This window comes from Pacificoceanicola onchidii (assembly GCF_004804335.1).
GTDB classification, from domain to species: Bacteria; Pseudomonadota; Alphaproteobacteria; order Rhodobacterales; family Rhodobacteraceae; genus Pacificoceanicola; species Pacificoceanicola onchidii.
The window spans coordinates 1-57671 of record NZ_SRXY01000011.1 but is presented as its reverse complement, the minus strand read 5'-3'; the positions used below and the strand labels follow the sequence as shown (position 1 = coordinate 57671).

Here is a 57671-nt window from a genome sequence, read left to right as displayed (position 1 = left end):
ATATCGGCGCTTTCAAAATTGGTGACGTGCGGAATGATAACCGAGTTCCGGGCCAGGCTTGGCCCGGAAATCCGCGCGATCCGCGACAGCTTCTTGCGCGACACCGGGCCGAACTTCTCGTAGTCGACCTTGGGCCACGCGGGCAGGGCCAGACCCAACTCGGTTCCGGCGGATGGGGCCGATGCCGCAGGGGCCTGAAGGGCCGATTTGACAAAATCTGCCACGTCCTCGCGGGTGACTCGGCCTTTTATGCCTGTGCCGCTGACAAGGCTCACGTCCACGCCCAACTCCCGCGCAAACTTGCGTATGGAAGGCGAGGCATAGACGCGATGACCCGCTTTTGGTCCCGGCAGAGGCAGGGTGGGCGCCGGCGCAGGTGCAGGTGCAGGTGCGGGATCGGGCTTTGGCGCAGATGCGGAAACAGGCGCGGGTTCCGGTGCTGGATCGCTTTGCGCCGCAGCGGCGGGTTGCGGCTCCGCTGTGGCTTCGCCCGTTCCGGTCAGACGCAGGACCAGATCGCCTTCCGAGACAGTATCACCTTCTGCAACCAGGATCTCGGCCACCGTCCCGCCGTTTGTCGCCGGAACGTCCAAGGTCGCCTTGTCGCTTTCCAAGACCAGAATTGTGTCGTCTTCCGCGATTGCATCGCCCACGGACACCGAAAGCTCAATCACCGGAACGTCTTTGAAATCACCGATGTCGGGGATGTGCAGATCAATTGTGTTTGTCATGGGTCCGCCTTCCTACACGGTCCAGGGCGCAGGCTGACCGGCCTGCATACCGAAGGTTTTCAAGGCCTCTTGCTGCACAGAGGCATCGATCTTGCCATCGCGCACCAAGGCCTCGATCGCGGCCAGCGCAATGTTCTGCCGGTCCACTTCAAAGAAGGCGCGGAGGTTGGCCCGCTGGTCGCTGCGGCCAAATCCGTCGGTGCCCAAGGCCACGAACCTCTGGGGCACATGCTGTGCGATCATCTGAGGAACGGCGCGCACATAATCCGTCGCGGCCACCACAGGCGCTTCCGAGCCAAGCAGTTTTTGCACATGGGACTGGCGCGGAGAGGCTTGCGGATCAAACCGGTTCTGACGTTCCGTTTCCTCCGCGTCGCGAGACAACTCGGAGAAACTGGTGGCACTGAAGATATCAGACGCGATGCCGAAATCGGAGGCGAGGATTTTCGCGGCTTCGATCACTTCAAGAAGGATTGTACCGGATCCAACCAGGTTCACCCGCGTATCAGAGGCCGCGTCTCCCTCACTGTTCAGCTTGTAGAGACCTTTGAGAATGCCCTCTTCGCAGCCATCGGGCAGCGACGGCTGGGCATAGTTCTCGTTCATCACGGTGATGTAATAGAACTCGTCAATCTGCTCTTCCATCATCCGCTTGGTGCCGTGGTCCATGATCACGGCTAGCTCATAGGCAAACGCGGGATCATAGCTGCGGCAGTTGGGGATGGTTGCCGAGATCAGGTGGCTGGTCCCGTCCTGGTGCTGCAACCCTTCGCCCGAAAGCGTGGTCCGCCCGGCTGTCGCACCAAGCAGGAACCCGCGCGCGCGCTGGTCGGCCGCCGCCCAGATGAGATCACCTACCCGTTGGAACCCGAACATCGAATAGTAGATGTAGATCGGCAGCATCGGCATGCCGTGGATCGAATAGGAGGTCGCTGCGGCCACCCACGACGACAAGGCGCCTGCTTCGGTGATGCCTTCTTCAAGAAGCTGACCGGTTGCGGATTCCTTGTAGAACATCATCGACCCGGCATCCTCGGGCTCGTAGAGCTGTCCTTCTGGAGCGTAGATCCCGATTTGGCGGAACAGGTTATCCATGCCAAAGGTGCGCGCCTCATCCGCGACGATCGGCACGATGCGCGGACCAAAGGTCTTGTCCTTGAGCATCCCGCCCATCATCCGCACGGCGGCCATTGTGGTGGACATCTCCTTGCCGTTCGCTTCGAGCGCGAACTTGCCATATTTTGCAAGGTCCGGCGTCTTGGCCACGACCGATTGGGGTGCCTTGGGCACGCGGACGGGCATGTAGCCGCCGAGCGCTTCGCGGCGCTCTTTCATGTAGACCATTTCCTCGCTGTCGGGATCCGGCCTGAAGATACGCATCTTCTCGACATCCTCATCCGACATCGGCAGATCAAAGCGGGAGCGGAACTGATACAGCGCCTCCGTGTCCAGTTTCTTGGCTTGGTGCGCGATCATCCGGGATTCGCCCGCGCCGCCCATGCCAAATCCCTTTTTGGTCTTGGCGAGGATGACCGTCGGGCGTCCTTTGTGCGCTTTTGCAGCCGCGAAGGCCGCGTGCAGTTTGCGGAAGTCGTGACCGCCACGCTTGAGATTGTTGATCTCGGTCTCGGTCATATGTGCCACGAGCGCAGCAGACCCCGGATCTGCATTGAAGAACTTGTCGCGGTTATAATCGCCATCCTTGGCACCAAGGTTCTGATATTGCCCGTCCACGGTTTCAGCGAAACGCCGCAACAGAATGTTGTCCTTGTCCCGGGCAAAGATCTCGTCCCATTCGGAGCCCCAAAGCACCTTGATGACATTCCAGCCTGCGCCGATGAACAGGGACTCCAGTTCCTGGATCACCTGCCCGTTGCCCCGCACCGGACCATCGAGCCGTTGCAGGTTGCAGTTGATGATGAAGGTCAGGTTGTCGAGCCCTTCGCGGGCCGCGAGCGTCAGACCAGCGATGGACTCCGGCTCATCCATTTCACCGTCACCATAGACGCCCCAAACGTGGCGCTCTTGCGTGTCGGCAAGGCCGCGGGCCTGCAAATACCGCATGTAGCGCGCCTGATAGACGGCGTTGAGCGGCCCGATCCCCATCGACCCGGTTGGGAACTGCCAAAACTCCGGCATCAGCCAGGGATGCGGATAGGAACACAACCCGTTCCCGGCAACTTCCTGTCGGTAATTGTCCAACTGTTCGGAGCTCAGACGCCCTTCGAGGTTTGCGCGGGCATAGATCCCAGGCGCGGAGTGCGGCTGGTAGTAGACCAGATCCCCGCCGAAATCCTCGGTCCGGGCGCGGAAGAAGTGGTTGAACCCCATCTCGAAAATCTCTGCCGCTGAGGCATAGCTGGCGATATGACCCCCCAGCCCGCCGTAAGCCTCGTTCGCACGCACAACTGTGGCCAGCGCGTTCCAGCGAATGATGGAGGTCAATCGGTTTTCGATCTCCAGATCGCCGGGATAGGTGCCTTGCTGCTCCACAGGAATGGTGTTGCGATAAGACGAGTACGGCTGCTCCCCGGTCAGGAGGCCTTCAACCCGGGCCCTGTCGTCCAGAGCTTTCAAGATGAACTGGGCGCGTTCGCTGCCGGCGATCGTCTTCGTGCTTGTCAGCGCGTCGACCCATTCCTGCGTCTCGATTGGATCGGTATCAACTTCCGAGATCTGAGATCGATTTTGCATCCGTAACGCGTCCCTTTGGCTTCTTGGTGGTGGCGCATCGGGGCAGAAACCCCGGCGCTTGCCGAACCAGTCGCAGACGAATTCCACGATCAGGCGACGGGAAGATTACCGCCACAGGCAGCGCAAAAGTCGGCAAATCACGGCTGGAAAAGCAGCGGGTGCGCTGACTTTCTGCAAAATTAGCGCAGATGTTGGTGGAGTCCGCCAAGAACGGGCGCAAAGCATTCGTTTTCAGGCTCGGAGGCGCGACCGGTTGTATGAACGATGCAATCCCGCCAAGGGAATCGCTGCTTTTTGGTCAGGAGACACCCGCTAGTAAATGCGCGCGCGCTGATCTTTGACACGCCGAACGGGAATGGAGGACTCGATAGACGAAACCCCTCCAACCTTGGTCAGACGCGACGTGAGAAACCGTTCAAAGTCTGCAAGATCCGCAACGGCAACACGCAGTAGGTAGTCAAACCCGCCGGTCATCAGCCAGCAATCGACAACTTCGGGAAAGGCGGCGATGGCCTTCTCAAAGTTGATCAATTGGTCATCAACCTGCTTGTCGAGCTTGACGGAGACAAAGACGCTCATCCCGTAGCCCATCCGCTGCTCGTCAATTTGCGCGATGTAGCCTTTGATGATACCCTCGGCCTCGAGCCGCTTGATCCGCCGCGCGCAGGGTGACGGGGACAGACCGACCTTTTCGGACAAGTCCTGATGCGACAGACGGCCGTCCCGCTGAAGCTCTCGAATGATTCTTTGATCAATCTCGTCCAACTTTGGCTCCATCTTGCAAGATTCCTCCAATTAGAATGCACAGGGCGCGAGATGTCGGCAACCAAACATGTTCGGCATGGGGGAAAGGATCCACCGCGTTACCTTTGCATGACGGGAAACCGGGGCAGAACATACTCAGCCAACTCGTCCATGACCACACTGACATCACGGGTGGAAAAACGCAGGTTCAGCGTGACATGGTTCACGCCGATGTCCCGGGACGCTTCCAGATGGGCCAGAAGCGCGTTGCGGCCCAGGCGGAATCCGAGATGGATCGGTGCCGGCGGTGCGCCCGGGTCCGCGACAAGATCGATGTAGAGCGATTGGGCAAAAGGCTTCCACGGCTGCCCCGTTTTCGCAAGAGCAGCGTGCCAAGCCGCCAGAACCTGCGTTTGAGCAGGAATAGGCTGCGGATACATCAGCCATCCATCAGCTTTTTCAGCGACCCACTCCAGTGTCTGACGACTGCGCCCAGTGACCAGCATCGGGATGCGCCCAGTCTTGGCCTTTGGGATCAGTTGCAATTGGCCCGACAGGCCTGCCTCCTGCATGGTCCAACCAGGCGGTGCCTGCGTCGCGCTTCTGACAAACTCGAAAGTCGAGGCAAAAACATCCCCGCGCGTTTGATAGTCCACTTCGTAGACCTGGTACTCGACCGGCCGATCCCCTGACGCCGTCCCGAGGATCAGACGCCCGTCGGACAATTGATCAATCGACGCGGCAGCCTTTGCCAGATCGACAGGTCGCCTGAGCGGCAGAATGATTGCGCCGGTCGCCAATGCGATATGCCGAGTTTGCGCCGCAACAAACGCCAACCACGTCCAAGGGTCATAGGTCTGCCCCGCATCCCCAAAGGAAGGGTCCAGAAGCGGGACGTCACGCGTCCAAAGCGCGGCATACCCCGCCGCCTCGGCCTTTTGCGCCAGCGCGACCTGATCGCGCATCTGGGGGACCGGATTCCTTGGGTAAGCTTCGATTGGAAAGTTGAGCCCCAGCGTCAAATGCCCCTCGCGGAACACACGATGGTAGCCTTGCCCGAACAGTTCACTCATCGCGTTCAATATCCCTTGAATAGGGTTGCTGCCGGGTTCCCGCCGAACCCCCTTTCGATACTTCGCCGACCGGGACGTGCGCGGAGTCGCCTGGCCAGGTCATGACTTTCTCCAAATCGCGGGAGTTTTCAATCCGCCCGCGGATTGCTCCGTGGGCGGACAAGGGCTTCGGCTTACTGCTTGTCGGCGGTATTGGTTCCGCGCCGCATCATCGCAAACATCGAAGCAATTGCCGCCAACACGGTGTTTCGGTTGGCCCGGGCTATCATCCCTGCGCCTCTGTTTCTGGCAGTTGTAAAGTCCATCTTCCGCGTCCTTTTAAGCCTCAGATTTCTGCGGCTTGATGTGTTTGAAGTCTGGTGACGGGGGAGATCCCCCGCCGGCCCAACCAGCTCAGGCAATCACGCTCATTTCGTTCAGTGTAAACTCTGCAACGGCGCCTTCCGTGGCTGCCATATAGGCGGCCAGGTGCGGTGCGCTCATGTGGGTCTGCCACAGCTCGCGGCTTTCCCAGTTCTCATAGAACATGAAATGCGCGGGGTTTTCGTTGTCCTGATGCAGATCGTAGTTAATGCAGCCCTCTTCGGCGCGAGTGATCTCGATCAGCTTTTCCAGCTCGGCTTTCACGAGATCAATCTTGTCGGCGTTGGCTTTGATGTTTGCGACAATGGTCAGTTTCGACATTGCTTGGGTCCTTTACGTTGATTGTTGAATTGACCCGAACATACGGCTGCGTCATTTCCGGATAAATGGGCTAGTAACGAAAATATCATCCGCAATTATCGGATAGATGCGTAGGAGCGATCCGCCAGTCATCCGGAAGAGCGGAGCCGGAAGGCTGAATTCAAACTTTCATTAAATGAAAGCGCCAAGGTTCTCCGGCTGACAATTGCCGTGCATCGCCCACCCGATCAGAGGCCTCACTCGACCCTCAGAGACACCCATCAAGACTGATTCGTGGCCTGAAAGTCACCGCCCCGCACGCCAGAAGCAGCATAACCGCATGATTAAATGTATATTTTTCTCATCCCGGCGAAGGCTGGATGATTTCACAAGTGACGCCAACCCCAGACGAGCCCCCGGACATTACCACAATCAGTTTCTTTCAAATAATCAATGATTTACAAATCCCGGTACAAAAACAGTTGTTCGCAAAATATTTTTTTACTAATAGTGAAAGAAATTAGGGAGGACGACATGCTTGACGAAACACTGACCCCAGAACAACGCCTGGAAGCTCTTGGCCTTGAGCTGCCGCCGGTTCCATCTGCAGTGGGCGACTATGAGCCGTGGGTTGAGGCGAACGGGATCATTTACACATCCGGCCAGCTGCCGTGGATCGACGGCGACATGAAATACTCGGGCAAACTTGGCGATGTGTTGACGGCCGAGGACGGCTATCAATCGTTTCGGATCTCCGCCCTGAATGCGATTGCGCAGCTGAAATCCGCCGTTGGCGAGCTAAGCCGGATCAAACGGATCATCCGTCTGGAAGGATCCGTACAGGCGACACCCGAATTCATCGAACAGCCGCAAGCGTTGAACGGTGCATCACATCTGATCAACGAAGTCTTTGGTGCGAAGGGTCGGCATTCGCGCATGATCTTCACCGATCCGGGCATGTGCCTCGATTGCACGACGCTGGTCGTACTGTGGGCTCAGATCGAGCAATAAAGCACCGACCATCTCCCCGGAGGTTTCCGATCTTCCAAAACGTCGATGGGTTTTGGGACTTCGGAAACCGACGGCGAAACTGACAGCACCCCTACGAAACCGCCATTGGCGACGAACGTGCACCTTGCGCGGCGAGAGGGGTGTGGGAGCACATCATGAAACCTCTGCTTTTTGATCCTCTGGAAATGCGCGGACTGACGCTGACCAATCGGATCGTTGTCCCACCCATAACCCAGTACAGCGCCGCGGATGGTGTGGCAGGCGATTGGCACCTGATGCATCTGGGTCAATTTGCGGTGTCTGGCGTGGGGATGGTGTTTTCCGAAAGCACCTATGTCGAACCGAACGCCCGAAACAACCCCGCCTGCCTGGCGCTTTACTCGGATGAGCAGGCCGCCGGGATCAAGCGGGTTATCGACTTCGTACATGCCAATTCCGATGCCAAATTCTGTGTCCAACTGTGCCACGCCGGTCGCAAAGCTGGCCACAAGCCGCTTTGGGAAGGCGCCGCGCCGCTCGACGAGGAAGACCGCTTTCAGACCTATGCGCCATCGGCGGTTCCTCTGAAAGAGGGCTTTCCCGTTCCTGAAGAGATGTCCGTCAGTCGGATCCAGGACGCAATTGCCTTCTTTGTGGCTGCCGCGCGAAGGGCCGATCAAGCCAATGCGGACGCGCTCGAGCTGCACGGCGCACATGGCTATTTGATCCATCAGTTCCTATCCCCGCTGTCCAACCGGCGCACGGATCGCTATGGCGGCTCGCTCCCCAATCGCATGCGCTTTGGGTTGGAGTTGTTCGAAGCTGTTCGCGCCGAATGGCCGGATGACAAACCGATGGGCGTCCGCATCTCCGCCACCGATTGGGTTGACGGCGGATGGGACATCGACGGCTCGATTGCCTTCGCAAAAGAACTGGATCGGCTTGGATGTGATCACATCCATGTATCAAGCGGCGGCAACAGCCCTTTGCAGAAAATTCCGGCGGGTCCCGGTTACCAAACCGGGTTCGCGGCCGCGATCCGCGAGAACGTTACTGCCAAAGTCATAACAGTCGGCCACATCGCCAACGGGCACCAGGCCGAAACCATTCTGCGCCTCGGAGCGGCGGATGTCATCGCCGTTGCACGCCGCCATCTGCACGATCCGCGATGGACATGGCGCGCTGCCGAAGAGTTGGGCGCCGAATTGACGTACCCGAAACAATACGAGCGGGCGCATCCGAGCATTCTGCGCCGCCCGCCACCATGACGGTGCCATCACCAGAATTCCAGCGCGACACGGCATTCCACAGAGGAGGAAGGAGAGAGGGAATTCCCGCGCCAAACCACTGAACCCAAACAATAAACCATACGAGAGCCCAGGTGTTTGACCGACGAGGAGGAGGAAGAACACTGGCCCCAATCATCGCAGAAAAGGAGATCCAAAATGATCTCGATGAAGAAAGCCTTTGCCGCACTGGCCGTGGCAGCAACCACCACAGCGGGCGCTGCAACTGCAGCCGACTACAACCTGACGTTCCATGCCGCCTTTGGTGAAGCTGGCCTGAATGAATCCGCCCGCGTCTGGATGGACGAAGTGGAAGAGCGCACTGACGGACGCGTCAAGTTCACGCGCCTGTTCGGCGGTGCGCTTGGCAAATTTTCCGGTCAGCCGACCGGCCTGAAGGCGCGCTCGTTTGACGTGGGGCAGGTCTCATCGGTCTACAATCCGGGACTGTATCCGCGGGCGACACTCGGAATCCTGCCATTCCTGTCGGACGATGTTCTTGAGCACAACAAGATCATGCACGACTTCTACAGCTCGGATGATTTCAAGCAGGAGTTCGACGCTCTGAACCAGAAGTTCATGTTCAATGGAACATGGATCTGGATGCAGATGATGTCCTACGACGAGGTCAAGACGATTGAAGACCTTGGCGAGATCAAAATCCGGGCGCACGGCGGGTCGGCTGACGCGCTGACCGCCGCGGGCATCACGTCCTATGCGATCCCCTTCGGCGAGCTTCCTGCCGCAGCTGAAAAGAAAGTGGTCGAGGCGGTCACCATGGGCGGCCCGTCGGACATGGTTGATTTCGGCTTCGGCGACATCTTCCCCTACTGGTACGAGGGGCTGGACTGGTACTACATGCCGATGACCCTGGTCATCAACAAAGATGCATGGGCCGAACTTCCCGAAGATATCCAGAAAATCATCGAAGACCTGAACGCCGAAATGGTCGAGCGCTCGATGGAACTGATGCTGGCCCAACAGGAAGCCGCAGCGCAAACGCTGACCGGTGAACTGGGTGTCAAAAGCGTCAGCTTCAACGACGTCGACAAGCTGGTTGCCGCCGGTGAAGCCTCCTGGGCGACCTGGGTCGAAGGCATGAAGGAATCCGGTGTCGACGGTCAGGCTTTGCTCGATGCCTACAAGGCCATGGCGGACGAGCAGGGCTAACACCCGCCCATTGCCAAGACGGCCTGCTCCTCGGGGCAGGCCGTTACCCATTCTCCGGAGTGGTGTTTCGACAAAGGAGGACACTGCGATGTTCAAACTTCAAAAACAGCTGGAAAACACGCTCAGCTATGTTTCCGCCGCCGCCGTGGCCTTCATGATGGTCATCACCGTTGCCGACGTCCTGGTTCGTTACCTGACGCCATGGAATGTTCCCGGCTCCTATTCATTCGTAAGCCTTGCCTTTGTGTTCGTGATCTATCTCGGCCTAGCTCTGGCACAGAGGGAAAACGCGCATATCGCGATCGAGGCGCTCTACGACAAATTGCCCCGCCCCATGCGCAAGGCGATGCAAGGGACGCAACTGGCCGTTCTCTTTGCATTTACCGCCGCGCTCACATGGTTCACCGGCGTCTCTGCGTGGGAGAACTACACCATGGGCGACACAATCCTTGGGGCCATCGCTGTCCTGACCTGGCCTGCGCGGATCATGATCCCGATTGGCCTGTTTTTTCTCGCGGCGCGTTTTCTGAAGCAGCTTGGCCAACTGGTTTTCCAGGACTCGCTGATCGAAGACCGCCACGAAGCTCTACACGAGGAAGTTTGAGATGGATCCGACTATTCCAATTCTGGTTGTCGCTGGCGCCGGTGTGCTGCTGGCCCTGCGTGTGCCTGTCGGGTTCACCCTGCTGCTCGCCGGGGCCGTAGGATTTGCCGCGACGCGCGGGATGGAGTCTGCGTTCAAGACGCTTGGCGCGCGCCTGTTTGACATCGGTTCGGGCTACTCGCTGAGTGCGGTGCCGCTGTTTTTGCTGATGGGCCACATGGCAATCGCCTCCGGGGTGACGGACGATATGTTCCGTGCTGCAAGGGCTCTGGTCGGCCACATTCGCGGCAGCCTTGTGCTTGCCACCACAATGGCGGCTGTCGGCTTTGCGGCCTGTTCCGGTTCAACCACGTCGACCACCGCGATCTTCGGCAAGGTCGCTCTGCCCGAAATGATGAAGGCTAACATCGATCGTCGCCTTGCAGCAGGGTGTATCGCCACTGTCGGGACGCTGGCCGGGATGATCCCGCCCAGCGTGGTGCTGATCGTGTTTGGCATCATTGCACAGGAATCCATTCCAAGGCTGTTTATCGCCGGGATCATTCCGGGCCTTCTGACCGCGCTGGCGTTCGGCATCATGATTTACATTCGTGTGCTGCGGAAACCGGAGCTGGCCCCGCCGCTCCCCCCGGCCACCAAGCCCGAAAAGATCTCTGCGATCAAGAACATCTGGGCGGCTGTTTTGCTGGCCTTTGTTGTGATCGGCGGGATTTATGCGGGCGTCTTCACCCCGACCGAAGCCGGCGCAATGGGCGCGGCCGGAGCGTTCCTGATCGCGCTGTTCCGCCGTCGATTGACCCTCAAGATCCTCGGAAACGTGTTCTTGGAAACCGCAAAAACCACTTCTGTGATCTTCATCATCATGGTTGGCGCTCTCGTGTTCACCTCGTTCCTCGCCGTCAGCGGTACGTCTTCGGCCATCACCGAAACCATCGTGGGCATGGATGTGCACCCGCATATGCTGATGATCATGTATCTTATCCTGATGCTGATCCTCGGGCTGTTCATCGATCCGATCTCGGTGATGTTCCTGACCGTACCGATCTTTCTGCCCGCCCTTACAAAGCTCGGGTTCGATGCGATCTGGATCGGTGTATTGGTGACCAAGGCGCTGGAGATCGGGCTGATCACACCACCGGTCGGTCTGAACGCCTTCGTGCTGAAAAGCGTGGCGCCAAATTTCACATTCGGAGAGATCTACAAAGGCATCTGGTGGTTCCTGCAGGTCGAGATCATTGTGCTGGCCTTGATATTTGCCTTCCCGATCCTGTCGTTGTTCCTGCCAAACTTGATGTACGGCGGCTGAATGAGCAAACGGGCGGGCCGAAAGCGGCCCGCCGTGTTGGCAGCCTATGCAATTCTTAGTATGCAATGGTCATGAAAAAACAGGCTTCCAAATCGCTTCCTGCACAGTCTCTTGCCCGTGGGCTCGAGGTATTCGAGTTCGTTGCATTCAGTCGCAGAGCGATCCGGCTAAAAGACGTGGCCGAAGCCTTTGACCTGGATATGGCGAGCACACATCGCATTCTGAAAACGCTTGAAGAGTTGGGCTACATTTCACGGCTCGCAGTCGGCAAGGCGTACGGTCCGGGCGACAAGATCCGCGAAATAGCGCAAAGCTTTTCAACCACTGACCGGATGATTGAACAATTGCGACCAGTTGTCGTGGATCTTGCCGAAGCCACGGGCCAAATCGCCCATATTGCGCTTTTGCGGGAAAGGCATGCGATGCTTGCGGAGGTGGCCCTGAGCAAAGAGGCGAAGGTGTCGATCCGGCAAGCTCCGGGCGATCAGGATGAGCTGTATTGCAGCGCCGTCGGGAAATCCTTGCTGGCTTTCCTGCCGAAGTTCGAAAAGAACGCCCTGTTGCGCTCGATTCAATTCGAGCAGCTGACCGAGAATACGATAACAAGTATGGCCGCGCTCAAACGCGAGTTGGATACGGTGCTGGAGTCTGGCATCGCCTTTGACGACAGGGAAAACGAGAGCGAGATTGCCTGTATAGGTGCGCCCATCCTCGATGCCGACGGATACGCGGTTGCCTCGCTTGGTGTCTCGGCTCTGGCTGGCTTTCTTTCCGGATCCATCCGCGACGAAACAGAAATCATCGAAAAGGTAAGGCTCGCCGGACAAACCGCATCGGAGATGATCCAGAAGGCCGATGCGAAAGGGCCGGACCTCTCCGAAGGGTAGCCCGTTCGGGCGCGCGCTCCTGCTTTCGCAAAATGCGAAACGCTTTAATGGAGGAGCGCGATATGGCTTTCACTGAAGCCACAAAGGCCATCGCCGCTGGGGGAAGGGCCGGGAATCGTCGTTGCCGCAAGCCAACAGGCTTCGGGCTCCATTTCATCAGTATTGTTGAGGTAAGCGGGCCTGTCGTAGCAAGTGTCAGAACATGCACACGACAGAACCGCCTGGAACGCCGGCGACCTGGACCGCCAGAGTTATGCCTTGAACTCGACCGTGACGAACGACAGCGTTGTGTCGCCGATGTTCTCCAGGTCGTGCACGAAGAAATCGCCATCGTTCAGCTCAAAATGCTTGGTGTCACCAGCCTTGTAGTCGGCGTCCCGGACCGCACCGTCATGATAGTGCGAGCGCGATTTCCCTTCGCCAAGGATCGTCCAGAAATAGGTTTCCTGATGCCGGTGAAACGGCGCGCGCTGACCAGGCTCAAGCGACAGATGCCAGATGCGCAGGGTGTCCGTTTCCGACACGATCCGAGATCCGACATTACGGTTGTTCCAGTTGGCGACGATTTCCTGACGGCGATCTTCAGGCCAATCCGCATAAAGCTCAGCGTTGGGTTGATCAAGCATTTCTCTCTCCTATTGTTCATTTGATCATTACGTGAACCACATAACTAAGCCAAAATCAAGTTATCCAAGCTGGATTCAGAGCGTGTGATCCTTTTTATTGTTCGATAGAGTACTTTCGGTTGATCCTGAAAACCCAGACGCGCCAACTCAGACCGCTTTAAGGTTTGGCGCGTAAAGAAAGCGAGAGAAGGCAGGGCGAAGACACCCGCAGCTTCGAGACGACGCTTTGCAAGGAAGTATGGAACAAAAAGGGGCGGCGCGATTGTGCGCCGCCCAGTGAAGTAGCCATGTTGGCCACGGGGAGTTTCTTAAGGCTGAATTTTCACGATGCGAAACGGGCGGATGCTTTCATCTTCCCCTTCGTTCAGAACCGGGTTCGCGTGCAGGTGGTTTTGCGTCCCATAGACCGCCCCATCCGGCCCAATGGCGAGGCCATCAACCCAGCTCAGAAGGACATCGTCCTGAGCAACAACTTCGTAGTTTCCGGCCGTCGTGACGCCAATGGCGCTGTTCACCACATCGGTGATGTAAACCTTGCCGCCACCGTCAACCTTGATCCCATCTGAAGAGGCTTTAGGACCATAAAGCTCAACCTTCGCTGACATCTCTTCGTCAGACATGTCCGACGCAAGGTGCTCGGCTTTGATCCGCCAAACGGTCTTGCCGTTCACGCCGCCATAGTAGACCCACTCGTTCTCCGGATCGATGGTGATGGGGTTGAGGCTCAGCTTGTAAGGAACGGAGTTCCCGGCCTCATCCTTGGTGCCCACCAGCGAGCCGTCGATCACGATCTCATGATCCTCGGGGATGAAAGACTTGTCACCTTCCATAGCCCGCCGCGCCTCTCCGGTTTCGAGGTTCACGACAACAATCGCAGGACGCGCATCCGCCGGGTCCAGCGTGAACGTCATGTCGGCGATGTAGGCCATGTTGCGTTTGTCATCGAGCGCGAAATCCTGAAGAAACGAAATCGGCAAATAGGAGTCCTGCGGCAAAGGCACCCGCGCATGAAGCTCGTTTCGGACAGTATCCCATGCCATGAACTGCGCGCCCTGCAGCGGGCCGCCCATGTCGAGCACCCAGACAACCCCATCGGGATCAGTATCAATTCCAACGGTCTGCGTGATCCCGACCAACCCCTTCTCCGGACCATCGGCCCAATCCATTGTCGGCCACGGCACCTGTGTCCCGGATGCGGTGACCTCCATCATTCTGATCGGCGCGTTGTCCAGCGGGTGCATTGTGGCAATGACCCTCCCCTGAGGCGTCACGGTCAGGTTCGCGGGGCGAATGTCGTGGAACTCTGAAACCACCTGAACCTGAAGGCCCGAAGGCGCGTGGCCATCAGCGGCGGCGACGGTTGCGCCAAGCGCCAGCAGGCTGGCGCAACAGAGTGCGTTTGTTGTGTGTTTGAACATGGTTCCCTCCCATTTTTGGTTGAAAGAGAATGGCAGGAAGTCGGTCTTCGGTCTTTCGCACCGCGCTGCAGCGATTTGGCAGATTGAATACCAGAGGTGCTGCCAGGCGGACCCGGCAGCACCCTTTTCTCAGCGTCCGATAATGCCTGCAGCCAGCGGCGGGAAACGGAAGATATAGAACGGCGCTCCGGACTTATCCTCTCCGTCGTTGAACAAAGCCGCTTCGGAGATCTGCGCCGCCGACACGTACATGTGCCCATCGGGGGAGTAGCTGACGCCGTCGGGCCAAATCAAATTCGGCGCGGAGGCGTAGCGTCGGTACTCTCTGGTATCAGCCGGGATAACCCCGACAGATGTCACTTCGACCTCGGTGAGATACAGGTTCCCATCCATGTCGATGGACAGGCCGCCGTTGTTGGGCTTTTCGGCGTATTTTTCGACCCGATTGCCAAGCTCTTCATCCGACAAATCGAGGTTCATCAGATCGGCCATCTTCAGACGATAGATCCAACCCCCGTTCAGCGGACCATAGTAGAGCCACTCGGAGTTCTTATCGAGCGCAATACCATCCGCGCCCACCTTGATGACAGCCTGTCCGCCATTGCCGTCCGGAACGGTCAGATCTCTGCCGTTCACGGTGATCGGCACGTCCTCCGGCAAAGTGCTTTCATGTCCTTGCAAGACCCGGCGGGTGGTTCCGGTGTTCATGTCGACAGTTACGAGAGCTGCGATCGTGCCATCGCCACCCGGCCCGATGCCTTCGTCGGCAATCACGAAAACACGGTTGATCGGATCGACGACAAAATCGTTGTGCTGGGAGCCCTGGATCGAAACCGGTTCCGGAATGTAGTAGATCCGCTCCAAACTATCGGTGCGCGTGTCCCAACCGACAATCTTCGGAGTCAGACCGTGACGGTGGCCCATATCCAGGATCCAGATAACGCCGTTCTCATCGCCCCTCAGCCCAAGAACGGAATCGAAAAAGTCATCCGTACCCTCGCGCGGCGTATTCCAGCTTTCATTTGGAAATGGCGTGAAACCTTTGCCATCGGCGTTCAACTCGGCGACACGGACGTCGGGTGAAAAGAACGGATGGTGGCTAAAGAAAACCCGGTTGTCAGGTGAGAAGGTCACATTGCCGACTGAGTAGGGAAGCTCGGCAATGACCTCGGCTTCCACATCCTGCGCCCCCGCCGCCGACGACAATGAAATGCAACTCAGCACTGCCAATGTGGCAAATGTCTTCTTCATGATGTTCCTCCCTTGGCGCGTTTGCGCCTTTGCATTGAGCTTTGGGAGACTAGGGAACGAACGCGTTTTCTGCTTTGGCAATATGCGCAAATGATTTGCCGTTTCGCACCCCGATCTCGCGCCTCTCTGCGGCAGCTCAACGATTATTGGGAGATTCCGAAATATGAATTTTGAACTCACCAAAATATTTGACGATTTGCGTCGGCGACGACTAGCCTTGGAGCGGAAAAACCGCATGGGCGGACAGTGTTCGTCAGGGAGGCATGCATGGAAACTGTTGAAAACGTTGCACCAATGCACGCGCTGCGCCAGTACCTGCAAAGCCGGTCCGCAACCCGACCCATGGCGCAGGAACTTCGGTCCGCCTTCGGCTCCGTCACCTACAGAACCGATCAGCTTCACCGCCACGACTACTTCGAGATCTACGTCCTCGAGAAGGGGCAGGGGCTCTGCGTTGCGGACGCGGTATATTATCAGGTGAAGCCGCAGTCCGTCTTTATCGTCCCGCCGGGGACCATGCATTTTTGGGAGAACAGCGATGGGATGGACGGCTTCATCGCGCGCATTCCGCTGATCGAAGGGCACGCATTACTCACCAGGACAGAGATCTGCCCCGAGGTGTTTCAGGTTGATCCCGGTGTCCATCCGCACCTGTTGTCACTGCTGCGCTGGATCGTTGCAGATGATCCGACAGATGATACGCGCCGGACGCCGATGTCCCGCATGAGATGGAAGCTGTTGTTCGAGTGCCTTTCCGGCGAAGCGCAGAAGTCGCTGCAGAACCCGGACAGCTCATCGCAAAAAGACGTCTCAGCAGCATTCATGTCGACGCTTGAACGAAAATATCACCTTCGGTGGGGCGTCCAGGATTATGCAAAGGCGTTGAAGGTCAGCCGCAGCAGTTTGTTGCGCGCGACTCAGGCCGCTTACGGATGCTCTCCGGCCGAGCTGATCCAACAGCGCACGCTGAAAGAGGCGGAGCGCTTGTTGACAACCACGGACCAAACCTGCGCGGAGATCAGCGAAGCCCTTGGCTATTTGAGTCAGGCGCAGTTCACGCGGGCATTTTCCGGTCATTTTCATGAGGCCCCAACGGTCTACAGGCGCAATCGCATGGAAGATGCCGGAACGGCCAGTTCCTGAGACAACCAAATGCAAGGCGTCAAATGCCTGAAGAGCGACGCTAAAGACGTCCGCCATGGATCTGCGACACCCTCGTGAAAACGGAGCCGCTTGACGGCCATTCACTGCGTACCTTGGGGGGAGTTACATGAGCTTTCTGCGCCCCGACCATGCCCTTCCTTCCACCATGGATGCGATTGGCCATAGTCGGCACCGGCCGGTTTTGACCTACAACAAGGGCAAACCAAGAGGCGCGACGGGGCGGACTTCAGTACTCAAGAGGCGCTTTAATATTGCCTTAGCAATATCAAAGAACTTGTCTTTGATCAGTGCAGGTCGTCTAGCGAGCGAGCCCAATCCACAGAAGAGGCTCAACAATGCCGCGGCCCGCTTTACCAAAATGCGCAATGCACATTGTTTTCAAGCGCTTTCGGAAACAGATTACTTGCCCAAGATGACGGATCGCCTGAACAAGTTCAACCCAGCTCAACAACCCAACACATCTGCGCCGCAAAGTGATTCATCCTGAATCACGTTGACGTAGCAATATGAATCAGCTTACGCTAAGCAAATGCTCTGCCACGCGCTTTGATCCCGGGCGGAAGTCAACCAAGCCTTGGGAGTACACCAGATGGCAGAAGGATATGCCGACGAATGTCATGTGTCGCGCCCGAGCCGAGAAAAGAAACCAACAACGCTTCGCTTCCCGTTCGGTCTGGTGTTCAGTTTGATGGTAAAACGTTGGCGTGCTTCTGACCTGAACCTCTGAAGACGCCGCCTGCAGCAACGCACGCCAAACGGCCAGAATTTTTCATCTTAACAGTGAGGGGCAACATGACTCCACTTTTGTTCCAGCCGATTGAGCTGCGGGACATGACGCTCTTGAATCGCGTCGTGCTGCCTCCGATGACGCAATACTCTGCCAAGGAAGGCGTGGCTTCCGATTGGCATCTCATGCACTTTGGCCAGTTCTCAGTGGGCGGTTATGGAATGGTGTTCACGGAAAGCACCTATGTCGAAGCTCATGCGCGCAACCATCCGGATTGTTTGGCGCTGTACTCGGACGCGCACGAAGCGGGGCTGCGGAAGGTCATTGCTTTTGTCCACGAGAACTCGGACGCCAAGTTTTGCGTCCAGCTGTGTCACGCTGGTAGAAAAGCGGCGCATAAACCGCACTGGGATGGCGGCGGCCCGCTCGAAGGCGACGACCGGTTTCCAACCTATGCGCCATCAGCTATCGCATTGAAGGAAGGCTTTCCGGTGCCGTTGGAGATGAGCACAGGAGACATTCAGGCGGCGATTGAGTCTTTCCAGGCGGCTGCGATCCGGGCTGATGCCGCTGGCGCGGATTGCATAGAGCTGCATGGCGCCCACGGCTATCTCGTGCACCAGTTCTTGTCGCCGCTCTCAAACCAGCGGACCGACCGCTACGGCGGCTCTTTGGAAAACCGGATGCGGTTCGGTCTCGAACTGTTTGAAGCGGTGCGTGGCGTGTGGCCAGAGGCCAAACCGATGGGCGTGCGGATTTCCGCAACGGATTGGGTGGATGGCGGTTGGGACGTTGACGGGTCGATCGCATTTGCCAAAGCGCTTGAGGCGCTCGGGTGCGACTACCTGCACGTATCGAGCGGGGGCAACTCCCCGCTGCAGAAGATTGAACCGGGACCAGGCTACCAGACCGTGTTCGCCAATGCGATCCGCGCAGAGGTCGCGATGAAAGTCATCACGGTGGGTCAGATTGTGAGCCCGCATCAGGCCGAAACCATGCTGCGCCTCGGCGCTGCAGACATCGTGGCAATCGCCCGGCAATCTTTGTTCAACCCGCGATGGCCGTGGCACGCGGCCAAAGAGTTGGGCGTCGATCTGGTCTATCCAAAGCAATACGAAAAAGCCCATCCCACGCTGTGGCGTGGCACGATGCCGTGAAGGTGGAGAGCGCCGTGAGCATTTCTGTTTCAAACAAGTATTCCGGGGCGTTTGTGACCGACCTCGCGGCTGCCACGTCCGAAGATGTTGAAGCGGCTCTCGCCTCTGCTCATGACATCACATGTCGCCGCGAACACATTCCCGCTTTTCGCCGCGTTGAGATTCTGGAGCGCGCGGCGGCGATGATATTGGCGGATCGTGACCGGCTGGCGATGCAGATTGCGCTGGAGGGAGGCAAGCCGCTGCGGGATGCGCTGGTTGAGGTGGATCGGGCGGCGCAAAGCACGCGGTTGGCTGGGCAGCTTCTGGTCGGTGAGCGGGGGCAGGAGATCCCGATGGATCTGAGCGCGGCGGGCGATGGCCGGATCGCTTTCACGCGGCGAGTGCCGATCGGGCCCGTGGTGGCCGTCAGCGCGTTCAATCACCCGCTCAATCTCATCGCGCATCAGATTGCCTGCGGTTGCGGCGGACTGCCCGGTGATCGTCAAGCCGTCCCTGGCAACGCCGCTGTCCTGTCTGGACTACGTGCGCATCCTGCGGGAAGCGGGCTGGCCCGAAGACCGGTGCCGCGTTCTTCTGGCGTCGAATGACGATGCCGAGGCGCTGGTGACTGATCCGCGCGTGGCCTTCTTCAGTTTCATCGGCTCGGCGCGCGTTGGCTGGTCCCTGCGCAGCAAGCTGGCCGCAGGCACCCGCTGCGCCCTGGAGCATGGCGGCGTTGCGCCGGTGATTGTGGCCGAGGATGCGGATCTGGAACTGGCCGCGCAGGCGATCACAAAAGGCGGCTTCTACCACGCCGGGCAGGTCTGCGTGTCTGTCCAGCGTGTGTTTGTGGTGGGGACAGTGGCCGACCAGCTGGCCGAGAAACTTGTCGCGGCGGCGTCCAAACTAAAGACCGGCGATCCGGCACATCCGGAGACCGATGTCGGCCCGCTCATCGCGGAACGCGAAGTCCAACGTGTCGGCACATGGGTGGATGCAGCGCGCGAGGCTGGCGCGGCGCTCCTGTGCGGCGGCGAACCTGTCGGCACGACCTGCTACGCCCCCACAATTTTGCTCGATCCTCCGGACAGCAGTGAAATCGCCCGTCAGGAAGTCTTTGGCCCGGTGATTGCACTCTTCCGCTGCGCCTCTCTGGGTGACGCCATTGCGCGGGCCAATGCGGTCGAGGCGTCGTTTCAGGCCGCAGTGTTTGCCCGCGACCTCGACACGGCGCTGGAGGTCTCGGATCGGCTGAACGGCTCCGCGGTCATGGTCAATGACCACACCGCCTTTCGCGTTGACTGGATGCCATTTGCCGGCCTCGGACCCTCAGGTCTGGGCACCGGCGGCATACCGGGCACCCTTGACGATATGACAATCGAAAAAATGACAGTGATCCGCCGGCAAACCCCGGCGGCGCTGAGCGCTACACCATAGGAGATCGGTATGAAAGCCTCAGAGTTGTTCGTGAAATGCCTCGAGAAATAAGGCGTCGAATACATGTTCGGGGTCCCGGGCGAAGAGAACATTGACGTGATGGACGCCTTGATCGACTCCAAGATCAAGTTTGTCACAACCCGTCACGAGCAAGGCGCGGCCTTCATCGCGGATGTCTATGGGCGCCTGACGGGGCGTGCCGGTGTTTGCCTGTCGACGCTCGGGCCCGGCGCAACAAACCTCGTCACCGGCGTAGCTGACGCGAACATGGACCGCGCGCCGATTGTCGCGATTGCGGGGCAGGGGTCCACGGACCGGATGCACAAAGAGAGCCACCAGATCCTCGATCTGGTGAACCTGTTTGATCCGATCTCAAAGTATTCCACACAGATCCGGGAGCCAGAGATCATTCCCGAAATCGTCCGCAAAGCGTTCAAGACCGCCGAGGCCAAAAAACCGGGATGTTCGTTCATTGACCTGCCCGAGAACATCGCGAGCACGGACATTCCGGACATGGAGCCTCTGCGCAAACAATCGCCCCAGCCGCCCACGGCCCCGGTTGGCAAATGTGCTGCGGTTGCGGCCCTGATTACCGACGCCATGGCTCCGGTCATCATGGTTGGCAACGGCATCATCCGCGATGGCGCGTCCGAGGCGCTGGTGGATTTCGCCGAGAAGCTGAACATCCCGGTGGCGACGACCTTCATGGCCAAAGGCGCCATGCCCCAGAGCCATTCCCTGAGCCTCGGCACCATTGGCCTGAAGGCAAAGGACTATGTCTCCTTCGGTGTTGAGGCCGCCGATCTGGTGATCTGCATTGGTGTCGACATGGTCGAGTACCATCCGGCCTTGTGGAACCCGAACCGCGACAAGCGGATCATCCACATTGACGACAGCCCCGCCGAAGTTGATGCGCATTACATCGTCGAAGCCGGTGTGATCGGGGTCTTGGGAGACTCGCTCGAGCGGATCGCACAAAAGGCGCGGCGTCGTCCTGACAGCGAAATTCACAAGCTGCACACCGTCATTCAAAGCGAGATGGCAGAGCACGCCCAGGACACGGAGTTTCCGGTCAAACCGCAGAAGATCGTAAGGGATCTCAGAAACGCTCTCGAAGAGGACGACATCGTGATTTCCGATGTCGGCGCGCACAAGATGTGGATGGCGCGGATGTATCAGGCCGAAGCGCCGAACACCTGTATCATCTCGAACGGGTTCGCCTCGATGGGCATCGCGCTGCCCGGTGCGATTGCCGCCAAGCTGGCCTACCCGGATCGCAAGGCCGTGGCGGTTTGTGGCGACGCCGGGTTCATGATGAACAACCAGGAAATCGAAACGGCCATGCGGCTGGGTCTCGACCTGGTGATCCTGATCTTCAACGATAGCAAATATGGGCTGATCGAGTGGCACATGGACCGCCATTTCGGGCGAAACACCCAGGTCGATTTCACCAATCCCGACTTCGTCAAGTTCGCAGAGAGCTTCGGGGCCAAGGGGTATCGTGTCGAGAAGACCGAGGACCTGCTGCCGACGCTGCAGACCGCGCTTGGTGACGGGACGGTCTCAATCATCGATTGCCCGGTTGATTACCGCGAAAACATGAAACTGACAGCCAAGCTCAAGTCCTTGGCGTCCCCGATCTGAGGCAGGTGCGATGAAATCATTCAGTTTTCAAACAACCCGTTCAGTTTTGTCAGAGGCCGGGGCCACGGCAGAGATTGGCAAGATCCTTGCAGCGCGGGGATGCCGGAAAGCGGCCTTTGTCACGGACAAGATCATCCTCGAACTTGGGCTGGCCGATGTCGCGCTGGAAGGGCTCAGGATCGCGGGGCTTGATGTGTGGGTGTTCTCGGAAGTGCGCGCGGATCCGCCTCAGGAAATGATCCTGTCGGCAGTTGAACAGGCCCGGTCCGAAGCCGTGGATTGCGTAGTGTCGGTGGGCGGCGGGTCGTCACTGGACACGGCCAAGCTGATCTCGATCCTTCTGAACACCGATCAGCCGATTGACGAGATGTACGGCGTCAATCTGGTACGGGGCGACCGCCTGCCGCTGGTTCTGGCACCAACCACCGCCGGAACCGGCTCCGAGGTCACCCCGATTTCCATTGTGACCACCGGCACCAATGAGAAAAAAGGGGTGGTCTCTCCGCAGCTCCTGCCCGACTGGGCCATTCTGGACGCGGAGCTGACGGTCGGCCTGCCCGCTGCCGTGACGGCCGCGACCGGGATTGACGCCATGGTCCATGCCATCGAGGCTTTCACGTCGAAGCGCTTGAAAAACGTGGTCTCGGACTGTCTGGCGAAGCAGGCGCTCGAACTTCTGGGCGCGAACATCCGAACCGCATGTTTTGACCCGCAAAACCTCGATGCACGGGGCGATATGTTGATCGGCTCAATGCTCGCGGGGATGGCGTTTACCAATGCGCCCGTGGCCGCGGTGCACGCGCTGGCCTATCCGCTGGGCGGGCATTTCCACGTGCCCCACGGGCTCTCGAACGCTCTGGTTCTGCCCTACGTCATGGAGTTCAACATGCCGGAGGCCGAGGGCCTTTATGCTGATCTTGCGCCCATCGTTTTTCCTGAACTGGCCGGAAAATCCACTGCCGCCCGTGCAGAGGGCATGGTCGAAGGGTTCAAGGCGCTTGGCCCAGAGCTTGGCATGCAAAGCCGCCTGACGGAGGTGGGCGTGAACCACAATCACCTGCCGATGCTGGCCGAAGACGCGATGAAACAGGAACGCCTGCTCATCAACAACCCACGCGAGATGACGCTTGAAGCGGCACAAGCCATCTACGAACAAGCGTTGTGAGGCGCGATATGGGCGACGACACATCTTTCAACAACCCTTTCATGGCCTCCTGGATGGAGGCGCAAGCCCAGCTGTGGAAGGCGCAGGCCCCGTTTTGGGATGCCATCAACACTGCCGCGCCGGACATGGGCCAGACCGACGAGATCTGGTCCAAGGTTCTGGAGCAGGGCAAGGCCATGTCCCGCCAGCTTGGGGCCGCGCTTCCCATGGCCAAGGCAGACGGCATCGCCGCGGAGGTGATCGAACGCATGTTCGATCCCGGGCAGTTCGTCTTTGCCGGATCGGATGAGGTCAACAAGACGATCCAGCAGCTCGTAGATGGATCCAACCTCTCGGATCTCGCTTCGATAGAACGCCAGCAGCTCAAGACAACCGAAGAATGGCTGCGTTTGAAGGAGGCAAGCTCCGCCTACCGCGTGGTCACCGCCAAAGCCTGGATGCGCGCGCAGCAGCGCTTTGCAAAAGAGGCCGGCGCGGATCCGGCATCCTGGGGGCAGGACGCAGGCGATCACCTGAAGCGCTGGCTGGACATTGCCAATGAAGAGCTGATCGCCACGCAGCGCACCGGCGATTTCCTTGATGCGCAACGCAAATTGCTGCGCGCCGGGGTGGATTACAAACTGCGGGAGCGGGAGCTGGTCGAAGCCTGGTGCGCGCGCCATGCCATACCCACCCGGACAGAAGTCGATGAGCTGCACGCACAGGTTCATGTGTTGCGGCGCGATATGCGACGCCTGAAAAAAGCTGCGTCCTTCGGGAAAGCGCAGAGCAAGAAACCCAACCCCAAAGCCAAGGGCGCGCGCTCATGACCCCGGACAATGCACCGAACCTGCCGAACCCCATGGCCGAGTCCCTTGAGTTCTATACGAAACTCGCAAAAAGCGCACAGGCCATTTCTGAGATCGACGACGACGAGATTGATGTCGGCGCGACACCCAAAACGCTCATCCATCAGGATGGCAAGGTGACGCTGCACAAATACAATCGTCTGGAAGGCGTCGAGGTTCAGACCGGGCCGGTCCTGATCGTCTATGGTCTGATCGGGCGCTACACCATGGCCGATCTTCAGGAAGACCGGAGCCTTGTGCGCAATCTGCTGGCGCGTGGCGTCGATCTCTACGTGGTGGACTGGGGCAATCCTTCGCGGACAGACCGATATACCACGCTTGATGACTACGTCGGCTGGTTCATGGATGACTGTGTCGACGTGATCTGCGAGCAGGCCGGGGTCGACAAAGTCTCGCTGCTTGGTATCTGCGAGGGCGGCGTTTTTTCGACGCTCTATGCCGCCACGCATCCCGAAAAGGTCAAGAACCTGATCCTGACCATCACCCCGATCGACTTTCAGGGAGATCTCGAAGACGCCGACGAAACCCATGGGTTTCTGAACCTGTGGACCCGCAATCTCGAGGACGAAGACATCGAGCGTATGATCCAGGCCTTCGGGAACCTGCCGGGCGAGATCATGGCCAGTGTTTTCCAGATGATGACGCCCATTCGGACGCTGACGAAATACAATCTGGATCTGGTAGAAGCGGCCTCCAACGAGAAGAAACTGCTGAACTTCCTCAGGATGGAGCGATGGCTGGCGGATCGACCGCATCATCCGGGCGCGGCCGCCCTGCAATGGCTGATCGAGCTCTACAAGGAAAACCAGCTGATCCGGGGCACGTTCGAGCTCTTCGGGGAACGCGTGAATCTGGCCGACATCACGATGCCCGTACTCAACGTGTACGCGCTCCAAGATCATATCATCCCGCCGCCCTCTTCGCAGGCGCTGGAAAAGTATGTCGGCACCTCGGATTACACCGAGATCGCGCTGCCCGGTGGGCACGTTGGCGTCTATGTCAGCAGCAAAAGTCAGGGCATCGTCAGTGACGGCGTCTTCGACTGGCTGAAGAAGCGAGGCTAGCGCCATGCCTACGCAAAAGCTGGTGACGGCCGCGGAGGCAGTCTCTGTCATTCGCGACGGCGATACCGTCTGCGTGTCAGGTTTTGTCGGCATTGGCACGCCGGACGAGCTCTTGATCGCGCTCGAAGACAGATTCCTGAAAACCGGCCACCCCAAGAACCTGACACTGGTTTTTGCGGCGGCGCCGGGAGACGGGAAAGATCGCGGCCTGAACCGGCTGGCCCATCCCGGATTGGTCAAACGGGGGGTCGGGGGGCATTGGTCGCTTGTGCCGAAGCTCGCGCAGATGGCCATGAACGGCGAGATCGAAGCCTATAATCTACCGCTTGGCTGTGTCAGCCAGCTCTACCGCGAAATCGCCGGCGGCAAGCCAGGGATGCTGTCAAAAGTTGGCTTGCGAACCCTTGTTGATCCAAGGTTGAGCGGCGGGAAGATCAACGATCGGACCACGGAGGATCTGGTTGAGCTGCAAAACTGGAATGGCGAAGAGTGGCTTTTCTACAAGGCCTTTCCGATTGATGTCGCCCTTCTGCGCGCAACGACGGCGGATCCCATGGGCAACGCGACGATGGAACGCGAGGCGCTGAAGCTCGACACGACCGCGCAGGCCATGGCGGCGCATAACTCCGACGGCGTGGTGATTGTTCAGGTCGAGCGGATGGCGGTTACCGGCTCGCTCATGCCCAAACGGGTCATGGTGCCCGGCGCTCTCGTCGACGGGTTGGTAATCTCCGAGCCGGAAAACCATCGGCAAACCTACGCAACACCCTACAATCATGCCTTCTCCGGAGAGCTGCGCCAGCCGCTCGACCAACTGGACCCGATCCCGCTCGATGAACGCAAGATCATTGCACGGCGGGCGGCGATGGAGCTACCCATCGGCGGTGTTGTGAACCTCGGGATCGGCATGCCCGAAGGAGTCGCCGCAGTTGCCGCCGAAGAAGGCCTGCTGGACCACGTTACGCTCACCGCCGAGCCGGGCGTCATAGGCGGGCTGCCGCAGGGCGGCATGAACTTCGGGGCCGGCCTCAACCCGGACGCGATTGTGCCGCAAAGCACCCAGTTCGATTTCTACGATGGCGGTGGTCTGGACATGGCCTGTCTTGGAATGGCCCAGACGGACCGCCATGGCAACGTCAACGTGTCCAAGTTCGGCCCGCGCTTTGCCGGGGCAGGCGGCTTTATCAACATCTCGCAAAACGCCAGCCGCCTTGTGCTGGCCGGCACGCTGACTGCGGGTGGTTTGAAAATCGCCCTGGAGGCAGGCAGGCTGCGGATCGCCCAAGAAGGCAAGGTGCGCAAGTTCGTGCAGGACGTCGAGCAGATCACCTTCTCCGGCGCCTTTGCGGTCGAGACCGGGCAGGAAGTTCTCTACGTGACCGAACGCTGCGTCTTTGGCGTTGGCAGGGCGGGGCTGGAACTGCTGGAAGTAGCCCCCGGCATCGACATTGAAAAGGACATCCTGTCGCAACTGGACTTCGCGCCAAAGATGGGCAACGTGACCACGATGGACCCGCGTATCTTTGCCCCCGACGCCATGGGGCTGCGGGCCGATTTTCTCGATGCCGAGATACAGAACCGGATATCCTTTGATCCGGACCGGCGACAACTGAAGGTGAACTTCCGGGGCTATACCCTGTCGGACCCCGAAGACCTGACACGGCTGAGCAACACTGTGAAGGCACTCTGCCGCGGCTTCGAGCAACAGGTCGATTGCATCGTGCATTACGATGGGTTTTCCCTCGCGCCGCATCTGGAAACGGCGTATCAAGATGTGATCGCGGAGTTGGAAAAAACCTTCTACCGCAGCGCCACGCGGTTGACGAAAAATCCGTTCCTGCGCAGCAAATTCGGCGCTGAACTGGCCAAACGGGATGTCAGCGCGCGCGAGATCTCGAATGCCATCGTATCACGAGCAGAATGAACAAGACCAACGATATCAGCCCCGAGACAATGCCTGACACCGTTTCCAAAGTCCGCTGTGTCTCCCGGCACGGCTTTCACGACGTGGCTTACAGCGACTGGGGCGACCCTGATGCTCAGGACTGTCTTGTTTGCGTGCACGGCCTAACCCGCAACGCGCGCGACTTCGATCAGGTTGCGCAGGCGTTGTCGCCGCAGATGCGCGTCATTTGTGCAGACCTGGCCGGGCGCGGGCAAAGCGACTGGCTCCGGGACGCCAGCGACTACAATCTGCTGCAATACAACATGGACATGACCACCTTGCTGGCGCGCACGGGGCTGCCGCAGGTGGACTGGCTCGGCACGTCGCTCGGCGGCCTGATCGGGATTTCCCTCGCGGGCATGGAAGGCTCGCCCATCCGCCGCCTGATCATCAATGACGTGGCCCCGGAAATCCCCTACGCGGCGCTGCGCCGGATCACCTCCTACGTGCAGACAAAAACCGAGTTCGAGACGCTGGACGATGTCGAAGCGCACCTGCGCGAAACGCTCTCCCCCTTCGGCCCGATGACCAATGACGACTGGGCAAAAATGGCACGTACCAGCGCGTTCGAGACCGAAACCGGCTATCATCAACACCATGATCCCGGCATCATCTCAAACTTCCGCCGCTACTTCATGTTCATGCACTTCAACATCTGGAAATACTGGGATGCCATCACCTGCCCGGTTCTGATCCTGCGCGGAACACAATCCGACTTCCTGACAGAACGCCTGCGCGACAAAATGCTCGAAAGACTGCCCCACGCATCGGTGATCGAATTCGACGGCATCGGCCACGTACCAACCCTCAACACACCGAGCCAGATCAACGAAATCAAAGAGTGGCTCGCGGACACCGACGACCAAAAATAGGGTAACCCAAGTCGGTTCACCTTAACCCGCGCCATACCAAACGCCCGCGCATAATTGATTGTTGTCGCGTCTTGGCTCGCTCTTTTCGACGCGTCAAAGATCTGAAGCCAGATGATCCGTCTTGCATCAGTTTCCGTCTTTCGCCGGATCGCTCCGTTTCGCCCGGTTTCACAATGCACTAGGGTAGGACCAAACGTCAGTGTTCACCGCATTGAACCCCGACCGAAAGCCGTGCCTGCATTGCAAAACAAGCCTAGTAAATGACTGAAACCCAAGCAGAACCCTCCAAGAAGAAACGGACACGGCTCTCTCCGCAAGAGCGGGAACACCGGATCATCAACGGTGCCATCGAAATCGTGTCCGAACGCGGGTTTTCCTTCTCCACACGCGAACTTGCGGCGCATCTGGGGATCAGCCAAAGCCTGTTGTACCGCTATTTTTCCACCAAGGAAGAAATCATCGATAAGATCTACGACCGGGTCTACATGGGGCGTTGGAACCCGGAGTGGGATGAGATCCTGGTGGACCGTAGCCGCAGCATGCAAGATCGCCTCGAAACCTATCTGAGCGACTATGCCCGGGTAGTTTTGCAAAAAGACTGGGTGCGGATCTTTCTGCTGTCAGCCTTTGATGAACCGGTCATCTCGCAGCGCTACATTGCCATGCTGCAACGGCGCATATTCGAGCCTATCCTAGCGGAACAACTTCAGGCCATGGGGCTGGAAGAACCCAAAGACCCGAACGACAGGGCAATGGCGATGGAGCTGATCTGGAGTTTTCACTCCAGCTTTTTCTATCTCGGTGTCCGGCAATGGGTTTTCAAAGTGCCGCCTTCGGTGGAAGTCGACCAATATGTCGCGGCGCGTGTGGGATCGTTTCTGGCGGGCTTCTCGAAGTTTCTGGAGAGCGCCTGCGCGCGTTGAACCACAGCGTCTTTTGTCAACGTCTGAGCAGTCCCTCCGGCGCGATTTGTATGTAGCCTAGACTGGGCTGCGTTTGCGACCCACCTAAATCTCCGGTAATCTGTCTTATGTTAAAAGTGTCGCAGGCTCGCACACACCTTGCCACGCGAATTACCAAGGGTTTGCGCTGAAGGCGCGACATCATACGCCCGATCTACAAACCGGGCGTATGACAGAGTGCTCTCGAACCCTACTCGGCAGGTTCGGCGTCACGCACGCCGTGCTTTTCGCGCTGACCATCCCGGAACAGGGCTTTGGCAAGCGCGAGACACATCAATCCCATCACCATCGTAAACGGCAGTGCCCCGATGATCATGGCATTGCGGAGCGCATCCAGCGGATTGTTTTCCCCCGCCGCCATGATCAAGGCGCCGATAACAGCCGTGAGGATGACACCCCAAACGATCTTGTGCTTGTTTCCGATCTCCTGGTCGCCGCCCGACATGATGGTGTTCATCACCAGAATGCCAGAGTCTGCCGAGGTCACAAGGAAGGTCATGATCAGCACCACGCACATGACGGTGATTGCTGTGAGCAGACCACCAGAGATCATCTCTCCCAAGGTGACAAAGAGCTTGGCCGTGTTCGAAGCGCCAATGATGGCGCCGTCAGCACCGCCCGTGAGTTCCAGGTCAATTGCCGTGCCGCCCAGGATGGTCATCCAGGCAAAGCAGACCAGAGACGGCGCGATGACACAGCCGATAATGAACTCGCGCACCGTGCGGCCTTTGGAGATACGCGCAAGGAACAGGCCTACAAACGGAGAGAATGCGATCCACCATGCCCAGTAGAAGGTTGTCCAGCCAGACTGCCACCCAAACTGCCGACCTTGTTCGCCTGCCGCATACACCTGCGCGAGAACGTCCCCTGACAAGGCCGCCGCGTCGCCTTCAAGGCCGGACACGAACCCATCATAGCTGCCCCATGGGCTTGTCGCGCCACCACGCAGAGCATCGGCAAACGGCGCGGCCTCTGCCGGCAAGGCCGTGGCAAAATCGGACGCTGATTGCGGACCATGGGCTGAGAAGCTCAGCGACAAGAAGTTGAAGACGTAGTCAACCATGGCCGATGCGTAGGTTGTCATTGCAAAGAGAAACGATCCAAACACAACAAAGGTCAGCAGCAGGACCAGCGACAGCACCAGATTGAGGTTCGACAGGTACTTCACGCCCCGCCCGACACCGGACACGGCGGAGATGATGGACAATCCCATGATGACCACAAGACCGGCAATCAATCCGACTGCGCCCGGCTTGGGTGCGTCTCCGGTCAGATCCATGATCCAGGCCATGCCTGTGATCGCATAAAGCCCGTCAATGAACTGCGACACGCCGTAACCGATGGTCACCGACACGCCAAGAATGGTCGCGACAACCCCGAGAACGTCGACCACATGGCCAAGAAACCCGTTCATTGCGCTGCCGAACAAGGGCGTCAACGCGGTGCGGATCGTGAGCGGCATGTCGCGGGTGTAAGCGTAGTAGGCAAGGCTGAGCCCGGTGACGACGTAAATCGCCCAGGCATGGAAACCATAATGCAGGAACGTGTAGCGATACCCGGATTGCAAAGCGTCTTCGGTGTTGGGTTCGACCGCTTGTGACAGGACAACGGGGTTGGACCCCCACAGTCCCAGTGGCTCGGCGGTTGCAAATACCATCAGACCAACACCCAGACCGGCACCAAACATCATCGAGAACCACGAGAAGTTGGAAAACTCCGGCGCTTCGCCAGACGATCCCATGATGCGGCGGCCCGTGCTTGGGATGATCGCAACAGCAATCAAAAAGAAGAAGAACACGCCAACGATCACGACGTAAAACTGGTTGAAGATCGCAAGCAGTTGGGAGTTCCAGCTGCCCAGGGTGCCGTTTGCATTGGCCGGAAAGATCAGCGCCCAGAGCACCAGGCCGACCATGATGGCTTTTGAAAAGAGTGCAATCTGAAGACTGTGACCCTCATAGAAGCCCCTGTCTTGGGTTGTGACCTCAAGGTCGGTGAATGGGGGTTTTATCGTCATGTTCGTCTCCCTGATTGTTGGCTTTGGCTACAGGTCCGGAACAAGGTGCCCGCCCCGCATGTCTTCGTGTAATTTTTGGTCGCTGTTTCCCCGGACGTCAGAACTCCGCTTCGAACTCCAAGGCACGGCCCACAGCGTCCGAGCCAAGCGCTGAAGGCTTTTTCAATCGCGCAACCTGTGTGTTCATCCCGGCCCGAAATTTCCGTCAGGCCCTCAGAAAGGAGCAGTTGACGGTATCCTTCAATTCGAAAAAAACTCATTTTCAGGTGAATCAGATTCATCTTTTCCGCGCTGAAAACCGACAACCCAGTTCTTCCTCGATGCGATTCAGGGTGTTGTCTTTACGCCGATTGGATTGCACATATCAGTTGAGCACCCACACCGGCGGGAGCCCGCTACCTATGGTGAACACAGGTTTGCCGTTCTATCTCATGCAGCCTGCACTCTGACCGGCCAAAGCAAGCGGCTCCGGCTTGGGTTTGACCAGATGGCCAGCAGGTTCCCTAGGCTTCGTCAGTACCGACGGCGGCCCGAGTGCCTGTCACAAGTCGGGGATCTGCCTCGGATTTCCATCTTCGTCCAACGCGACGAAGACAAAGTCGGCATCGGTTACTTTGTTGGCCTGTTTGCCAAATCGGGGGCGTGCCCAGACATCGACATGAATGCGCATCGAAGTGCGGCCCACATGATTGAGAGTGGCATAAAGTGTCACCTCATCCCCAACCTTGACGGGGCGAAGAAACTGCATCGCTTCGACCGCGACGGTTGCCCCTCGGCCCTGAGCCACCCGCCCAGCCATGTTTCCAGCCGCCAGATCCATTTGAGACATGATCCACCCGCCAAATACATCCCCCGCCGGATTGGTGTCGGCGGGCATTGCAACCGTTCGAATGACAAGAACACCATCGTCCTGCTGGCGGCCGTGAAGGCTCCGGAGTCGTGCGCGTTCTAAAGGCGTCTCGTTGGCCATAGGTGCTACCCTGCGTCTGTCTTGGCCCTTAGGAAACCTAAAGGGCCGAGGCTTTTGTCCCCGGCCCTGACTTTATAACCGGCGATCACCGCGCAAAGCCACCAAAAGGCTTCAGTTCTTTTGGACCCAAAGCGGCATGCTTGTCTTTGATGCTTTGGGGGATGTTACCGATGTAGACCATCCGTGTCGCGGGCGCAGCCGCCAACCAGCGTTCGGCAAAGTTGTTCCAGTTCTCAATATGAATATGCGCGGATTGTTCGTTTGCGAAACGTTCATACACCAGAACGTCGCCATCATCGGCAACATAGTACTGGTAGTTGAGCGTGCCGCCTTCGGCACGGGTGGCCTCTACGATCTCTTCTACAATGCCCTTGAAGTCATCGCGCTTTCCATCCGCGATCTTGGCTTCAACGATCCATCCGATGTTGTCGAACATTCTCTTCTCCTCCCAGAGAGTTGCTTGCTTAAAGTGCTGAGGTCGGCAGACCGATATCCAGCGTCGCCGTCAGAATCCCGGGGGCTTCCTCGGCGGCCACAACCACCTGTCCGGTCGGATCGACGATCATCGAATGACCCCAGCTTTTGAAACGCCCTTTGTCGAACATCCCACATTGGTTTGCGGCCACGATGTAGGCCCCTGTTTCCCGCGCGCGCTCTTTCAGAAGGCGCTCCCAATCACGACGTCCCGTCGTCTGGGTGAAGGCGGCCGGCACCATGATGACCTTCGCGCCGTTGCGCCTCAGAGCTGAAAAGTGATCGGGAAAACGCACGTCATAACAAATCGCGTGCCCAAACGTCACGCCATCCACGTCAAACGCGATAACTTCATCCCCGGCGGACAGGTGAGACGCTTCGTTGTGGACTACACTGTCCGCCAGGGCATCCCCCTTGATCTCGAAGAGGTTGATCTTGCGATAGGTCGACAGGACCTCGCCTTGGCGGCCGAACATCACGCTCGTATTGTAGAGCTGATCGTCATCCGAGAGTTCTATGAACCCGCCAAGGTGAACGAAAATCCCATGGTCCTTGGCCAGCCTCGCGATCGCCTTGATCGCTGCGCTGTCCTGCAAGGACTGAGCGCGTTCGCGAGACGCATCCCGACTCCCTGTCAGGCAAATAGAGTACTCCGGTAGTGCAACAAAATCACTTTTGTGATCCACCGCGGCCTGGCGTGTCAAAGCGACGATCGCGTCAACATTGGCGTCGATGTCGTCTTGCGAATTGAGTTGGATAACTGCGAATCTCATGCGCCCTAACCTGCGCACCTCATATTGTTACGTCAATATAAATCTGAATTTGGCAATCTGAAAAGATTGTGTGACCCTTCCCAGTGCGGCCAGAAAACCAATGGCCACCTCCATCCATTTACCCGAAATTAATGCACTTTTCTCGCGGAACAGAGCAATCCAAACCCTTCGCAGAGATTGGCCACAGGGGTTCGCGCGACAATTCATATTGACATAGCAATCTAAAGATCCGTAAGTTTTGATCCAGCGACACCGCATGTGTCGACAAAAGCCAAACGGACTTAGGGAGGAAACATGGCTGATTCTGAGAATGTCATTTGGGTGGCTGAGGCAACGATCCGCGACGGTCGCCGCGCCGATTTCGAGGCAGCAAAATCCAAACTCATCGACCTCACGTCGAAGGATGAAGGCGTCCTGAATTACGAATGGTACAACACCGAGGAGACCGGTGCCGTCTACATCTATGAGCGCTATGCCGACGTGGACGCAGCCTGGGTTCATCTCGACACCTGGGCGCAAGGTGCCGAAGCCTTCATGGATGCGGCGAACTTTGAGCGGCTGATCGTTCTGTCCGACCTGCCGGCCGATATGCGCGCCAAGCTGGAAGGCATCAACTGCGTCTATCGTCTGCCATGGGGCGGCATCAACAACACCTGAACACAAAGCCGAAGGCACGGGCGCGGCCCGTGTTTCGCGCAGGCACATCGCCTGCTCAATAGCCAATCATGGGAGGCAAACATGATTCAAGGTGCCAAAATTCTTGCGGCTTGCACAGCTGCATTCATGTCGCTCGCACAAAGCGCCGCGGCGGATACCAACCTGACATTCCACACGGCTTTCGGCGAGGCGGGCCTCAACGAAGGCGCGCGCGTCTGGATGGACATGGTCGAAGAGCGCACGGAAGGCCGCGTGACCTTCAACCGTCTGTTCGGCGGCCCATTGGGCAAGTTCACCGGGCAGCCCACGGGCATCAAAGCCCGCTCGTTTGACGTCGGCGATACGTCTTCGGTCTACAACCCGGGCCTGTATCCGATGAGCACGGTCGCGATCCTGCCGTTTATCAGCGACAACATGGACGCGCACGCCAAAGCGATGCACGACATGCAAACGTCGGAAGAGTTCACCGCAGAGTTTGACCGGCTGAACCAGAAATTCCTGTTCAACAGCTCCTGGATCTGGATCCAGACGATGTCGCACGAGCCTCTGACGACAATGGCAGACCTTGCGGACAAGAAAATCCGCGCACATGGCGGATCGGCCGAAGCTCTGACCGCTGCCGGAATTACCTCCTACGCTATCCCGTTTGGCGAGCTGCCTGCCGCCGCCGAGAAGAAAGTCGTGAACGTTGTGACCATGGGCGGGCCCTCCGGCATGGTTGACTTCGGCTTCGGCGATATCTTTTCGCACTGGAATGACAACCTGATCTGGAACTGGTTCCCGATGACCATGGTCATGAACAAGAAAGCCTGGGATGAGATCCCGGCGGAAGACCAGGCAATCATCGAAGAGATCAACGCTGAAATGGTTCAGGTCGTGCTCGATCTCGTCTGGGCGCAGGAGAACGCGGCCAAGGAAGCGCTGATCAACGATTACGGCACTCAGGTTGTTCATTTCGAGGAAATGGACCAGCTGGCGGCCTTTGGTGCGGAGTCCTGGAAACTCTGGATCGAGGACATGGACAGCAAGGGGATCGACGGGCAAGGCCTCATCGACACCTACAAGTCGCTCTACGAGGGACATCTCGCATCCAACTAAGTTGAACCCTTGGCCCGCCGCATCCAATGGCGGGCCTTGTCTTCAATCAACAGGCCACCGTCCATCCAGCCAAAGAGCCGGACCAGCACGTGTGACCTCGGGAGCGGCACCTTCGGACATGGCTCCGGGCAAGGATGTCGTTCGCGCAAAGCAGCGGGACAGTCTCATGCAATCGCTTCAAAGCCAACTCGAGAACATCTTGAGCTATGTTTCGGCCACTGCCGTTGCGTTCATGATGCTCATCACCGTGGCTGACGTCGTCGTCAGATACGCCACACCCTTCAGCGTTCCCGGCTCCTATGCCTTTGTGAGCCTGTCATTCGTCTTTGTGATCTATCTTGGACTGTCTGTCGCGCAGCGCGAAAACTCGCATATCGCGATTGATGCGCTTTACGACAAGCTCGGTCGCGGCCAGAGGAAGCTCCTACAGATCCTCCAACTGAGCATATTCAGCGCCTTTTTTGGTGCTCTCACCTGGTACTCCGCCGTCACGGCCTGGGAAAACTACCAGTTCAACGACACCATTCTTGGCGCCATTCAGGTCGTGACCTGGCCGGCTCGGATCATGATCCCCATCGGGTTTCTGTTCCTGACCTTGCGCATGGTTGTGCAGCTTTACGCCATCTTCGCGCGTGACGAGCTGATCGAAGAGGGTGTCGAAGCCGCTCCGCAAGAGGAGGAGGCATAACATGGATTTCTCGACACCGATCATGATCATCGGCCTTGTGGCTGTCATGCTTGCGCTGCGGGTTCCGGTCGGGTTCACGCTTTTGATCAGCGGCACGCTCGGCTTTGCAATGTCTCGCGGGTTGGACTCGACGCTTCAAACATTGGGTGCCCGGTTCTACGACATCGGGTCCGGCTATTCGCTCAGCGCAGTGCCGCTGTTCCTTTTGATGGGCCATATGGCCATCGCTTCCGGCGTCACCGACGACATGTTCAAGGCGGCACGGACCTTTGTCGGCCACATCAAGGGCAGTCTCGTTCTGGCGACAACCTTCGCGGCCGTCGGGTTCGCGGCCTGCTCCGGATCGACCACATCGACAACGGCGATCTTCGGCAAGGTCGCCCTGCCGGAAATGATGCGCGTGGGCGTGGACCGCCGACTTGCAGCCGGTTGTATCGCCACGGTTGGCACTCTGGCCGGGATGATCCCACCATCAGTTGTGTTGCTCGTCTATGGCATCATCGCGCAGGAATCCATTCCACGCCTGTTCATTGCCGGGATTGTTCCGGGCCTGCTGACGGCGCTGGCCTTCGGGATCATGATCTATGTGCGTGTGATGCGGAAGCCCGAACTGGCCCCGGCCTTGCCGCCATCAACGCGTGCCGAGAAAATCGACGCGGTCAAAAGCGTCTGGGCGGCGATCCTGCTGGCTTTCATAGTCATCGGCGGCATCTATCTGGGTGTTTTCACACCGACGGAAGCGGGTGCCATGGGGGCAGCGGGTGCGTTCCTGATTGCTCTGTTCCGGGGACGCGTCACAATTGACGCGATGAAGAATGTCTTCATCGAAACGTCCAAGACCACGTCCGTGATCTTCATCATCATGGTCGGCGCGTTGATCTTTACCTCCTACCTCGCCGTAAGCGGGACGTCGGGTGCCGTCTCTGCATGGATCGTGGGACTGGAGGTCAACCCGGGCGTGCTGGTGATCCTATACCTGGTTTTCATGCTGATCCTCGGGCTCTTCATTGATCCGATCTCCGTCATGTTCCTGACCGTGCCGATTTTTCTGCCTCCGCTGGTGCGCCTGGGGCTGGATCCGATCTGGATCGGGATCCTCGTGACCAAATCCCTTGAGATCGGCCTGATCACACCGCCGATCGGCTTGAACGCCTTTGTTCTCAAAAGCGTCTCGCCCGGGTTCTCCTTCAAGGAAATCTATGGCGGCATCTGGTGGTTCCTTCAGGTCGAACTGATCGTTCTGGCGATCCTCTTCAGCTTCCCGGAGCTGACCACGTGGCTGCCGGATCTGATGTATGGCGGCTGACGCCTGATCTCCCGCGCCGGAACTGCCCGGCGCGGGACCTGCCCGCAGGCCCGCCGGGCAAATTTCAAGAACAAGCGCGCCACGCCATTAGGGAGACAAACCATGCGACTGAAGATAGTAACCGGTGCCGCTCTGAGCGCCCTGCTGCTGGCCGGGCCAGCCTCCGCCGAAGGAACCCACAAAGCCGAACTGCTGACCGAGCTGCCCGCCACGCTCAACTCACCAGCCAGCATGGGGCTCGATTCCGCCGGCAACCTCTATTTCACATCACCCAACTTCCACAACGAAGCCATGGTCAAAGCCGGCGCACTCGAGGCCCCTGCCCCGCCTGCCATTGCCAAGGTCGCTCCCGACAACACTGTCAGCATCTGGTACACCTTTACGGCGGATGACATGGAGCCGACATCGGGTCTGATCGGCCCGTTCGGCATCACCTTCGGCCCCGACGGCAACGCCTATTTTGCGGACATGCAGCTTTGGTTCGGCGGCACATCCCGGATCATGCGGATCAACGTTGAAGACGGCAAGGCTATGGCTGTCGAGCCTGTGGTCATTGGCACATCCTTCCCCAACGCGCTCGTGTTCCGGGGCAATGACCTGTTCCTGTCCGACACGGTTCTTGTGACGGAAAAAGGCGTGTCCACCACCAGCGGCCTTTACAAATTCTCGCTCGATGAAATGAACAGCGGCCCGGTTGAGGTAAAGCCTTACGCCGAAGGCGATGCCGACCCCCATCTGTTCGAGACGTTCACTTCCAACGGCGCGCTCACGTTTGGTGCCAACGGGTTGACGGTGGACGGCGAGGGCAACCTTTACACGTCCATCATGGAAGACGGCACGATCGTGAAAACAACCGTGGATTCCGATGGCAATCTGGTCGACAGCGAAGTCTTTGCGCGCGGCATGGGGGCCGTGGACGGCATGGCCTGGGATGCCGGGACGAACAAGATCTACCTGACGGATCTGGCACATAACGCCGTCTACAGTGTCGATATGGAGGGCAACAAATCCCTACTGGCCCAGAACCCGGATACCGACGGGACCGGCGGCGCGCTGGATGCCCCGGCCGAAGTGATCGTGCGCGGCAAGGACGCCATCATCACCAATTTCGACGCGACGGGCCTGACGCCTGACATGGTCAATCAAGCCGCCGATCTGCCGATCACCCTGTCCGTGATCCGGCTGGATTGACGCGCCGCCCCCTTTCGCACCACCCGCATCAGTCGGGTAGGCGATCCACGAACTTCCCTGGCCAATGGGGCCAGTTCACAGGCTGCAAAGTCCAGGACTGATCCCATTGGCCCTTTTCCCCAGGCTCAACACACGGAGACTGCACCGATGGCCATCAAGAACATCCTTTGCGCATACAACGGTCGCAACACGGCAACCCGGAGCTTGGACTATGCGTTGCGGCTTGCAAAACACCACGGCGCGTTTCTGACCGGCGTGGTCCGACACAGCAAACCCGTCATGGAAACCCGGTTTGCCGCGCATCTTCCAAAAGATGTCATTGATGCAATGCACCGGAACGACACCGATCTGATCGCAGCGATTGCAAAACGATTTGAGGCAGAATCCAAGGCAGCCGGTTTGTCCGCCAGTTCGGAGTTCATTGAGATCGCCGACAAAGAGGACCTTGCTCTTGGCGCCATGGCGCGGCCCTACGATCTTGTTGTGACAGGTGTGCCATCAGAGGACGTATCCGTCGCGCATCTGACCGCACACCCCGATTTGGTGGCGTTGCATAGCGGGCGACCGGTTCTGGTCGTTCCGGATTCCGGATCCCATGAGAGCCTCGCCGATCATACACTTGTGGCCTGGGACGGCGGGCGGTCGGCCGCTCGGGCCTTGGGTGATGCGCTGGCGATCCAGGAGACGCACTCGAAAGTAACCGTTCTCTATGTTGGCTCCGAAGCGCCCAAAGGAACAGAACAACTCCTGAACAATCTGCGCAGGCACGGCGTTGCGGCAGAGCTGCTTGTGAAACCCAAGAAAACCACGGTGTCGGACACCATCGTCAAGACAGCCGAGGAAATCGGGGCGAACTTCATCGTGATGGGCGCTTACGAACGCAGCAAGTTTTCGCATGACATGTTCGGTGGCCCCACCACGGATGTCATGCGGCATTCCAAAGTTGCAGTTTTGCTATCCCACTAGCGTCGCCTGCACCTGCATCACGCGACCAAAAGAAGGCGCATGCGGGTTCCCGGCGCACACAGCACACCTTATTTCAGGCGGTCCTTGGCGGCGCTGGCGGCCTGACGCATGCTGGTGGCGAAGAGCGTGACATCAATGGCCGTAGCAATGTAGGACGCCCCAAGCGCACGGCTTTCGCGTTGCAGATCTGCATCCATGGTCAGCAGGCCCGCCGCCTTGCCCGAAGCGACAATCCGCCTCACCGCATCCAGCACCGCCGCCTTGACCTCCGCATGCCCGGCCTGACCGAGATACCCCATGTCAGCCGCGAGATCGGACGGGCCGATAAACACGCCGTCGATGCCCTCAACCGCAAGAATGTCATCGAGCGCCACCATGCCCTTGCGGTTTTCCACCTGAACCAGCAGGCAGATTTCCTGCCGCGCGGTGGCGAGATAGTCCGGTATCCCCGAGAAATCCGAAGCCCGCGCCAGCGCCGCGCCGACACCGCGGATCCCGTGCGGCGGATAGGTCACCGCATCCACAAGCGCCGTCGCTTCGTCCCCGCTTTCAACCATCGGGATCAGCAGGGTTTGCGCGCCCGCATCGAGCAGCTGCTTGATCATCCACGGCGCGCCCACCGGCGGGCGCACAACCGCGTGCACCGGGCGGCCCGCGATCACCTGAAGCTGCGCGGTGATCGAGCGCAGATCGTTTGGCGCGTGTTCGGCATCGATTGTCACCCAGTCGAACCCCGCGCCCGCGCTGATCTCGGCCACATAAGGATCCGCCAGACCAAGCCAGCAGCCCAGTTGCAACTCGCCTTCGGCAATCGCGTGTTTGAAAAGGTTACGGGGTGCGGGCATGAGACTTATCCAAAGCGAATGTCGACCGAACCAAACGGCCCGAAGTCGGCGTGAATGTCGGTGCCGGAGGGGCATTCCACCGGGCGAATGAAACTGCCGGACAGGATGATCTGACCCGGCTCGATGCTCTGACCATACCCCGCCATCCGGCGCGCCAGCCATACAACGCTTTGAACCGGATCGTCGAGCACCCCGGCCCCGAGACCGGTCTCTTCGACATCCCCGTTGCGCGTGGTGATCGCGCCCACCCAGCGCAAATCAAACGCATCAATGGCATGGCGCTGCGTGCCAAGGACAACACCGGCGTTCGCGGCATTGTCGCTGATCGTGTCATACACCGTGCGTGTCTTGCCGGTTGCCGCATCCTGCCGCACAATCCGCGTATCCAGAATTTCGAGGCAAGGGGCCACGTAATCCGTCGCCGCGATCACGTCGTCTCGGGTGATATCGGCCCCGCTCAAAGGCGCCTTGAGCACAAAGGCGATTTCCGCTTCGATCCGGGGCTGGATAAACCGCCCTTTCGGCACGGTCGATCCGGTCTCAAACACCATGTCATCAAACAGAATGCCGCTGTCCGGAATGTCGATATTGAGCGCGTATTGCATGGCCTTGGACGTCAGCCCGATCTTCCATCCCACAACCCGGCGGCCCGCTGCGATCTTGGCGCGGTAAATCGCGTTCTGGATGGCGTAGGCGTCGTCCATGCCCATCTCGGGATGGCTCTGGCTCAGGATGCCAATCTGCTCGCCGCTCTGTTCGGCCTTTAGCAAAGCGGTGGCGGCGGCTTCATGCTCTTCGGGGCTCATAGCACTTCATCCTCAACCGTGTTGCGCAAGGTGCCGATGCCGTTGACCTCAACTTCGACAACATCGTCGGGTGCAAGGTAGCGCGGCGGGTCAAACCGGGCCCCGGCCCCGGTGGGCGTGCCGGTGATAATAATGTCTCCCGGCTGCAGCGTCATGAAGGTGGAGATGTATTCGATCTCTCGCCGGATCGGGAACATCATGCGGCTGAGCACATCGTCCTGCCGCACTTCGCCGTTCACCCGGGTAACGATGCGCGCCGCGTCAAGCTGCGCCGCATCCTGGAACGGCACAAGCCACGGCCCGATGGCCCCCGAACAATCCCAGTTCTTACCTTGGGTGACGTTGAACTTGGCATGGCGCACCCAATCGCGGATCGTGCCTTCGTTGCAGATCGTCAGGGCGGCGATGTGATCATAGGCGTCTTCCTGCGAGATCCGCCGCCCGGCCTTGCCGATCACAATCGCCACTTCGCCTTCGTAGTCGAGCGTGTGGTTCTCCGGCGGGCGGATCAGCGGGCGGTTGTGCCCGGTGAACCCACTGGCGAACCGTGGAAAGAGCGACATGTACTTGGGCTGGGCGCTGCCGTCCTTGTACTCCGCGTTCCGGTCCGGAAAATTGACGCCAACACACAGGATACGCGGCGCGTTCGGCAGCACCATTTCGAAACGGTAATCCGTATGGGTGACGGGCTGACCCTTGGTGACCTCTTCCAACCGCTTCAGACCATCGTTTTGAACAACATCCAGCAGCGTTGGCCAGCGTTCGAACAACGGTGTTGCCGCCACCATGCCGCCGTCTGTTACCGCGCCGTAGAGGGTTTCACCCCCCGATGAATAAGTTGCAAAGCGCATCATGCCTCCTCAACCGGGTCGATCCCGCCCATGCAGATGTATTTCAGTTCCATGAAGTCATCGAGACCATGGCGCGATCCTTCGCGGCCAAGTCCGGAAGACTTCACACCGCCAAAGGGGGCCTCTGCGGTGGACACAAGCCCCGTGTTCACCCCGACCATGCCGTAATCCAGCGCCTCGGACACGCGCCAGACCCGCGCGTGATCCCGGCTGTAGAAGTACGAGGCAAGCCCGAACTCGGTCTCATTGGCGGCGGTGACAACCTCCGCTTCGGTCTCGAACCGAAACAGCGGCGCAACCGGGCCAAAGGTCTCTTCCCTGGCCACGGCCATGTCCGATGTCACACCGGTGAGGATCGTCGGCTCAAAGAACGTCCCGCCCAAGCCATGCGGCTTGCCACCCAGAGTAATGGCCGCCCCCTTGCCCGTGGCGTCCGCGATATGGGCCTGCACCTTTGCCACGGCAGCGTCATCGATCAGCGGGCCGAAAGTGACGCCCTCCTCCATGCCATTGCCGGTGGCGAGCGTCGCCACCCGCGCCGCCAGCTTCTCGGCAAAGGCATCATAGACCCCTGATTGCACATAAATCCGGTTCGCACAGACGCAGGTCTGGCCGTTGTTGCGGAAATTGGCGACAATCGCCCCCTCTACCGCCGCATCCAGATCCGCGTCATCAAAGACAATGAACGGCGCGTTGCCGCCCAGTTCCAGCCCCAGCTTCTTGATCGTCGGTGCGCATTGCGCATAGAGCGCCGCGCCCACGCCGGTTGATCCGGTGAAGGTCAGCTTGCGCACGGTCTGGCTGGCGGTCATCACTCCGCCAATGGCACGGGCCTCGCCGGTGATGACCGAGAAAAGCCCGGACGGCAGACCGGCTTCTTCTGCCAGAACCGCAAGCGCGATGGCTGAAAACGGCGTTTGCGCCGCCGGTTTCAGAACCATGGCACAGCCCGCCGCCAAAGCGGGCCCGGCCTTGCGCGTGATCATCGCATTGGGGAAGTTCCACGGCGTGATCGCCGCCACCACGCCGATCGGCTGCTTGATCGTCACGATCCGCTTGTCCGGCGCATGTCCCGGCGTGATGTCGCCATAGGCCCGCCGCGCCTCTTCGGCGTACCATTCGATGAAAGACGCGCCATAGGCGATCTCGCCGCGCGCTTCTGCCAGCGGCTTGCCCTGCTCGGCGGTCAGGATCCGGGCGAGATCGTCCTGATGTGCCATGATCAGATCGTACCAGCGCCGCAGTACGGCGCTGCGCGCCTTTGCGGTCAGCGCCGCCCAGGATTTCTGCGCCAAGGCTGCCGCCGCGATGGCCTCTTCGGTCTCATCCGCGCCAAGGTCAGGCACATGACCGATCACTGCCCCTGTTGCCGGGTTGGTCACTGCGATCCCGGTCTCATCGGCGGCAATCCAGCGCGCCCCAACCCGCGCCGCCTGTTTCAGCAGCGCGGTGTCTTTCAAGGCGGGCAGGCTCATGGCGCGATGATCGGCGTGGCCTTGAGGCCAGACTCGCGGGTCTCAACCCCTGCAAAGCGGGTACCATGTTTGAACCAGCTTTCCGGCGCAGGCGCGCCCCAGAGCGTCTGGCGCTGCGGATCCTTCAGATCCCATTTGATCGGCTCCAGATCCGGATCAACGGTCTGGTAATCGGAGCAGTAGATCTCGATCCGATGCCCGTCCGGATCAAGGATATAGAGGAAGAAGGCATTGGAGATGCCGTGCCGCCCCGGCCCGCGCTCTATATTCCCCACATGTCCCGTGGTCGCCATCAGATCGAGCAGATCAATGATGTTCAGCGGCGTCGGCACCCAGAAGGCCACATGATGCATGCGCGGCCCGGTGCCATTGGTAAAGGCCATGTCATGCACACCGCCTTTACGGTGCAGCCACGCCGCCCAGAGTTTCTTGCTCTCTTCATCCTCCGTGTACTCCGTCACCCGGAACCCGAAATCGCTGTAGAAGGCCACAGAGGCGTCCACGTCATGGCTGAAGCAGTTGAAATGGTCGATCCGCAGCGGCTTCACACCCCGGTACAACGCGTATTTCTGGTGGATCGGCTCCAGCCGGTCCATCTTGTGATAGAACTCCAGCGGAATGCCCATGTTGTCGGAAGTCAGCAGCGTCCGGCCCTGATACGGGCGGTCAATCCACTGCGTCGGCCTGCCCTTGGACTGGAAATAGGTCTCCGCCTTGTCGAGATCCGCCTCGTCGAAGGTCTTGAAGCCCATGACCTCGACCGTGCCGGGCTGGTCCGACTTTTGCAGGATCACGCAGTGATGTCCGCGTTCTTCCATGGCACGCAGATAGACGTGGCTGTCGGTTTTATCCGTCACCTGAAGGCCGAGAATCTCGGTGTAGAACGTCTTGGACACCTCCAGGTCCTTCACGTTCAGGCAGACATGGCTAAGCCGGATGGTGTTGAAATCGGGGTACAGGTTGGGCGCTGGAACAGGCATGAAGGTCTCCTATGTCACAGGAAAGATGACGTTGGTCTGGCCGGTGCCGGACGAGGGGAAATACTCGGTCACCACTTCGCATTGGGCGTCGTATGCCTCCCAGCCAAGCGCGCCATACAGCATCGCCGTGTCGTGCATGGACCCTTCGCCACAGCAGAACTCCGCGTATTCCGGCAGCATCTTCAGGAAGGTTGCGTGATCGCCGCGTTGCCACATGTCGAGCACATGCAGATCCATCTGGCGGTTGAATTCGGAGCTGATCGTGAAGGTGCCGTTGTTGGCAGCGTAATCCTTGTTCGGCCAGATCTTGTGGCTCAAGGAGCCGGAGGCGACCAGCAGGACCTTGCTGTCCGAAGCCTCAACGGCCGCGCGGATCGCCTCGCCGACAATGCGGCTTTCCTCGTGATCGTGCACCGTGCACCAGGCCGCGACAGAGACAACCTTCATCTCGTGGGCGCGGGACATGAACCGCATCGGCACCAGCGATCCGTATTCCAGCTCCAGCGAATCCAGATGATGCGCCAGCGTATAGGCCCCGCGCTCCGTCGCCTCCCTTGCAATGGCATCGCCCAGCTCCGGGTTGCCCTGATAGTCATAGGGCATGTTCTGAATGAACTGCGGGAACTCGTTCGAGGTGAACAGCCCTTCGAACCGGCTGTTGGCATTGATGTGAAAGCCGGCGTTGATGACCCAATGGGTATCGCAGATGATCACCGTATCCGCCCCGAGCGCCTTGGCCCGCCGCGCGATTTCGAAATGGCCATCAATGGCGCTCTGGCGCTTGCCTTTCACCGGGCCGTCCTGCTCGGACATCAGCATCGTGGGCACATGGGTGCACTTTGCAGCAAGTACGATCTCTCCCATCACAGCGCTCCCAGCTTGGTGATCTTGTGCTGCCCGGTGGCGAAGGCGATGTTCTTCTGCTCCATGTAGAATTCGAAAGACCAATCCCCGCCGTCCCGGCCAATGCCGCTGGCCTTGAGCCCGCCAAAAGGCGTCGGCAGGTGGCGCACGTTCTCGGAGTTCACCCAGATCATCCCCGCCTCAAGCTGATCCGTAAGGCGCAGCGCGCGGGTCAGATCATTGGTCCAGACATAGCCCGTCAGGCCGTAAGCCACATCATTTGCCATGTGCAGCGCCTCTTCTTCCGTTTCGAACGGGATGGAGGTCAGCACCGGGCCAAAGATCTCTTCCTGGGCAATCCGCATCTGGTTGTTGGCCCCGGTGAACAGCGTCGGCCGGACAAAATACCCTTCGTCGCCAAGCGCCACGCCGCCCGCTGCAACCGTCGCACCATCCGCCTTGGCAATGTCGAAATAGCTGGTGACCTTGGTGTAATGCTCTTCGGTGACAAGCGGTCCGATTTCCGTGGCCGGGTCCAGCGGATGGCCGACCTTGATGGCATTCACCCGCTCGATCAGCCGCGCCTCGAAGTCTTCGCGTATGCTCTCTTGCACCAGAAGCCGCGAAGACGAGGTGCAGCGCTCGCCGTTGATCGAATAGATCATGAAGATCACTGCATCGAGCGCCCGATCAAGATCGGCGTCGTCAAAGACGATCACCGGGTTCTTGCCGCCAAGCTCCAGATGATTGCGTTTGAGCGTGTCCGCGCCCTGTTTGGTGATCAGGCTGCCGGTGCGGCTTTCCCCGACAAAGGCAATCGCCTTGACCTTGGGATGCTCGCACAGCGCCTTGCCCGCGCCTTCGCCGAAACCATTGACCGTGTTGAGCACGCCGGGCGGCAACCCGGCCTCTTCGGCGATCTCAACCAGCAGGCGCGCGGTCAGCGGCGAGGCCTCGGCAGGCTTGTGCACCACGGTACAGCCCGCCGCCAGCGCCGGGGCAATCTTCCAGGTCGACAGCATGAACGGCGTGTTCCACGGCGTGATCACCCCCACCGGACCAATCGGCACGCGGGTGGTGACATTCATCAGGGTTGGACTTTTCAGGTGCTGACCATCGCGGGCCTGCACCACCTGATCGGCAAAGTAGCGGAAGTTTTCCGCCCCGCGCAGCGCGGCCTTCGACATGAACTTGTAAGCCTGACCGGTGTCCCAGCATTCGCACAGCGCGATCTCTTCGGCCCGCGCCTCGATCCCTTCGGCAATCCGGATCAGCACGTCCCGGCGCTGTTTTGCGGGCATATCGCGCCACGCCGGAAACGCCTCAGAAGCGGCCGTGGCGGCGGCGTCGATATCCGCCGCGCTGCCATGCGCCACCTCGCAGATAACACTTTTGTCGACGGGAGAGGTGCTCTGAAAAACCCCTTCGGAGCCTGCCACATCCGCGCCTGCAATGCGGTTCAGAATTCCGGTCTCCCGGAACCGCCCCAGAAAGCCGTCCAGCTTGGCGATGTTGTCGTCGAGTGCGCTCATCTTGCCCCCTCCAAAGAGTTACAACAGGTTGGAATTCCGCGCGCCGCGCCGTGCAAACTCTGGCAGTTCTAGCCGGGTCGGACTTGCGGCAATACGAATCCTTAACATGTTAATTATTGCCAAGTTAATTAATCGACTTGCCTGCTGTCAAGCCAAAGTTTATTCCTGTCGCATGAATTCGAAGACGTCTCAGGCAGCGGGCACGGGTGCCCTGCCCTCCACCGCGCGATCGCTGCCGATTGCCCTGATCCGCGCGCGCGAAGGGGTCATGCTCCCAATCCGGGACATGCTCTCGGACACGGGCATCACCGAACAGCAATGGCGCGTGCTGCGTGTGCTTTCGGAGTTCGGCCCGCTCGACACCAAGACTCTCGCGGATCGTGCCAGCCTGCTCTTTCCCAGCCTCACGCGCATCGCCAATACGCTCAAGGAAAAAGGGCTTGTCACCCAGACGCGGGACAAGGCCGACCGCCGCCGGCAGTTCGTCGAGATCACCTTGGCGGGCCAGAAGCTCATCGACGATCATTCCGATCAGGCCGCCAGGATCGTCGACCGGTTCAAGGCGACCCTTGGCGCAGAGAACTACGAGCAACTGCTCGATCTGCTCGCCCGGCTCGACCCGGACAATCCCGGTTAGACACTGGCCCGGCGAGACTCTGGCCGCCCTAGACGCGGGTCTTCACCGTGCCATCCGCACACCAGCCATCAAAGATCTCAAGCGCCTTCTCGGCAAAGCCCGCGTCATTGATATGGCAATCAATGTCATGCCGGGTGACATTCGCGGGAAGCGTTTCGCGCATCTCGGTCAGGAAGGCGTCCAGCCCATCCTTGTCATAAAGATCCGCCCCTTCCCGGTCCCATTCACCCAGACCATGCGACGGCAGGATCATCGAAACCGGGGCCTTGGCCTCGGCCAGTCGCTCGGCATGGGCCCGCGCCACGGCGCGGCGTTCCTCGGTATTGAGAACAATGGATGTCAAAAGCCGGTTGTGCGCATGACTCAGATGAGCGCGCCATTTCTCCGGCACCGGCTTCCAGCCCACGATATCCACCAGATCATAGCAGCCGGGCGCGACGATCTGCGGCGTGCCGGACTTGCCCGCATGGGTCAGGCGGTCCTCCCCCGCTGAAATGTCCGAGCCATGAATGTGATTGCCAAGCTCCTGCGTGCAGAAATCAAACGTACAGACAAAGGCCCCCTGCCCTGCAAGGCTCTCAAAAGCGCGCCCGCCCATGCCCGTGGCGTGAAACACCGCCACCTCGAAACCGCGCGCCTCCAGCGCGGGCTTCAGCGGCACCACGTACTTCAACGCCGAGGTGCCGAGCGACATCATCCCGACCAGCGGTTTTTTGGCCTCGGGCGGCTGAACCGCCCGCGCCGCACCCAGAACCGCCCCCGCGGCCTGGCTCAACGAGGCCTTGCAGACCGAGTTCAACCCATAGAGCCCCCCGGCCCAGAGGATCATCTGCACATCGGCGGGCAGGCGCTCCGCCGGGATCAGCGGCGAGAAGGAGACGGTGGAGACAATGTATTTCGGCACGCCCAAAGGCAGCGCCGCGCAGACATCCAGCGCCAGATCGGTGCCCATGGTGCCGCCCAGCACAATCACCCCGTCAAAGCGCCCTTCCGCGAAAAGACGCGCCGCCAGCAGGCTCGCCCCTTTCGCCATGATCTGCATCGCGTGGTTTTCGTCGCCGCTGTCGATGGCGGCCCTGATCGAGCTGCCGCCTTCCTCGGCGACCGCATGTTTGGAGTAATCCGTCGGCTGGGACGGATCGCCCAGAACAGAGACATCCATGGTCGCCACGCGGCCGCCCTGGTCCGCAATGCAGCGCGACAGAAAGCCAAGCTCCGCATCTTTCGTGTCGTAGGTTCCAACAACGAGGATCGTTTTGTCCGTCATGCTTGCCTCTTACAGTTTGATCCAGGCGGTCTTGAGATCGATGTATTTCTCAATCGCGTGCAGGGATTTGTCCGCGCCATTGCCCGATTGTCCGACCCCGCCCAACGGCACCGTCCCATCGGCCCCGCCATAGGTGTTCACATGCATCACGCCGGTGCGCACCGCGCGGATCATCCGGTGGGCGCGGCTCAGGTTTGACGTCCAGACCCCGCCCGCCAGACCAAAGTCCGTCGCATTGGCGAGGCGAATGGCGTCATCGTCGCCCTCAAACGCCGTCACCGCAAGCACCGGCCCGAACACCTCGTTTTGAAAAAGCGTCGCCTCCGGCGTCACGCCGCTGACAACCGTGGGCGCCATGTAGGTCCCGCCGGTCTCCTGAAGGATCCGCCCGCCCCCCGTGACGATCTCGCCGCCCTCCGCCGTCGCGGTTTCCACAAAGCGCAGGTTCTGCGCCATCTGGGTCTCGGAGTTCACAGCCCCGATCTGCGTCGACACATCCAGCGGATCACCAACGCGCATCGCCTCCGCCGCGCGGGCAACCGCCGCGACAAACTCATCGTGGATCGCCCGCTCGACCAAAAGGCGCGAGCCCGCCACACAGACCTGCCCGGCATTGCGGAAAATCCCGCCCGCCGCGACCTTCGCGGCCTCGTCGAGGTTCGGCGCATCGGCAAAAACGATGTTCGGCGATTTGCCGCCCAGCTCAAGGTAAACCCGCTTGAGGTTGGACTGCGCCGCATACCGGAGCAGCCTGCGCCCGGTGCCGCCCGAGCCGGTGAACACCAGCACATCGACATCCATCGACAATCCCAGCGCCTCACCCACCACCGCACCTTCGCCGGTGACCGCGTTGAGCACACCCGACGGCAGACCCGCCTCCAGCGCCAGCGCGCACATCCGCATCAGGGACAGCGAGGCGGTCTCTGCCGGTTTCAGAACCACCGAATTGCCCATGGCCAGCGCCGGCCCCAGTTTCCAGGCGCCGATCATCATCGGGAAATTCCACGGTATGATAGCCCCCACAACCCCGACAGGCTCCTTGTGAACCAGCCCCAGCACATCCCCGGACGTGGGCGCGATCTCGCCATACACCTTGTCCAGCGCCTCGGCATAATATCGGATCGTCGCCGCTGCCGAGCCCGGCTCGGCCTTCAGCGCCATGCCGATTTCCGTACCATTGTCGCGCACGCCCAGCACCGCCAGCTCCAGCGCGTGCTGCTCGATCAGATCGGCCCAGCGGTGCATCACCGCCTTGCGCGCCGCCGGGGGCATGCCGGACCAGCGCCCATCCTCGAAGGCGGCGCGGGCAGAGGCGATGGCCCTGTTCATGTCCTCCGCCGTGCCTTTCGCCACGGTGGTCAACACCTGCCCGTCAATCGGAGAGACAACCTCCATCACCGCCCCGTCCGAGGCCGCAACGGACTTGCCGTCAATCAGGTGCCCAAACGGCTCCAAGGGGGCGGCCCGCAGGGCCTCGATCTTGCTCTGGTCCATGCCCTTACCTTTGCTGCGCGTCGTGAAGGTCGTGATCTTCATCCACCTGATGCGCGCGCCATTCGCGGATCATGGTCCGGACGTGCAGGATGAGGACAAGTATGATGATGCCGAACAGGATGGCCGCAATCGGGCGGTTGATCATGTCGAGCGGCGATTGCAGACGCGGCAGCGCCGAGCGCAGTTTCACCTCCATGATCCCGCCGAGCACCATCCCGAGGATGATCGGCACAATCGGCAGGTTCAGCCGCTTGAGCACCAGCCCCAGCACACCAAACCCCGAGGCGATCATGCAATCCGTCAGCGAATTGCGCAGCGAGTACACGCCGACAAACGACAGCAGCAGGATCATCACCCCAAGGAAGCGCGTCGGAATGCGGATCACCTTGGTCAGCAGGTTCGTCGAGAACAGCAGAAAGACCATGACAATCACATTGAGCGCGATCAGCGCGAAATAGAGCCCGTAGACCAGATCAATGTTGTTCTGGAACAGCTGCGGGCCGGGAATGACGTTGTGCACGTAAAAGACCGACAGCATCATCGCCGTCAGCGCCTCCCCCGGAATACCCAGCGCCAGCAGCGGGATCATCGCGGCGGCAGGCACCGCGTTGTTGGCCGCTTCCGAGGCCACAAGCCCCTCGGGCGAGCCCTTGCCGAAATCATCCGGCGTCTTTGATGTCTTCTGGGCGTAGGTGTAGCTCATGAACTGGGCGGTGAACTCGCCGGTGCCGGGGATCATGCCAAGGATCACGCCAAAGCCGGAGGCAACCGTCGCAACGCGCTTGTGCCCGAGCAATTCCTTGATCCCCGCCGACATCTTGCCGCGCACGGGTTTTGCGTCCGGGCTGCTGTCCGGCTCGATCAGCAGGAAAAACGCCTGGCTCAGCGCAAACAGGCCCAGCACCACAACAATCAGGTTGATACCGGAGCTGAGGAACGTCAGCTCGAAGGTGTAACGCGGCGTGTAGGTTGCCGCGTGCAGCCCCACGGTCTCAAGGAAAATCCCGAACATCGCCAGAAGCCCGGCGGCGAAGATCTGTCCGCGATGCGCCAGGATCACCAGAATGATCCCCAAAAGCGCCGCCAGGAAGATCTCGCGGCTGCCAAACATCGGCGCGATGATGGCGAGCACCGGCGAGAGCAGGATCAGGCACAAAATCCCGATGATCCCGCCCCAGAACGACGCGGAATAAGCCAGCGACACGGCGCGGTGCGCCTCGCCTCGCTGGGTCATCGGATAGCCGTCATAGGAGGTTAGCGCGTTCACCGCGGTGCCCGGCGTGTTGATCAGAACCGCCGGAATCGCGCCCCCGTACATCGAAGAGCCGTAAATCCCCAGCAGCATCGTCAGGCCGACAATCGGATCAAGCGAGAAGGTCGCGGGCAGCAGGATGGCAATGGCAACCGCCGGGCCAACGCCGGGGATCGCGCCGATGATGACACCGCCGATCGAGCCGATGAGAAGCGCCAGTCCGACGTCCCAGCGCAGCAGGATTTCCAAACCGGATATCAGGTTTTCCATGGTCCGCTCCGATCAGAAATAGGTCAGCATGATTTGGCGCAGCCCTTCGGGCAGCACCTCGTAAACCCGCCCGCCAGGCAGGTTCACCTTGAGCAGGGACTTGAACAGCACCACGATCACCACCGCCGTCACCCCGGCAGCAAGCAGCATCCCGCGGGAGCGATAGCCCATCCGCAGGCACAGCAGCACGGCAAAAACCAGCGTCGTCGGCAGGTAGCCCGCATAGGGAACCACGATGGCATAGGCGATGAACCAGCCCGCGAACTCCAGCGAGGCGAACCACAGCCGGACCTCCTGCCAGCGGCCTTCGATCCGCTCCGACAACGCCGAGCCAATCAGGTGCAGCGCCGCAAAACCCGCCATGCCGCCAAGCGACACCGCCGGCCAGAAGCGCGGCTGGGCCATCACCGGTTTGCCATCCCGCCAGACGGTCTGGTCGGTGATCTGCGACAGCAGGACAACCGAAACCACAAGGGCAAACCACGCAAAGACAATGTCCCCCGGTCGGCGGTAGCGTTTGAACAAGGCCTGAAGAGTCTTGACCCGCGACATGGTGGTTCCCCCTGATGCTGCAACAGGGCCGGGACATCCATACGCCCGGCCCGATCTGTGCTCTGCCTAGTTGGCCAGCATGGCCTCGATGGCGTCAATCGCGCCAAACTCCGCTTCGAGCCGGGCGTTGGCCACTTCGGCATTCTGCCAGTGGTTCAGCGCGCCGGTGTCTTCCGCAAACGCCGTGAAAACGAAAGCAAGGGCCGCTCCTGGTGTTTTCTGACTGAGCATGTATCTCTCCAGACCGATCGGTTCATATATTGAACCACTGTTGTAAAAAAAGATTGCCTTGTTAAATATCTTGTGTCAAACCTTTTTTTGTCGAACCTCTTTTTGTGATGGCTGAATGTCCTCTGTGTCCAAAGCTCTGGAGCTTTTGCCCCTGTTCACCGCAGCCCGGCCGGAGATCGGGCTGTCGCAACTGTGCCGCCTCGCGGGACGGGACAAGACGACGACCTATCGCCACCTGCAGGCGCTTGAGAGCACGTTCTTTGTCGAGCAGAACCCGCTGACCAAGGCCTATCGCCTCGGCCCGGCCCTGATGCATCTGGCTTCGGTGCGCGAGATCACCGTCCCCCGCAAGGCGGCGGCGCAGGCCGCTCTTGCACGGCTGGCCGAACAGACCGGCGAGACGGCGCATGTCTCTGTCCTGTCAGGGGAGACGATGTATTCACTGGCCTCCTGCGAATCGCCCCGGCACGCCACCCGCGTGATCATCGACATCACCGTCTTCCCGCTTCACGCCACCGCATCCGGGATTGCGGCGCTGGCGTTTGGGCCGGACAGGCTCTTCGACGCAGCCCTTGCCAACACGCAGGCTTTCACCGAGGCGACCCCCGTAACCGAAGCGGCGCTGCGCCGCTTTGCCCAAGACGCGCGGGCCACCGGGTTCGGCCAGTCCCACAAAAGCTACGAAGACGATGTTCAGAGCATTTCCGCGCCGGTGTTCGACCAGACCGGCCTGTTTGCCGGGGCGGTCTCCGTCGCCGCCGTCGCCTCGCGCTTCAGCACTCAACTGGCCAGCCGGATCATGACCCATCTGATCGAGGCCAGCCGCCAGATCACCCGTTCCTGGGGCGGCACAATCCCGCCTCACCTTGAAAACGCCTGGGCGCAGATCGTACCCGACAAGGCCGCCGTGGAGACACCATCATGAAAGACAGCAACTTCCTCAAGGAACACAACGGTCGCGTGCTGTGGCACCCCATGACCTCACCCGAGGACAGCGTGCAGAACCCGCCCAAGATCATCACCGAATCCGCCGGTGTCACGATCACCGATATTGACGGGCATTGTGTGGTGGACGCGGTCGGCGGGCTCTGGAACGTCAACCTCGGCTATTCCTGCCAGCCGGTCAAAGAGGCCATCGCCGCCCAGCTGGACCGCATGCCCTACTACTCCACCTTTCGCGGCACCTCCAACGATGCGGCCATTGAACTGGCCTTCGAGCTTGGCCAGTTCTTTGAACCGGACGGGCTGTCGCGCGCCTTTTTCACCTCCGGCGGATCGGACTCGGTTGAAACCGCGCTGAAACTGGCCCGGCAGTATCACAAACTGCGCGGCGAAGAAGGGCGCACGAAGTTCCTCAGCCTGAAGAAAGGCTATCACGGCACGCATTTCGGCGGGGCTTCGGTCAATGGCAACGCCAATTTCCGCGGCGCTTATGAGCCGCTGCTGCCCGGCTGCTTCCACATCCCTGCCCCCTACACCTACCGCAACCCATTTGGCGAGACAGACCCGGAGCGGCTGGCCCAGCTCTGTGCGGCGGCGCTCGAAGATGAAATCGCCTTTCAGGGGGCCGGCACCATCGCCGCGATGATCATGGAGCCGATCCTCGGCGCGGGCGGTGTGATCCCGCCGCACAAGAGCTTTGCTCCCATGGTCCGCGAAATCTGCGACCGCCACGGCATCCTGCTGATCACCGACGAAGTGATCACCGCCTATGGCCGCACAGGGGCCTGGTCCGGCGCGCGGCTCTGGGGCATTCAGCCCGACATGATGTGCACCGCCAAGGCCATCACAAACGGCTATTTCCCCTTTGGCGCGGTGATGATCGGCGACAAGCTGATCGAGGCGTTCGAAGGCAACCCCAAGGCCAAGATCGGCCATGGCTACACCTACTCGGGCCATCCCGTGGGGGCCGCCGCCGCGCTGGCCTGCCTTGCCGAGACCAAGCGCCTCAACGTGATCGAAAACGCCGCCGCGCGCGGCACACAGCTCTACGAAGGCTGCCTTGCCCTGCAGGAGAAATATGACCTGATCGGCGATGTACGCGGGGGCCACGGCCTGATGACCGCAATCGAGATGGTCAGTGACCGCGAGACAAAGAAACCGCTCGATGCGGCGCTTGCGGCGAAGGTTCAGGAAACCGCTTATGACAACGGGGCCATGGTCCGGGTCTCCGGCCCGAACCTGATCCTTTCGCCGCCGCTGATCCTGACCGAAACCGAGGCCAACACCATTCTGAACGCGCTTGACGCGGGCTTTGCCGCGGCCTGAAAGGAACGTCATGTCCGAAGATTACGTCGCCCTGATGGGCACCAAGGGCGGTCCCGCGATCCGTCCGGGATCCTCCATGCCCACTTCCAACCTGTTCTGCCTCGGTGGCCAGCAAATCGTTGTCGATTGCGGGCTCGGCGTCACCCGGGGGCTGGTGGCGCAGGGGATGCAGCTCAAGGACCTGTCGCTGATCTTCATCAGCCACATGCATTCCGACCACTACCTTGAGCTTGGCCCGCTGCTGCACACGGCCTGGACCGCCGGGCTGAAAACGCCGGTGACCGTCTACGGGCCGGAGGGCCTTGCCGACTACTGGAACGGCTTTCTGAAATCCATGGAGGCCGACATTGCCCTCAGGATCGAGGACGAAGGCCGTCCCGATCTCGCCGCGCTGGTCAGCCTGCATGTGATCGACGCGGGCGACGTGCTGGTGCAGGACGGGCTAACCGTGTCGGCCATCCGCACCACCCATCCGCCGCTGATCGACTGCTTTGCCTTTTCCTTCCGCACGCCGGAGCGGCACGTGGTCTTCTCCGGCGACACCGCCCCGCTGCCTGCGCTGGAAGACTTTGCGCGGGGCGCGGATCTGCTGATCCACGAAGCGATGCTCGAAAGCGCCCTGCCCGCCCTGCTCAAACGCGTCGGCAATGGCAGCGAGAAGCTCATGGAACACTGGCTGCGCTCGCACAGCTTTGCCCATGATGCCGCGAAAACCGCCACGGCGGCAGGGGTCAAACGGCTCGCCCTGTCGCACCTCATCCCTTCGGACGATCCGGACTATGGCATCGCCGATTGGCAAGCGGCCGTTGCCGAGCACTGGAGCGGCACGCTGATCGTCGGTCAGGACGGCATCAGGATCCCGCTCTCCTGAAACGCGCGGGCTGGCACGGGCTCACTGTGCCAGCCAGCCACCATCGACATTGATTGTCGAACCCCGGATTTCAGAGGCAGCCTCCGAACACAGGTACAGCACCGCCTGACCGATCTGCCGGGGCGTGACGAAATTGCGCGAGGGCTGCTTTTCACCCAGCATCCGCGTTATCGCCTCATCCTCGGACACCTGCTCGCGCGCCGCAAAGGCATCGATCTGCTTTTGCACCAGCGGCGTGCGCACCCATCCGGGGCACACGGCGTTGCAGGTGATCGCCGAATTGGCGGTCTCCAGCGCCACAACCTTGGTCAGCCCCAGCACACCGTGCTTTGCCGCGACATAGGCCGCTTTCTGAACCGAGCCGACATGGCCGTGCACGGACGAGACATTGACGATCCGCCCCGCCCCCTGCGCCCGCATGATCGGCAGCGCCGCCTGGATGGCATGGAAGTTCGACGACAGATTGATGGCGAGGATCTGGTCCCAACGATCACGCGGAAACTCCTCCACTGCGGCGGTGTGCTGAATGCCTGCGTTGTTGACCAGCACATCCACCGAGCCAAAGCGCGCATGGCCCTCCGCCACCATCGTCTCGATCTCCTCCGGCACGCTCATGTCTGCGGGCGAATGGTGCGCCTCCACGCCGTAGTCATGGCGCAGGCTCTCGGCGATCTCCGTGATCTCGGTCGGATCACCAAAGCCGTTGAGCAGGATGTTGTACCCGGCCTCAGCGAGGGTTTCGGCGATGGCCAGACCGATCCCGCTGGTCGATCCGGTGACAATGGCGGTGCTTGCGCTCATCTTTGGGCCTCCATCATTCCAGCGGTGCCAGCACATCCATCGAGTTCGGCAGCCAAAGCGTGATTCCGGGGAAGACCGTCAGCAGGATGATGACCAGCACTTCGACAATCACAAACGGGATGATGCCGCGATAGATGGTGGCCATCTTGACGTTGTACTTGCGCGCCACGCCGTGGATGACAAACACGTTGATGCCAATCGGCGGGGTGATCTGGCCCATTTCCATCATGATCACCATGATCACGCCGAACCAGATCGGATCAAAACCAAGCCCCACAACCGTCGGGAACAGGATCGGCAGGGTCAACATCATCATCGGAATGATGTTCATCACCATGCCCAGCAGCAGATAGAGCAGCAGGATCAGGACAAAGATCACATAGCGCGACACGTCCAGACCGCCGAGGAAGTTGGCAAACTCGCGCGGAATATCCGTGAGCGTCACGAAATACCCCAAAAGGCCGACCCCGATCAGGATGGTAAAGATCATTGCGCTGGTCGTGGTGGCATCCAGCAGGGCGTCAAACAGCTTCTCGCGGTTGAAACCCTTGGCGAACATCGCAATGAGCAGCGCCCCGCTGGCGCCCACGCCGCCCGCTTCGGTGGGTGTCAGGATACCGGAGTAGATCCCGCCGATCACCGCCGCAAAGAGCGCCGCCACCGGCCAGATGTCAAAGATCGACTTGGCAATCTGCGCAGACGTGAACTTCTCCGACTTCGGACCCAGCTTGGGGTTCAGCAGACACTGCACGTAAACCGCAAGGCAGAACCCGGTGGTCAGGATGATGCCCGGAATGATCCCGGCCATGAACATCTTGCCAATCGATTGCTCTGTGATGATGCCGTAGACAACAAAGCCGATGCTCGGCGGGATCAGGATGCCAAGCGTGCCGCCCGCCGCAACAGAACCGGTGGCGAGGGAATCGTCGTAGTCGTATTTCTTCATCTCGGGGATGGAGACCGACCCCATCGTCGCCGCCGCCGCAACGCTCTCACCACAGATCGCCGCAAAGCCGCCACAGCCCGCCACGGTGCCGATGGCAAGGCCGCCCGGCAGCCGGCCAAAAACCTTGATCCCGGCGTTGTACAGCTTTGCGCCAATGCCCGCGTGCAGGATCAGGAACCCCATGAGCAGGAAGAACGGGATGACCGTAAAGAAGTAATGCGCCACAGAATCGTAGGTGTTGATCTTGGAGACGTTGAACGCCACGTCCTGCCCGATGAGGAACATCAGCCCGGTCAACCCGGCAAAGGCCATGGCAAAGCCCACCGGGAAACCCAGCAACAGGATCGCCATCAGGAACAGCGTATAGAGAAGACCCACCGTGGTAGAGCTCAGATCCCCAAACAGCAGCTTCAGAATGTCGGCCGAGTAGATCCCGGCAAGGCCAAACGCCACGATCCCTGCCAGCACCAAGGCAAACTTCGCGCCGCCGCGGTGGTGTTGGAACAGCCCCGAAAGATGGGTCAGCAGCGATGTCAGGATGGCCAGCGCCAGCAGCAGCGTGCCAATCGCGGACACCGCGTAAAGCACCCAGTAAGGCATGGCGATGATGTCGGAAAACTCGTCGTTCTCGAAGGCTTCCAGCGCCCGCGACCCGCTCAGCCAGGACATGGAGCCAAACAGGAAAATCCCCCAGATCGCAAACACGCTTTGCAGAACGCTGTTCACCGGGGCGGACAGGGTGGAGGTGATCAGGTCAACCGCCACGTGCTGGTTCTTCAGCATGGTGTAGGCAATGCTGAAGAAGGCCATGAACACCAGCATGAAGGTCTGCAGCTCGATCATGCCGGACAGCGGGTTATTGAAGATCAGGCGGCTGATCAGGTCAACCACCATGAAAACCGACATCAACAGCGTGACAATGGCCGCCGCGTAACACAGGTAGCGCGAAATCGGATCCACGATCCGGAGCAGGACCCGGCCCAGCCTGGCAAAGATGTCCTTGGGCGGGCCCATCCCCGGGGTGTCCTGTCCGCCGCCCTGAAACTCCAGGGGGTTGCCGTCTATGTCGTCTGATTGGCCCATGTCTCCACCCCGCTTGCGCGTCTGTCCATGTGAGTTGCGCGATCCGCTCCGTCCCCTGGCAAGCCTGCCCCGGCAGTTTGCGGATCAGCGTTGGGCCGGGCGCTCCGGCGCCCGGCC

Annotated in this window: 53 protein-coding genes and 1 pseudogene (1 of these 54 running past the window's edge); 28 read left to right on the top strand and 26 right to left on the bottom strand. The window is 59.9% G+C overall.

The genetic code is table 11. The annotated features are described in order from the left end of the window. The 5 genes from E4662_RS22500 to E4662_RS22480 form a co-directional block, all read right to left on the bottom strand. On the bottom strand, positions 1-731 hold the 5' portion of the coding sequence (locus tag E4662_RS22500; RefSeq protein WP_136443887.1) for a 2-oxo acid dehydrogenase subunit E2. The gene continues 577 nt to the left of window position 1, outside the view; 731 of the gene's 1308 nt are visible here — the first part of the coding sequence; the start codon lies at positions 729-731; its stop codon lies off the left edge, out of view. A gap of 12 nt (positions 732-743) precedes the next feature. After that, positions 744-3425, bottom strand: a complete 2682-nt coding sequence (gene mdeB, locus E4662_RS22495; protein WP_136443886.1) for an alpha-ketoglutarate dehydrogenase — start codon at positions 3423-3425, stop codon at positions 744-746. Between the two features lie 312 nt (positions 3426-3737). Continuing rightward, complete coding sequence (locus tag E4662_RS22490) at positions 3738-4202, bottom strand: Lrp/AsnC family transcriptional regulator (protein WP_136443885.1); 465 nt, start codon at positions 4200-4202, stop codon at positions 3738-3740. A gap of 86 nt (positions 4203-4288) precedes the next feature. Beyond that, a complete protein-coding gene (locus E4662_RS22485; RefSeq protein ID WP_136443884.1) occupies positions 4289-5242 on the bottom strand; it encodes an LLM class oxidoreductase in 954 nt (317 codons plus the stop codon). 393 nt (positions 5243-5635) lie between these two features. Continuing rightward, the gene (locus E4662_RS22480) at positions 5636-5926 is read right to left on the bottom strand and encodes a putative quinol monooxygenase (RefSeq protein WP_136443883.1); all 291 of its coding nucleotides are present in this window, start codon (positions 5924-5926) and stop codon (positions 5636-5638) included. 513 nt (positions 5927-6439) lie between these two features. On the opposite strand from E4662_RS22480, the gene E4662_RS22475 reads away from it, so the two are divergent. The 6 genes from E4662_RS22475 to E4662_RS22450 all read left to right on the top strand — a co-directional run bounded on the left by E4662_RS22475 (position 6440) and on the right by E4662_RS22450 (position 12148). Further along, positions 6440-6916: a RidA family protein gene (locus tag E4662_RS22475; protein ID WP_136443882.1), complete on the top strand. Its 477-nt coding sequence runs from the start codon at positions 6440-6442 to the stop codon at positions 6914-6916. A 155-nt stretch (positions 6917-7071) separates the two neighbouring features. Next, positions 7072-8163 (top strand): NADH:flavin oxidoreductase/NADH oxidase, encoded by a 1092-nt coding sequence (locus E4662_RS22470; RefSeq protein ID WP_136443881.1) that lies wholly within the window; start codon positions 7072-7074, stop codon positions 8161-8163. Positions 8164-8340: 177 nt separating this feature from the next. Beyond that, positions 8341-9351, top strand: coding sequence for a TRAP transporter substrate-binding protein DctP (gene dctP, locus E4662_RS22465; RefSeq protein WP_136443880.1), 1011 nt, complete (start codon positions 8341-8343; stop codon positions 9349-9351). Between the two features lie 88 nt (positions 9352-9439). Next, positions 9440-9955, top strand: a complete 516-nt coding sequence (locus E4662_RS22460) for a TRAP transporter small permease (RefSeq protein ID WP_168798056.1) — start codon at positions 9440-9442, stop codon at positions 9953-9955. A 1-nt stretch (position 9956) separates the two neighbouring features. After that, positions 9957-11261, top strand: a complete 1305-nt coding sequence (locus E4662_RS22455; RefSeq protein ID WP_136443878.1) for a TRAP transporter large permease — start codon at positions 9957-9959, stop codon at positions 11259-11261. A 71-nt stretch (positions 11262-11332) separates the two neighbouring features. Then, positions 11333-12148, top strand: a complete 816-nt coding sequence (locus E4662_RS22450) for an IclR family transcriptional regulator (RefSeq protein ID WP_168798055.1) — start codon at positions 11333-11335, stop codon at positions 12146-12148. 251 nt (positions 12149-12399) lie between these two features. Here the strand turns inward: E4662_RS22450 and E4662_RS22445 are convergent, their stop codons facing one another. The 3 genes from E4662_RS22445 to E4662_RS22435 form a co-directional block, all read right to left on the bottom strand. Continuing rightward, on the bottom strand, positions 12400-12774 hold the full coding sequence (locus E4662_RS22445; protein ID WP_136443876.1) for a cupin domain-containing protein: 375 nt from the start codon (positions 12772-12774) through the stop codon (positions 12400-12402). A gap of 308 nt (positions 12775-13082) precedes the next feature. Next, positions 13083-14192 (bottom strand): L-dopachrome tautomerase-related protein, encoded by a 1110-nt coding sequence (locus E4662_RS22440; protein WP_136443875.1) that lies wholly within the window; start codon positions 14190-14192, stop codon positions 13083-13085. Between the two features lie 129 nt (positions 14193-14321). Beyond that, positions 14322-15443 (bottom strand): L-dopachrome tautomerase-related protein, encoded by a 1122-nt coding sequence (locus E4662_RS22435; RefSeq protein WP_136443874.1) that lies wholly within the window; start codon positions 15441-15443, stop codon positions 14322-14324. 267 nt (positions 15444-15710) lie between these two features. Here E4662_RS22435 and E4662_RS22430 point away from each other — a divergent pair, with 267 nt between their 5' ends. The 12 genes and pseudogenes from E4662_RS22430 to E4662_RS22380 all read left to right on the top strand — a co-directional run bounded on the left by E4662_RS22430 (position 15711) and on the right by E4662_RS22380 (position 28371). Beyond that, complete coding sequence (locus E4662_RS22430; protein WP_136443873.1) at positions 15711-16586, top strand: helix-turn-helix domain-containing protein; 876 nt, start codon at positions 15711-15713, stop codon at positions 16584-16586. A 127-nt stretch (positions 16587-16713) separates the two neighbouring features. Further along, entirely contained in the window at positions 16714-17094 is a 381-nt protein-coding gene (locus tag E4662_RS22425; RefSeq protein WP_136443872.1) for a hypothetical protein, read from the top strand. 102 nt (positions 17095-17196) lie between these two features. Then, a complete protein-coding gene (locus E4662_RS24185) occupies positions 17197-17334 on the top strand; it encodes a hypothetical protein (protein WP_168798054.1) in 138 nt (45 codons plus the stop codon). Between the two features lie 65 nt (positions 17335-17399). Then, entirely contained in the window at positions 17400-18491 is a 1092-nt protein-coding gene (locus E4662_RS22420; protein WP_136443871.1) for an NADH:flavin oxidoreductase/NADH oxidase, read from the top strand. Next, positions 18392-19910: pseudogene (locus E4662_RS24545) on the top strand (aldehyde dehydrogenase family protein). The gene E4662_RS22420 and the pseudogene E4662_RS24545 overlap by 100 nt, the downstream one beginning before the upstream one ends. 63 nt (positions 19911-19973) lie before the next feature. Then, a complete protein-coding gene (locus E4662_RS22410) occupies positions 19974-21554 on the top strand; it encodes an acetolactate synthase large subunit (RefSeq protein WP_240705298.1) in 1581 nt (526 codons plus the stop codon). A gap of 10 nt (positions 21555-21564) precedes the next feature. Beyond that, positions 21565-22719: an iron-containing alcohol dehydrogenase gene (locus E4662_RS22405; RefSeq protein WP_136443870.1), complete on the top strand. Its 1155-nt coding sequence runs from the start codon at positions 21565-21567 to the stop codon at positions 22717-22719. 8 nt (positions 22720-22727) lie between these two features. After that, a complete protein-coding gene (locus E4662_RS22400; protein WP_136443869.1) occupies positions 22728-23528 on the top strand; it encodes a poly(R)-hydroxyalkanoic acid synthase subunit PhaE in 801 nt (266 codons plus the stop codon). Then, positions 23525-24631 (top strand): class III poly(R)-hydroxyalkanoic acid synthase subunit PhaC, encoded by a 1107-nt coding sequence (phaC, locus tag E4662_RS22395; RefSeq protein ID WP_206080344.1) that lies wholly within the window; start codon positions 23525-23527, stop codon positions 24629-24631. The genes E4662_RS22400 and phaC overlap by 4 nt, the downstream gene beginning before the upstream one ends. A 4-nt stretch (positions 24632-24635) precedes the next feature. Next, positions 24636-26555, top strand: a complete 1920-nt coding sequence (locus E4662_RS22390) for an acyl CoA:acetate/3-ketoacid CoA transferase (RefSeq protein ID WP_136443868.1) — start codon at positions 24636-24638, stop codon at positions 26553-26555. After that, a complete protein-coding gene (locus tag E4662_RS22385; protein WP_136443867.1) occupies positions 26552-27448 on the top strand; it encodes an alpha/beta fold hydrolase in 897 nt (298 codons plus the stop codon). The genes E4662_RS22390 and E4662_RS22385 overlap by 4 nt, the downstream gene beginning before the upstream one ends. A gap of 260 nt (positions 27449-27708) precedes the next feature. Continuing rightward, a complete protein-coding gene (locus E4662_RS22380) occupies positions 27709-28371 on the top strand; it encodes a TetR/AcrR family transcriptional regulator (RefSeq protein ID WP_136443866.1) in 663 nt (220 codons plus the stop codon). A 229-nt stretch (positions 28372-28600) separates the two neighbouring features. On the opposite strand, the gene E4662_RS22375 is transcribed toward E4662_RS22380, so the two are convergent. The 4 genes from E4662_RS22375 to E4662_RS22360 all read right to left on the bottom strand — a co-directional run bounded on the left by E4662_RS22375 (position 28601) and on the right by E4662_RS22360 (position 32644). After that, a complete protein-coding gene (locus tag E4662_RS22375) occupies positions 28601-30427 on the bottom strand; it encodes a BCCT family transporter (protein ID WP_136443865.1) in 1827 nt (608 codons plus the stop codon). 541 nt (positions 30428-30968) lie between these two features. Then, positions 30969-31397 (bottom strand): acyl-CoA thioesterase, encoded by a 429-nt coding sequence (locus E4662_RS22370; protein WP_136443864.1) that lies wholly within the window; start codon positions 31395-31397, stop codon positions 30969-30971. An 85-nt stretch (positions 31398-31482) separates the two neighbouring features. Continuing rightward, positions 31483-31833 (bottom strand): putative quinol monooxygenase, encoded by a 351-nt coding sequence (locus tag E4662_RS22365; protein WP_136443863.1) that lies wholly within the window; start codon positions 31831-31833, stop codon positions 31483-31485. 28 nt (positions 31834-31861) lie between these two features. After that, positions 31862-32644, bottom strand: a complete 783-nt coding sequence (locus E4662_RS22360; protein WP_136443862.1) for a nitrilase-related carbon-nitrogen hydrolase — start codon at positions 32642-32644, stop codon at positions 31862-31864. 294 nt (positions 32645-32938) lie between these two features. Here E4662_RS22360 and E4662_RS22355 point away from each other — a divergent pair, with 294 nt between their 5' ends. The 6 genes from E4662_RS22355 (at position 32939) to E4662_RS22330 (ending at position 38550) form a co-directional block, all read left to right on the top strand. Next, on the top strand, positions 32939-33301 hold the full coding sequence (locus E4662_RS22355; RefSeq protein ID WP_136443861.1) for a putative quinol monooxygenase: 363 nt from the start codon (positions 32939-32941) through the stop codon (positions 33299-33301). A gap of 81 nt (positions 33302-33382) precedes the next feature. After that, positions 33383-34399 (top strand): TRAP transporter substrate-binding protein, encoded by a 1017-nt coding sequence (locus E4662_RS22350; RefSeq protein WP_136443860.1) that lies wholly within the window; start codon positions 33383-33385, stop codon positions 34397-34399. Positions 34400-34565: 166 nt separating this feature from the next. Continuing rightward, positions 34566-35087, top strand: coding sequence for a TRAP transporter small permease (locus E4662_RS22345; RefSeq protein ID WP_168798053.1), 522 nt, complete (start codon positions 34566-34568; stop codon positions 35085-35087). A gap of 1 nt (position 35088) precedes the next feature. Further along, positions 35089-36393 carry a TRAP transporter large permease gene (locus E4662_RS22340; RefSeq protein ID WP_136443858.1) on the top strand — a complete coding sequence of 435 codons (1305 nt, stop codon included), beginning with the start codon at positions 35089-35091 and terminating at the stop codon, positions 36391-36393. 102 nt (positions 36394-36495) lie between these two features. Then, positions 36496-37584 carry an SMP-30/gluconolactonase/LRE family protein gene (locus E4662_RS22335; protein WP_136443857.1) on the top strand — a complete coding sequence of 363 codons (1089 nt, stop codon included), beginning with the start codon at positions 36496-36498 and terminating at the stop codon, positions 37582-37584. 147 nt (positions 37585-37731) lie between these two features. Beyond that, positions 37732-38550: a universal stress protein gene (locus E4662_RS22330; RefSeq protein WP_136443856.1), complete on the top strand. Its 819-nt coding sequence runs from the start codon at positions 37732-37734 to the stop codon at positions 38548-38550. 68 nt (positions 38551-38618) lie between these two features. Here E4662_RS22330 and E4662_RS22325 read toward each other — a convergent pair whose 3' ends face one another. Genes E4662_RS22325 through hpaE form a run of 7 tightly spaced genes read right to left on the bottom strand, consistent with a single transcriptional unit; the run spans position 38619 to position 45882 of the window. Next, positions 38619-39395 carry an aldolase/citrate lyase family protein gene (locus E4662_RS22325; RefSeq protein WP_136443855.1) on the bottom strand — a complete coding sequence of 259 codons (777 nt, stop codon included), beginning with the start codon at positions 39393-39395 and terminating at the stop codon, positions 38619-38621. Between the two features lie 5 nt (positions 39396-39400). Further along, on the bottom strand, positions 39401-40201 hold the full coding sequence (hpaH, locus tag E4662_RS22320) for a 2-oxo-hept-4-ene-1,7-dioate hydratase (RefSeq protein ID WP_136443854.1): 801 nt from the start codon (positions 40199-40201) through the stop codon (positions 39401-39403). Then, positions 40198-41052, bottom strand: a complete 855-nt coding sequence (locus E4662_RS22315) for a fumarylacetoacetate hydrolase family protein (RefSeq protein WP_136443853.1) — start codon at positions 41050-41052, stop codon at positions 40198-40200. The genes hpaH and E4662_RS22315 overlap by 4 nt, the downstream gene beginning before the upstream one ends. Next, positions 41052-42527 (bottom strand): NAD-dependent succinate-semialdehyde dehydrogenase, encoded by a 1476-nt coding sequence (locus E4662_RS22310; RefSeq protein WP_136443852.1) that lies wholly within the window; start codon positions 42525-42527, stop codon positions 41052-41054. The genes E4662_RS22315 and E4662_RS22310 overlap by 1 nt, the downstream gene beginning before the upstream one ends. After that, on the bottom strand, positions 42524-43507 hold the full coding sequence (gene hpaD / locus E4662_RS22305) for a 3,4-dihydroxyphenylacetate 2,3-dioxygenase (protein WP_136443851.1): 984 nt from the start codon (positions 43505-43507) through the stop codon (positions 42524-42526). The genes E4662_RS22310 and hpaD (E4662_RS22305) overlap by 4 nt, the downstream gene beginning before the upstream one ends. Positions 43508-43516: 9 nt before the next feature. Continuing rightward, on the bottom strand, positions 43517-44371 hold the full coding sequence (gene hpaD, locus E4662_RS22300) for a 3,4-dihydroxyphenylacetate 2,3-dioxygenase (RefSeq protein ID WP_136443850.1): 855 nt from the start codon (positions 44369-44371) through the stop codon (positions 43517-43519). Next, positions 44371-45882, bottom strand: a complete 1512-nt coding sequence (hpaE, locus tag E4662_RS22295) for a 5-carboxymethyl-2-hydroxymuconate semialdehyde dehydrogenase (RefSeq protein ID WP_136443849.1) — start codon at positions 45880-45882, stop codon at positions 44371-44373. Before hpaE ends, hpaD (E4662_RS22300) begins: the two co-directional genes overlap by 1 nt. 172 nt (positions 45883-46054) lie before the next feature. On the opposite strand from hpaE, the gene hpaR reads away from it, so the two are divergent. Then, positions 46055-46519 carry a homoprotocatechuate degradation operon regulator HpaR gene (hpaR, locus tag E4662_RS22290; RefSeq protein ID WP_168798052.1) on the top strand — a complete coding sequence of 155 codons (465 nt, stop codon included), beginning with the start codon at positions 46055-46057 and terminating at the stop codon, positions 46517-46519. A 28-nt stretch (positions 46520-46547) separates the two neighbouring features. Here the strand turns inward: hpaR and E4662_RS22285 are convergent, their stop codons facing one another. The 5 genes from E4662_RS22285 to E4662_RS24180 form a co-directional block, all read right to left on the bottom strand. After that, entirely contained in the window at positions 46548-47786 is a 1239-nt protein-coding gene (locus tag E4662_RS22285; protein ID WP_136443847.1) for a Tm-1-like ATP-binding domain-containing protein, read from the bottom strand. A gap of 9 nt (positions 47787-47795) precedes the next feature. Then, positions 47796-49280, bottom strand: a complete 1485-nt coding sequence (locus E4662_RS22280; RefSeq protein ID WP_136443962.1) for an aldehyde dehydrogenase — start codon at positions 49278-49280, stop codon at positions 47796-47798. A 4-nt stretch (positions 49281-49284) separates the two neighbouring features. Further along, on the bottom strand, positions 49285-50802 hold the full coding sequence (locus E4662_RS22275; RefSeq protein ID WP_136443846.1) for a tripartite tricarboxylate transporter permease: 1518 nt from the start codon (positions 50800-50802) through the stop codon (positions 49285-49287). Positions 50803-50814: 12 nt separating this feature from the next. Further along, positions 50815-51354 (bottom strand): tripartite tricarboxylate transporter TctB family protein, encoded by a 540-nt coding sequence (locus tag E4662_RS22270; protein ID WP_136443845.1) that lies wholly within the window; start codon positions 51352-51354, stop codon positions 50815-50817. Between the two features lie 66 nt (positions 51355-51420). Then, positions 51421-51585, bottom strand: coding sequence for a hypothetical protein (locus E4662_RS24180; protein ID WP_168798051.1), 165 nt, complete (start codon positions 51583-51585; stop codon positions 51421-51423). A 115-nt stretch (positions 51586-51700) separates the two neighbouring features. Here E4662_RS24180 and E4662_RS22265 point away from each other — a divergent pair, with 115 nt between their 5' ends. The 3 genes from E4662_RS22265 to E4662_RS22255 are packed head-to-tail and all read left to right on the top strand — an operon-like array spanning position 51701 to position 54724. Then, positions 51701-52510, top strand: a complete 810-nt coding sequence (locus tag E4662_RS22265) for an IclR family transcriptional regulator (protein ID WP_136443844.1) — start codon at positions 51701-51703, stop codon at positions 52508-52510. Continuing rightward, positions 52507-53853: an aspartate aminotransferase family protein gene (locus E4662_RS22260; RefSeq protein ID WP_136443843.1), complete on the top strand. Its 1347-nt coding sequence runs from the start codon at positions 52507-52509 to the stop codon at positions 53851-53853. The genes E4662_RS22265 and E4662_RS22260 overlap by 4 nt, the downstream gene beginning before the upstream one ends. 10 nt (positions 53854-53863) lie before the next feature. Beyond that, positions 53864-54724 carry an MBL fold metallo-hydrolase gene (locus E4662_RS22255; protein WP_136443842.1) on the top strand — a complete coding sequence of 287 codons (861 nt, stop codon included), beginning with the start codon at positions 53864-53866 and terminating at the stop codon, positions 54722-54724. A gap of 21 nt (positions 54725-54745) precedes the next feature. On the opposite strand, the gene E4662_RS22250 is transcribed toward E4662_RS22255, so the two are convergent. Together E4662_RS22250 and E4662_RS22245 are read right to left on the bottom strand one after the other, a co-directional pair. Further along, the gene (locus E4662_RS22250) at positions 54746-55525 is read right to left on the bottom strand and encodes a 3-hydroxybutyrate dehydrogenase (protein WP_136443841.1); all 780 of its coding nucleotides are present in this window, start codon (positions 55523-55525) and stop codon (positions 54746-54748) included. Between the two features lie 13 nt (positions 55526-55538). Then, positions 55539-57554, bottom strand: coding sequence for a TRAP transporter large permease subunit (locus tag E4662_RS22245; RefSeq protein ID WP_136443840.1), 2016 nt, complete (start codon positions 57552-57554; stop codon positions 55539-55541). Positions 57555-57671 lie beyond the last annotated feature (117 nt).

Bases quoted from the DNA above. Each gene is read 5' to 3' on its own strand.
- E4662_RS22245 (WP_136443840.1), bottom strand. From the start codon at position 57,554: ATGGGCCAATCAGACGACATAGACGGCAACCCCCTGGAGTTTCAGGGC.
- E4662_RS22260 (WP_136443843.1), top strand. From the start codon at position 52,507: ATGAAAGACAGCAACTTCCTCAAGGAACACAACGGTCGCGTGCTGTGG.
- E4662_RS22330 (WP_136443856.1), top strand. From the start codon at position 37,732: ATGGCCATCAAGAACATCCTTTGCGCATACAACGGTCGCAACACGGCA.
- hpaR (WP_168798052.1), top strand. From the start codon at position 46,055: ATGAATTCGAAGACGTCTCAGGCAGCGGGCACGGGTGCCCTGCCCTCC.
- hpaD (WP_136443850.1), bottom strand. From the start codon at position 44,371: ATGGGAGAGATCGTACTTGCTGCAAAGTGCACCCATGTGCCCACGATG.
- E4662_RS22355 (WP_136443861.1), top strand. From the start codon at position 32,939: ATGGCTGATTCTGAGAATGTCATTTGGGTGGCTGAGGCAACGATCCGC.
- E4662_RS22460 (WP_168798056.1), top strand. From the start codon at position 9,440: ATGTTCAAACTTCAAAAACAGCTGGAAAACACGCTCAGCTATGTTTCC.
- E4662_RS22360 (WP_136443862.1), bottom strand. From the start codon at position 32,644: ATGAGATTCGCAGTTATCCAACTCAATTCGCAAGACGACATCGACGCC.
- E4662_RS22430 (WP_136443873.1), top strand. From the start codon at position 15,711: ATGGAAACTGTTGAAAACGTTGCACCAATGCACGCGCTGCGCCAGTAC.
- E4662_RS22490 (WP_136443885.1), bottom strand. From the start codon at position 4,202: ATGGAGCCAAAGTTGGACGAGATTGATCAAAGAATCATTCGAGAGCTT.
- E4662_RS22250 (WP_136443841.1), bottom strand. From the start codon at position 55,525: ATGAGCGCAAGCACCGCCATTGTCACCGGATCGACCAGCGGGATCGGT.
- E4662_RS22315 (WP_136443853.1), bottom strand. From the start codon at position 41,052: ATGCGCTTTGCAACTTATTCATCGGGGGGTGAAACCCTCTACGGCGCG.
- E4662_RS22450 (WP_168798055.1), top strand. From the start codon at position 11,333: ATGAAAAAACAGGCTTCCAAATCGCTTCCTGCACAGTCTCTTGCCCGT.
- E4662_RS22445 (WP_136443876.1), bottom strand. From the start codon at position 12,774: ATGCTTGATCAACCCAACGCTGAGCTTTATGCGGATTGGCCTGAAGAT.
- hpaH (WP_136443854.1), bottom strand. From the start codon at position 40,201: ATGAGCCCCGAAGAGCATGAAGCCGCCGCCACCGCTTTGCTAAAGGCC.
- E4662_RS22270 (WP_136443845.1), bottom strand. From the start codon at position 51,354: ATGTCGCGGGTCAAGACTCTTCAGGCCTTGTTCAAACGCTACCGCCGA.
- E4662_RS22375 (WP_136443865.1), bottom strand. From the start codon at position 30,427: ATGACGATAAAACCCCCATTCACCGACCTTGAGGTCACAACCCAAGAC.
- E4662_RS22255 (WP_136443842.1), top strand. From the start codon at position 53,864: ATGTCCGAAGATTACGTCGCCCTGATGGGCACCAAGGGCGGTCCCGCG.
- E4662_RS22485 (WP_136443884.1), bottom strand. From the start codon at position 5,242: ATGAGTGAACTGTTCGGGCAAGGCTACCATCGTGTGTTCCGCGAGGGG.
- mdeB (WP_136443886.1), bottom strand. From the start codon at position 3,425: ATGCAAAATCGATCTCAGATCTCGGAAGTTGATACCGATCCAATCGAG.
- E4662_RS22405 (WP_136443870.1), top strand. From the start codon at position 21,565: ATGAAATCATTCAGTTTTCAAACAACCCGTTCAGTTTTGTCAGAGGCC.
- E4662_RS22345 (WP_168798053.1), top strand. From the start codon at position 34,566: ATGCAATCGCTTCAAAGCCAACTCGAGAACATCTTGAGCTATGTTTCG.
- E4662_RS24185 (WP_168798054.1), top strand. From the start codon at position 17,197: ATGGCAGAAGGATATGCCGACGAATGTCATGTGTCGCGCCCGAGCCGA.
- E4662_RS22385 (WP_136443867.1), top strand. From the start codon at position 26,552: ATGAACAAGACCAACGATATCAGCCCCGAGACAATGCCTGACACCGTT.
- hpaE (WP_136443849.1), bottom strand. From the start codon at position 45,882: ATGAGCGCACTCGACGACAACATCGCCAAGCTGGACGGCTTTCTGGGG.
- phaC (WP_206080344.1), top strand. From the start codon at position 23,525: ATGACCCCGGACAATGCACCGAACCTGCCGAACCCCATGGCCGAGTCC.
- E4662_RS24180 (WP_168798051.1), bottom strand. From the start codon at position 51,585: ATGCTCAGTCAGAAAACACCAGGAGCGGCCCTTGCTTTCGTTTTCACG.
- E4662_RS22350 (WP_136443860.1), top strand. From the start codon at position 33,383: ATGATTCAAGGTGCCAAAATTCTTGCGGCTTGCACAGCTGCATTCATG.
- E4662_RS22475 (WP_136443882.1), top strand. From the start codon at position 6,440: ATGCTTGACGAAACACTGACCCCAGAACAACGCCTGGAAGCTCTTGGC.
- E4662_RS22335 (WP_136443857.1), top strand. From the start codon at position 36,496: ATGCGACTGAAGATAGTAACCGGTGCCGCTCTGAGCGCCCTGCTGCTG.
- E4662_RS22285 (WP_136443847.1), bottom strand. From the start codon at position 47,786: ATGACGGACAAAACGATCCTCGTTGTTGGAACCTACGACACGAAAGAT.
- E4662_RS22280 (WP_136443962.1), bottom strand. From the start codon at position 49,280: ATGGACCAGAGCAAGATCGAGGCCCTGCGGGCCGCCCCCTTGGAGCCG.
- E4662_RS22435 (WP_136443874.1), bottom strand. From the start codon at position 15,443: ATGAAGAAGACATTTGCCACATTGGCAGTGCTGAGTTGCATTTCATTG.
- dctP (WP_136443880.1), top strand. From the start codon at position 8,341: ATGATCTCGATGAAGAAAGCCTTTGCCGCACTGGCCGTGGCAGCAACC.
- E4662_RS22425 (WP_136443872.1), top strand. From the start codon at position 16,714: ATGAGCTTTCTGCGCCCCGACCATGCCCTTCCTTCCACCATGGATGCG.
- E4662_RS22400 (WP_136443869.1), top strand. From the start codon at position 22,728: ATGGGCGACGACACATCTTTCAACAACCCTTTCATGGCCTCCTGGATG.
- E4662_RS22325 (WP_136443855.1), bottom strand. From the start codon at position 39,395: ATGCCCGCACCCCGTAACCTTTTCAAACACGCGATTGCCGAAGGCGAG.
- hpaD (WP_136443851.1), bottom strand. From the start codon at position 43,507: ATGCCTGTTCCAGCGCCCAACCTGTACCCCGATTTCAACACCATCCGG.
- E4662_RS22390 (WP_136443868.1), top strand. From the start codon at position 24,636: ATGCCTACGCAAAAGCTGGTGACGGCCGCGGAGGCAGTCTCTGTCATT.
- E4662_RS22470 (WP_136443881.1), top strand. From the start codon at position 7,072: ATGAAACCTCTGCTTTTTGATCCTCTGGAAATGCGCGGACTGACGCTG.
- E4662_RS22455 (WP_136443878.1), top strand. From the start codon at position 9,957: ATGGATCCGACTATTCCAATTCTGGTTGTCGCTGGCGCCGGTGTGCTG.
- E4662_RS22310 (WP_136443852.1), bottom strand. From the start codon at position 42,527: ATGAGCCTGCCCGCCTTGAAAGACACCGCGCTGCTGAAACAGGCGGCG.
- E4662_RS22365 (WP_136443863.1), bottom strand. From the start codon at position 31,833: ATGTTCGACAACATCGGATGGATCGTTGAAGCCAAGATCGCGGATGGA.
- E4662_RS22410 (WP_240705298.1), top strand. From the start codon at position 19,974: ATGTTCGGGGTCCCGGGCGAAGAGAACATTGACGTGATGGACGCCTTG.
- E4662_RS22275 (WP_136443846.1), bottom strand. From the start codon at position 50,802: ATGGAAAACCTGATATCCGGTTTGGAAATCCTGCTGCGCTGGGACGTC.
- E4662_RS22420 (WP_136443871.1), top strand. From the start codon at position 17,400: ATGACTCCACTTTTGTTCCAGCCGATTGAGCTGCGGGACATGACGCTC.
- E4662_RS22340 (WP_136443858.1), top strand. From the start codon at position 35,089: ATGGATTTCTCGACACCGATCATGATCATCGGCCTTGTGGCTGTCATG.
- E4662_RS22480 (WP_136443883.1), bottom strand. From the start codon at position 5,926: ATGTCGAAACTGACCATTGTCGCAAACATCAAAGCCAACGCCGACAAG.
- E4662_RS22370 (WP_136443864.1), bottom strand. From the start codon at position 31,397: ATGGCCAACGAGACGCCTTTAGAACGCGCACGACTCCGGAGCCTTCAC.
- E4662_RS22265 (WP_136443844.1), top strand. From the start codon at position 51,701: ATGTCCTCTGTGTCCAAAGCTCTGGAGCTTTTGCCCCTGTTCACCGCA.
- E4662_RS22380 (WP_136443866.1), top strand. From the start codon at position 27,709: ATGACTGAAACCCAAGCAGAACCCTCCAAGAAGAAACGGACACGGCTC.
- E4662_RS22440 (WP_136443875.1), bottom strand. From the start codon at position 14,192: ATGTTCAAACACACAACAAACGCACTCTGTTGCGCCAGCCTGCTGGCG.